This is a genomic window from Cellulosilyticum sp. WCF-2, from assembly GCF_003990395.1.
In the GTDB taxonomy this organism is placed as follows: domain Bacteria; phylum Bacillota; class Clostridia; order Lachnospirales; family Cellulosilyticaceae; genus Cellulosilyticum; species Cellulosilyticum lentocellum.
This window is the reverse complement of record NZ_CP034675.1, coordinates 519,044-576,714: the sequence shown is the minus strand read 5'-3', so window position 1 is coordinate 576,714 and position 57,671 is coordinate 519,044. Positions and strand designations below refer to the sequence as shown.

General features: G+C 34.5%; 54 protein-coding genes, 1 pseudogene and 1 riboswitch (2 of these 56 running past the window's edge). Of the genes and pseudogenes, 40 read left to right on the top strand and 15 right to left on the bottom strand.

All coding sequences use genetic code 11. The features are described from left to right. Both EKH84_RS02525 and EKH84_RS02520 read left to right on the top strand, forming a co-directional pair. Window positions 1–487, top strand: the 3' portion of a protein-coding gene (locus tag EKH84_RS02525) for a methyl-accepting chemotaxis protein (RefSeq protein ID WP_127065030.1). The gene continues 1,223 nt to the left of window position 1, outside the view; 487 of the gene's 1,710 nt are visible here — the last part of the coding sequence; its start codon lies beyond the left edge, outside the window; the stop codon is at window positions 485–487. A 15-nt stretch (window positions 488–502) separates the two neighbouring features. Next, the gene (locus EKH84_RS02520) at window positions 503–1,108 is read left to right on the top strand and encodes a TetR/AcrR family transcriptional regulator (RefSeq protein ID WP_013659146.1); all 606 of its coding nucleotides are present in this window, start codon (window positions 503–505) and stop codon (window positions 1,106–1,108) included. Window positions 1,109–1,162: 54 nt separating this feature from the next. Here EKH84_RS02520 and EKH84_RS02515 read toward each other — a convergent pair whose 3' ends face one another. After that, complete coding sequence (locus tag EKH84_RS02515) at window positions 1,163–2,053, bottom strand: LysR family transcriptional regulator (protein ID WP_013659145.1); 891 nt, start codon at window positions 2,051–2,053, stop codon at window positions 1,163–1,165. A 172-nt stretch (window positions 2,054–2,225) separates the two neighbouring features. Between EKH84_RS02515 and EKH84_RS02510 the strand changes: the two genes are divergently transcribed. The 10 genes from EKH84_RS02510 to EKH84_RS02465 all read left to right on the top strand — a co-directional run bounded on the left by EKH84_RS02510 (window position 2,226) and on the right by EKH84_RS02465 (window position 13,047). After that, window positions 2,226–4,442 (top strand): HelD family protein, encoded by a 2,217-nt coding sequence (locus EKH84_RS02510; RefSeq protein WP_127065029.1) that lies wholly within the window; start codon window positions 2,226–2,228, stop codon window positions 4,440–4,442. Between the two features lie 155 nt (window positions 4,443–4,597). Continuing rightward, window positions 4,598–5,314 (top strand): AzlC family ABC transporter permease, encoded by a 717-nt coding sequence (locus tag EKH84_RS02505; RefSeq protein ID WP_127065028.1) that lies wholly within the window; start codon window positions 4,598–4,600, stop codon window positions 5,312–5,314. Continuing rightward, window positions 5,305–5,637, top strand: a complete 333-nt coding sequence (locus tag EKH84_RS02500) for a branched-chain amino acid transporter permease (RefSeq protein WP_127065027.1) — start codon at window positions 5,305–5,307, stop codon at window positions 5,635–5,637. Before EKH84_RS02505 ends, EKH84_RS02500 begins: the two co-directional genes overlap by 10 nt. Before the next feature lie 146 nt (window positions 5,638–5,783). Further along, window positions 5,784–6,215, top strand: a complete 432-nt coding sequence (locus tag EKH84_RS02495) for a helix-turn-helix domain-containing protein (RefSeq protein ID WP_127065026.1) — start codon at window positions 5,784–5,786, stop codon at window positions 6,213–6,215. 351 nt (window positions 6,216–6,566) lie between these two features. Next, window positions 6,567–6,938, top strand: a complete 372-nt coding sequence (locus EKH84_RS02490) for a BlaI/MecI/CopY family transcriptional regulator (RefSeq protein WP_013659140.1) — start codon at window positions 6,567–6,569, stop codon at window positions 6,936–6,938. 1 nt (window position 6,939) lies between these two features. Beyond that, complete coding sequence (locus EKH84_RS02485; RefSeq protein ID WP_127065025.1) at window positions 6,940–8,817, top strand: M56 family metallopeptidase; 1,878 nt, start codon at window positions 6,940–6,942, stop codon at window positions 8,815–8,817. 101 nt (window positions 8,818–8,918) lie between these two features. Continuing rightward, entirely contained in the window at window positions 8,919–9,407 is a 489-nt protein-coding gene (locus EKH84_RS02480; protein ID WP_013659138.1) for an RNA polymerase sigma factor, read from the top strand. Next, window positions 9,404–10,747: a YfjL-like protein gene (locus EKH84_RS02475; protein WP_127065024.1), complete on the top strand. Its 1,344-nt coding sequence runs from the start codon at window positions 9,404–9,406 to the stop codon at window positions 10,745–10,747. Before EKH84_RS02480 ends, EKH84_RS02475 begins: the two co-directional genes overlap by 4 nt. Before the next feature lie 235 nt (window positions 10,748–10,982). Further along, entirely contained in the window at window positions 10,983–11,534 is a 552-nt protein-coding gene (locus tag EKH84_RS02470) for an RNA polymerase sigma factor (RefSeq protein WP_013659136.1), read from the top strand. Continuing rightward, window positions 11,527–13,047, top strand: coding sequence for a DUF4179 domain-containing protein (locus EKH84_RS02465; RefSeq protein ID WP_127065023.1), 1,521 nt, complete (start codon window positions 11,527–11,529; stop codon window positions 13,045–13,047). The genes EKH84_RS02470 and EKH84_RS02465 overlap by 8 nt, the downstream gene beginning before the upstream one ends. A 774-nt stretch (window positions 13,048–13,821) precedes the next feature. On the opposite strand, the gene EKH84_RS02460 is transcribed toward EKH84_RS02465, so the two are convergent. Continuing rightward, window positions 13,822–14,982 carry an ABC transporter permease gene (locus EKH84_RS02460; protein WP_190283462.1) on the bottom strand — a complete coding sequence of 387 codons (1,161 nt, stop codon included), beginning with the start codon at window positions 14,980–14,982 and terminating at the stop codon, window positions 13,822–13,824. Further along, window positions 14,972–15,736 carry an ABC transporter ATP-binding protein gene (locus tag EKH84_RS02455; RefSeq protein WP_127065021.1) on the bottom strand — a complete coding sequence of 255 codons (765 nt, stop codon included), beginning with the start codon at window positions 15,734–15,736 and terminating at the stop codon, window positions 14,972–14,974. The genes EKH84_RS02460 and EKH84_RS02455 overlap by 11 nt, the downstream gene beginning before the upstream one ends. A gap of 127 nt (window positions 15,737–15,863) precedes the next feature. Here EKH84_RS02455 and EKH84_RS02450 point away from each other — a divergent pair, with 127 nt between their 5' ends. After that, window positions 15,864–16,439, top strand: coding sequence for a TetR/AcrR family transcriptional regulator (locus EKH84_RS02450; RefSeq protein ID WP_127065020.1), 576 nt, complete (start codon window positions 15,864–15,866; stop codon window positions 16,437–16,439). 133 nt (window positions 16,440–16,572) lie between these two features. Here EKH84_RS02450 and EKH84_RS02445 read toward each other — a convergent pair whose 3' ends face one another. Beyond that, window positions 16,573–18,051: a DUF2828 family protein gene (locus EKH84_RS02445; protein ID WP_127065019.1), complete on the bottom strand. Its 1,479-nt coding sequence runs from the start codon at window positions 18,049–18,051 to the stop codon at window positions 16,573–16,575. Between the two features lie 379 nt (window positions 18,052–18,430). On the opposite strand from EKH84_RS02445, the gene EKH84_RS02440 reads away from it, so the two are divergent. Together EKH84_RS02440 and EKH84_RS02435 are read left to right on the top strand one after the other, a co-directional pair. After that, window positions 18,431–19,162, top strand: coding sequence for an MBL fold metallo-hydrolase (locus tag EKH84_RS02440; protein WP_127065018.1), 732 nt, complete (start codon window positions 18,431–18,433; stop codon window positions 19,160–19,162). Beyond that, on the top strand, window positions 19,159–19,422 hold the full coding sequence (locus EKH84_RS02435) for a sodium ion-translocating decarboxylase subunit beta (protein ID WP_127065017.1): 264 nt from the start codon (window positions 19,159–19,161) through the stop codon (window positions 19,420–19,422). The genes EKH84_RS02440 and EKH84_RS02435 overlap by 4 nt, the downstream gene beginning before the upstream one ends. A gap of 644 nt (window positions 19,423–20,066) precedes the next feature. On the opposite strand, the gene EKH84_RS02430 is transcribed toward EKH84_RS02435, so the two are convergent. From EKH84_RS02430 to EKH84_RS02415, 4 genes are all read right to left on the bottom strand, one after another. After that, complete coding sequence (locus tag EKH84_RS02430; RefSeq protein WP_127065016.1) at window positions 20,067–20,804, bottom strand: WYL domain-containing protein; 738 nt, start codon at window positions 20,802–20,804, stop codon at window positions 20,067–20,069. 48 nt (window positions 20,805–20,852) lie between these two features. After that, entirely contained in the window at window positions 20,853–22,169 is a 1,317-nt protein-coding gene (locus EKH84_RS02425; RefSeq protein WP_127065015.1) for an IS4 family transposase, read from the bottom strand. Between the two features lie 169 nt (window positions 22,170–22,338). Further along, complete coding sequence (locus EKH84_RS02420) at window positions 22,339–22,710, bottom strand: hypothetical protein (protein ID WP_127065014.1); 372 nt, start codon at window positions 22,708–22,710, stop codon at window positions 22,339–22,341. Continuing rightward, window positions 22,697–23,962 (bottom strand): helix-turn-helix transcriptional regulator, encoded by a 1,266-nt coding sequence (locus tag EKH84_RS02415; protein ID WP_127065013.1) that lies wholly within the window; start codon window positions 23,960–23,962, stop codon window positions 22,697–22,699. Before EKH84_RS02415 ends, EKH84_RS02420 begins: the two co-directional genes overlap by 14 nt. 213 nt (window positions 23,963–24,175) lie before the next feature. Here EKH84_RS02415 and EKH84_RS02410 point away from each other — a divergent pair, with 213 nt between their 5' ends. Then, window positions 24,176–25,411, top strand: a complete 1,236-nt coding sequence (locus EKH84_RS02410) for an RtcB family protein (protein WP_127065012.1) — start codon at window positions 24,176–24,178, stop codon at window positions 25,409–25,411. Between the two features lie 253 nt (window positions 25,412–25,664). Continuing rightward, on the top strand, window positions 25,665–26,552 hold the full coding sequence (locus EKH84_RS02405; RefSeq protein WP_127065011.1) for a DMT family transporter: 888 nt from the start codon (window positions 25,665–25,667) through the stop codon (window positions 26,550–26,552). 51 nt (window positions 26,553–26,603) lie between these two features. On the opposite strand, the gene EKH84_RS02400 is transcribed toward EKH84_RS02405, so the two are convergent. Then, entirely contained in the window at window positions 26,604–27,356 is a 753-nt protein-coding gene (locus EKH84_RS02400; RefSeq protein WP_127065010.1) for an SDR family NAD(P)-dependent oxidoreductase, read from the bottom strand. A gap of 65 nt (window positions 27,357–27,421) precedes the next feature. Then, complete coding sequence (locus tag EKH84_RS02395; RefSeq protein WP_127065009.1) at window positions 27,422–28,009, bottom strand: Crp/Fnr family transcriptional regulator; 588 nt, start codon at window positions 28,007–28,009, stop codon at window positions 27,422–27,424. Window positions 28,010–28,378: 369 nt separating this feature from the next. On the opposite strand from EKH84_RS02395, the gene EKH84_RS02390 reads away from it, so the two are divergent. The 5 genes from EKH84_RS02390 (at window position 28,379) to EKH84_RS02370 (ending at window position 33,575) form a co-directional block, all read left to right on the top strand. After that, window positions 28,379–28,873 (top strand): MarR family winged helix-turn-helix transcriptional regulator, encoded by a 495-nt coding sequence (locus EKH84_RS02390; RefSeq protein ID WP_127065008.1) that lies wholly within the window; start codon window positions 28,379–28,381, stop codon window positions 28,871–28,873. Between the two features lie 80 nt (window positions 28,874–28,953). Next, complete coding sequence (locus EKH84_RS02385) at window positions 28,954–30,123, top strand: ArsA family ATPase (protein WP_127065007.1); 1,170 nt, start codon at window positions 28,954–28,956, stop codon at window positions 30,121–30,123. Window positions 30,124–30,137: 14 nt separating this feature from the next. Then, on the top strand, window positions 30,138–30,464 hold the full coding sequence (locus tag EKH84_RS02380; RefSeq protein WP_127065006.1) for a hypothetical protein: 327 nt from the start codon (window positions 30,138–30,140) through the stop codon (window positions 30,462–30,464). Between the two features lie 5 nt (window positions 30,465–30,469). Beyond that, complete coding sequence (locus EKH84_RS02375; RefSeq protein ID WP_127065005.1) at window positions 30,470–31,645, top strand: ArsA family ATPase; 1,176 nt, start codon at window positions 30,470–30,472, stop codon at window positions 31,643–31,645. Window positions 31,646–31,724: 79 nt separating this feature from the next. Then, window positions 31,725–33,575 (top strand): DUF2207 domain-containing protein, encoded by a 1,851-nt coding sequence (locus EKH84_RS02370; protein ID WP_190283461.1) that lies wholly within the window; start codon window positions 31,725–31,727, stop codon window positions 33,573–33,575. A 158-nt stretch (window positions 33,576–33,733) separates the two neighbouring features. On the opposite strand, the gene EKH84_RS02365 is transcribed toward EKH84_RS02370, so the two are convergent. From EKH84_RS02365 to EKH84_RS02345, 5 genes are all read right to left on the bottom strand, one after another. After that, on the bottom strand, window positions 33,734–34,567 hold the full coding sequence (locus EKH84_RS02365) for a TPM domain-containing protein (protein ID WP_127065003.1): 834 nt from the start codon (window positions 34,565–34,567) through the stop codon (window positions 33,734–33,736). Then, on the bottom strand, window positions 34,567–35,643 hold the full coding sequence (locus EKH84_RS02360; protein ID WP_127065002.1) for a hypothetical protein: 1,077 nt from the start codon (window positions 35,641–35,643) through the stop codon (window positions 34,567–34,569). The genes EKH84_RS02365 and EKH84_RS02360 overlap by 1 nt, the downstream gene beginning before the upstream one ends. Before the next feature lie 92 nt (window positions 35,644–35,735). Next, window positions 35,736–37,040 (bottom strand): hypothetical protein, encoded by a 1,305-nt coding sequence (locus EKH84_RS02355; RefSeq protein WP_127065001.1) that lies wholly within the window; start codon window positions 37,038–37,040, stop codon window positions 35,736–35,738. A 67-nt stretch (window positions 37,041–37,107) separates the two neighbouring features. Continuing rightward, the gene (locus EKH84_RS02350) at window positions 37,108–38,685 is read right to left on the bottom strand and encodes a pyridoxal-phosphate dependent enzyme (RefSeq protein ID WP_127065000.1); all 1,578 of its coding nucleotides are present in this window, start codon (window positions 38,683–38,685) and stop codon (window positions 37,108–37,110) included. Beyond that, window positions 38,672–39,796 (bottom strand): trans-sulfuration enzyme family protein, encoded by a 1,125-nt coding sequence (locus EKH84_RS02345; protein ID WP_013659113.1) that lies wholly within the window; start codon window positions 39,794–39,796, stop codon window positions 38,672–38,674. The genes EKH84_RS02350 and EKH84_RS02345 overlap by 14 nt, the downstream gene beginning before the upstream one ends. Window positions 39,797–40,153: 357 nt before the next feature. Further along, window positions 40,154–40,267: riboswitch (SAM riboswitch) on the top strand. A gap of 153 nt (window positions 40,268–40,420) precedes the next feature. Between EKH84_RS02345 and EKH84_RS02340 the strand changes: the two genes are divergently transcribed. The 18 genes and pseudogenes from EKH84_RS02340 to EKH84_RS02255 all read left to right on the top strand — a co-directional run. Next, on the top strand, window positions 40,421–41,578 hold the full coding sequence (locus tag EKH84_RS02340; RefSeq protein WP_127064999.1) for a pyridoxal phosphate-dependent aminotransferase: 1,158 nt from the start codon (window positions 40,421–40,423) through the stop codon (window positions 41,576–41,578). A gap of 11 nt (window positions 41,579–41,589) precedes the next feature. Continuing rightward, a complete protein-coding gene (locus EKH84_RS02335) occupies window positions 41,590–42,609 on the top strand; it encodes a methionine ABC transporter ATP-binding protein (protein ID WP_127064998.1) in 1,020 nt (339 codons plus the stop codon). Beyond that, window positions 42,606–43,262, top strand: coding sequence for a methionine ABC transporter permease (locus EKH84_RS02330; protein ID WP_127064997.1), 657 nt, complete (start codon window positions 42,606–42,608; stop codon window positions 43,260–43,262). The genes EKH84_RS02335 and EKH84_RS02330 overlap by 4 nt, the downstream gene beginning before the upstream one ends. A 54-nt stretch (window positions 43,263–43,316) precedes the next feature. Beyond that, the gene (locus EKH84_RS02325) at window positions 43,317–44,207 is read left to right on the top strand and encodes a MetQ/NlpA family ABC transporter substrate-binding protein (RefSeq protein WP_127064996.1); all 891 of its coding nucleotides are present in this window, start codon (window positions 43,317–43,319) and stop codon (window positions 44,205–44,207) included. 56 nt (window positions 44,208–44,263) lie between these two features. After that, complete coding sequence (locus EKH84_RS02320) at window positions 44,264–45,628, top strand: FAD-binding oxidoreductase (protein WP_127064995.1); 1,365 nt, start codon at window positions 44,264–44,266, stop codon at window positions 45,626–45,628. An 82-nt stretch (window positions 45,629–45,710) separates the two neighbouring features. Further along, the gene (locus tag EKH84_RS02315) at window positions 45,711–46,925 is read left to right on the top strand and encodes a trans-sulfuration enzyme family protein (protein WP_127064994.1); all 1,215 of its coding nucleotides are present in this window, start codon (window positions 45,711–45,713) and stop codon (window positions 46,923–46,925) included. Window positions 46,926–46,962: 37 nt separating this feature from the next. After that, window positions 46,963–48,279, top strand: a complete 1,317-nt coding sequence (locus tag EKH84_RS02310) for a phenylacetate--CoA ligase family protein (RefSeq protein WP_127064993.1) — start codon at window positions 46,963–46,965, stop codon at window positions 48,277–48,279. Between the two features lie 112 nt (window positions 48,280–48,391). Continuing rightward, the gene (locus EKH84_RS02305) at window positions 48,392–48,961 is read left to right on the top strand and encodes a 2-oxoacid:acceptor oxidoreductase family protein (protein WP_127064992.1); all 570 of its coding nucleotides are present in this window, start codon (window positions 48,392–48,394) and stop codon (window positions 48,959–48,961) included. Then, window positions 48,962–49,279 carry a 4Fe-4S binding protein gene (locus EKH84_RS02300; protein WP_127064991.1) on the top strand — a complete coding sequence of 106 codons (318 nt, stop codon included), beginning with the start codon at window positions 48,962–48,964 and terminating at the stop codon, window positions 49,277–49,279. Continuing rightward, window positions 49,266–50,594: a transketolase C-terminal domain-containing protein gene (locus EKH84_RS02295; protein ID WP_127064990.1), complete on the top strand. Its 1,329-nt coding sequence runs from the start codon at window positions 49,266–49,268 to the stop codon at window positions 50,592–50,594. Before EKH84_RS02300 ends, EKH84_RS02295 begins: the two co-directional genes overlap by 14 nt. Before the next feature lies 1 nt (window position 50,595). Then, window positions 50,596–51,474, top strand: coding sequence for a thiamine pyrophosphate-dependent enzyme (locus EKH84_RS02290; protein ID WP_127064989.1), 879 nt, complete (start codon window positions 50,596–50,598; stop codon window positions 51,472–51,474). Window positions 51,475–51,638: 164 nt separating this feature from the next. Continuing rightward, entirely contained in the window at window positions 51,639–51,851 is a 213-nt protein-coding gene (locus tag EKH84_RS02285; protein WP_127064988.1) for a hypothetical protein, read from the top strand. A 270-nt stretch (window positions 51,852–52,121) separates the two neighbouring features. Next, the gene (locus EKH84_RS02280; protein WP_127064987.1) at window positions 52,122–53,315 is read left to right on the top strand and encodes a class I SAM-dependent rRNA methyltransferase; all 1,194 of its coding nucleotides are present in this window, start codon (window positions 52,122–52,124) and stop codon (window positions 53,313–53,315) included. Window positions 53,316–53,680: 365 nt separating this feature from the next. After that, entirely contained in the window at window positions 53,681–54,874 is a 1,194-nt protein-coding gene (locus EKH84_RS02275; RefSeq protein WP_190283460.1) for a DUF2157 domain-containing protein, read from the top strand. Then, complete coding sequence (locus EKH84_RS02270) at window positions 54,871–55,416, top strand: GDYXXLXY domain-containing protein (protein WP_127064985.1); 546 nt, start codon at window positions 54,871–54,873, stop codon at window positions 55,414–55,416. Before EKH84_RS02275 ends, EKH84_RS02270 begins: the two co-directional genes overlap by 4 nt. Before the next feature lie 179 nt (window positions 55,417–55,595). Then, window positions 55,596–56,143: pseudogene (locus EKH84_RS02265) on the top strand (CatA-like O-acetyltransferase). 104 nt (window positions 56,144–56,247) lie between these two features. After that, window positions 56,248–56,766 carry a GNAT family N-acetyltransferase gene (locus EKH84_RS02260; RefSeq protein ID WP_127064984.1) on the top strand — a complete coding sequence of 173 codons (519 nt, stop codon included), beginning with the start codon at window positions 56,248–56,250 and terminating at the stop codon, window positions 56,764–56,766. A 436-nt stretch (window positions 56,767–57,202) separates the two neighbouring features. Further along, a protein-coding gene (locus tag EKH84_RS02255; protein WP_127064983.1) for an O-acetylhomoserine aminocarboxypropyltransferase/cysteine synthase family protein crosses the window boundary here: on the top strand, window positions 57,203–57,671 show its 5' end (the start). 809 nt of this gene lie beyond the right edge of the window; only the first 469 of its 1,278 coding nucleotides appear in the window; the start codon lies at window positions 57,203–57,205; its stop codon lies beyond the right edge, outside the window.

The window sequence follows — 57,671 nt, the reverse complement described above, 5'->3', positions numbered from 1 at the left end:
TGAAGCAGCAAGAGCAGGAGAACAAGGAAGAGGCTTTGCGGTAGTAGCAACTCAAATTCAGAAACTAGCTGAACAATCTAATGATTCAGCTAGAAAGATAGAGGAAATCATTTCTTCTCTCATTAAAGATTCTACAACAGCTGTTGGCACTATGAAAGAGGTTAAAGAAATAATAGAAAAGCAAAATGAAAATGTAGAAAAAACGAATACCATCTTTGTTGAAGTAAAGAAAGGAATAGATAATTCTATTGAGGGAGTTCAAGCCATTCTAGAACGAACTAAGAAGATGGACGAAGCAAGAGTAAAGGTAGTGGATATTGTACATAGTTTATCAGCTATAGCAGATGAAAATGCGGCTAGTACACAGGAAACATCAGCTTCTGCTACAGAAGTAAGTAGTATTATGGTTAATGTTTCGGAGAATGCTATTCAATTAAAAGAGATTGCTAATAGTTTAGATCAAGGTATGAATGTATTTAAGCTATAAGTTTTGGGAGAAGGTATGAAGACAAAAGAGAAGATAGTTTATGAAGCGTTAACCTTGTTTTCAATGCAAGGATACAATGCTGTTTCGGTAAGGGATATTTCACGGGCAGTAGGGATTAAGGAAAGTTCTTTATACAATCATTTTAAGAACAAGCAAGATATTTTTGATGGAGTAGTTGAAGTTTGTTATGAAAAAGCTACTACTTTTTATGAAGCGATGCAAATCCCTTATACGATAGGAGATAGTAAGGTAGATATGTATCAAGGGATTTCGAATGAACTGCTTATGCAGATTACATTTAAAATATTCGAGTACTATTTTTGTGATGAATATGCAGTTAAGTTTAGAAGGATGCTTATTATTGAGCAATTTAATAATAAAAAGATTCAAGAACTTTATAGAAAGCTTTATATGGAGGATGTAATTCATTTCCAGTCCAGCATATTTAAATATCTTATTTCAAAAGGAGAGTTCAGAAGCGTTGATCCGGAGTATATAGCAATAGCGTTTTATTCGCCAATCTTCTTGATGCTAAATCAATATGATGAGTTTGATGAGGAAGTTAAACAGAAACTAAAAAGGCATGTACTTGAATTTAAGGAAGCTTTTAAGCCAGAATAGAAATGAGCCTGTTAGACAGGGCACAGATGTGCCACTGCTTAACAGGCTTATTATTTATAATAGCTCTTGATTTAAAAAGTCAATAAAACAAGAAGTTGCTTTAGAAAAAGTAGTGTCAGTAGCATAAGCAATATCAATAGAACGTTTACTTGGAGATAGAGTAAAAGGAATTTCTACCAAGGATCCAGTTGCCAACTCTTCTGATACAAAGTCTTTAATAACAGAAGTAATACCAAGTCCGAGTTTTGCACAAGCAATAAGGAAATTCATATCTCCAGCAACAATATCAGGAACAATGGAAATTCCCTGATTAGCAAGGACTGTTTCCAAGTAAAGTCTAGTGACACTATCTTTAGATAAAAACATAAAAGAAGCCTGTTCGCAAAGCTCTGGTAAGGTTAGAGAAGAAATGGATTCATAGTAACTAGGACTACAAACGAAGATATCCTCAATTTTCTTTAAAGGGATGAAACTAAGACCATCATAATAGTTAGATGAACTTACAATAACAATATCAAGTACCCCTTTTTTTGCTAAGTCTAATGTCTTTGTTGTAGAATCATTAATAATTTGTAATTTAATATGAGGGTAACGTTCCATAAAGCTTTTTAGCAGAGGCATGAGAAAATGTGTTCCTAAAGTAGAACTAACTCCTAGATTAATTTGCCCTGCATTTAAGGAATGAAGCTTAAGGAGAAGTTTTTCGCCTTCTTCTAAGGCTTCTAAGGCCGTTTGAACATGTTTATAAAAAAGCTCGCCTTCTGGTGTAAGAGAAATGCCTTTAGAACGCCTAGAAAAAAGGGAGGTTCCTAGAGAAGATTCTAAGGCTTTAATAGATTTACTAACTGCTGGTTGAGAAATATAAAGGGCTTTGGCTGCTTGAGAAAAGCTTTGATACTGAGCCACTGTATAAAAAACATGATATAAATGAAGTTCACTAATCAAGATATAACCTCCAGTTATGAATGATATAAATATTTGATAATTTTATTATAATTTATTATCCGACAAAGTAAATAAAAATTCAGAATATATTTATCGTTACTTGCTAAATTATACAGCTAGTCAGTAAGCTCCATAAATGCTATCATAAACAGATAGAAGTGGAGGAAGAGTAGTGAGTGATTATGAAGTAGTATTAAAAGCAGAACAAGTTTACTTAGATAAAGTAACAGAATTTCTTAATGAACAGATTTCATTAGGGGGAGATGCGGTTGATGAACAAAAGAGAAACCTTATAGCTCTCAGAAGAGAGATGTGGGCAGGGGGAGTACCGGCTGTTGATGATTATGATAGAAATATTGAGCTTACTCAGTATCATACTATGGAGAGAATAGAAACCTCTCAATATGAACATAAACTAGGGAAGTTAGAAAAATATAAACGTGTGTTAGATAAACCATACTTTGGACGTTTTGATTTTACAGAAGAAGGAGAAAGTACAGAAGCTGTATATATTGGATATCAAAATGTTATGAACGATGATACCTATGAGGTAATGGTTTATGACTGGAGAGCACCTATTGCAAGTATGTTTTATCGTAATGAATTAGGACCTGCTAGCTATGAGGCTCCTTGTGGAGAGATTCGCGGGGAAGTGAGTTTAAAGAGACAATACGAAATTGAAAAGGGAAAGCTAGATTATTTCTTTGATTGCTCCTTAACTATTACAGACGATATGCTAAAGGAAGCCTTAGGTAACAATGCATCAACTTATATGAAAAACATTGTTGAGACCATTCAAAAAGAGCAAGATATAATTATTAGAAATAAAGGTAATGATGTACTTATTGTTCAAGGGGTAGCAGGAAGTGGAAAAACGTCTATTGCGATGCATCGAATTGCCTTTTTATTATATGAACGTATGGCAGAGGGACTTACTAGTGATAACATTATGATTATCTCTCCTAACCACTTATTTGGAGAATATGTAAGTACTGTTTTACCAGAACTAGGGGAAGACAATGTAAAATATAGTACAATGGAGGATTTCTTTGAAGCTTATTTTAAAAACAGTATTCGCATGCGTTCTAGAAGTAGTCAATTAGAATACATGATTACGAATAAAAATAGAAAGGCTATTAGAAATACCATTCGCTTTAAAGGGTCTAGCCAATTTGTACACATGTTGGATTGTTTGATTGATATTTATGAAAAAGAGCTTATTCAGTTTAAAGACGTTTATTATGCAGAAGAATTGATTGCAGATGCAAAAAGCCTCAAAAAGAACTTCCTAGATAATCCTATTAATATGGCTGTTGGTAGACGTTTAGATCGAATTCAAAATATGCTAGAGAAAAAGCTACGAGAGTTAGAAAAAGCAAAACGAAAAGAACTTTTTAAAATGCTTAAAGGTGAAGGCGGCTATGATGTAGACGAAAAGGTTAATGAAAAGTTAAATAGCTATAGAGATCAAACGTTAGGCACAATAAGAAGTTTTACTAAGGTTAATTGTTTTAGATTATATGAGAAATTATTTAAGGATGAAAGCTTATTTAATCGCGCTGCATCAGGGTTAAATTTGCCTAAGTCTAGTGATTCGATTCGCACTTTTACAGCAAAGAGTTTAAGAGCGGACCTAGTAACTTATGAAGATGGAATGGCTCTACTTTACTTGAAGTTAAAGTTAGAAGGTGAAAGACTTTATCCTCAGATTAAACAAGTACTTATAGATGAAGCTCAAGATTATTATCCATTACAATATAAAGTCTTAGGAGAAATCTTTAAAGGTACACAATATACTATCCTAGGTGATATCGGCCAAACCATTGAAAAATCAGAAACAGAAGATTTATATGATGAGGTTATTAGATGTTTAGAGCCTAAAAACGCATTAAAGCTAAGTCTTACTAAAAGTTATCGTTCATCTTATGAAATTAGCTTATTTACCTCTAAGTTGAGAGATGGAGAGGTAGGTGCTATTGCTTTTGAAAGACATGAAGAAGTCCCTGTTATTGCTGAGCATGAAAATGAAGCTCAAGAACTGGAGTGGATAGAAGATCGAGTTAAGACTTATCAAAAAGAAGGCTATGAAACCATAGCAATCATCTGTAAATCTCAAAAACAAGTGAATCATGTGTATAGTAAGCTTTCTAGAAAGCTAGATATTCACCAATTAAATCCAGAAGAAGAAGGTTATCAAAAAGGTATTCACATTATGCCAGTTTATATGGCAAAAGGATTAGAATATGATGCAGTTATTGTCTATGAAGTGAATGAAGTGAATTATGATGAGCCGGAGGATAAACAACTTCTTTATATTGCTTGTACTAGGGCACTTCACCGTTTAGCACTATGTCATACAGGAGAAGTGAGTCACTTTTTAAAGATATAGAGGGATAGTTAAAATAGTAGCCTATAGTTGATAAGACTGGCTACTATTTTTGCAATTTTTTATAATAAGTACTATGATAAAACTTAGTCACATGATAAAAAGCTAGTAATGGAACATAGATAGATGGATATGTAAAGAAATTAAGGGGGAGAAAAATGAATACAAAGAAAAAGGCTCTAAAAGCGGCTATTCCACATACTATTCCGGTTTTGGCAGGATTTATATTTTTAGGTATAGCTTATGGCGTACTAATGGCAAGTAAAGGGTATGGTGCTTTATGGTCATTTTTAATGAGTACCATAGCTTTTTGCGGAAGCATGCAGTTTGTGGCAATTACATTACTAACAAGCACGTTTGCTCCAGTACAAACGTTTATTCTAACTTTATTAGTAAATGCAAGACATTTGTTTTATGGCATATCAATGCTTAAGAAATATAGAGGAGTAGGAAGATTAAAGCCTTTTCTTATTTTCATGATGTGCGATGAAACCTTTTCGGTTAATTATAGTGTTCAAGTCCCAGAAGGTGTAGATAAGGGATGGTTCTATTTTTTTATTTCATTTCTAAACTATAGCTATTGGGCATTAGGGTCAGTATTAGGCGGATTATTGGGGAACTTTATTACGTTTAATACAGAAGGATTAGATTTTTCATTAACAGCATTATTTGTCGTTATTTTTTTGGACCAATGGAAGGAAAGGAAAAACCGGGTTCCTGCTTTATTAGGGGTAGGCGCTGCTAGTATAAGCTTAGTTATATTTGGACCAAGTGATTTTATTATTCCAGCTATGATTCTTATTTTAGCTAGCTTAACTTTACTTAGAAGAAAATTAGATCCGAAGGTAGAGGGGGATGAGCAGATATGTATTTAACACCCGTACAAACGTTAATTATTATTGGCTGTGTGGCTCTAGGAACTATGACCACTAGATTCTTGCCCTTTATTTTGTTTCCAGACTATAAAGAAGTTCCTGATTATATTGCTTATTTGGGGAAAGTACTTCCTTATGCAGTTATTGGATTATTAGTAATCTATTGTTTAAAGGGTATTTCATTTACTACAATGCCATTTGGATTACCCGAATTAATAGGGATTGCCGGCACTGCTTTACTACACCTATGGAAAAGGAATACTCTCCTGAGCATTGGTGGAGGGACGGTTCTTTATATGATATTAGTACAAGGTATTTTTTAGGACTATAGGCAATGGAAAGCTAAAGAGTTAATAATTTTAGAGCATATAATGAAGGATGTGCCTATTTTTTGTAATGTTAATATGCGTTGCTTGTAGCAACAGTTAAGTATAGATTACTATTAAAAATAGCAAAGGAGGGATCACTTGTGTTTAGTGAAAACCTAAAAGCATTAAGGAAAACAAAAGGATTTACACAAGAAGAAATTGCTATTAGATTAAATGTAGTTCGTCAGACGATTTCAAAGTGGGAAAAAGGACTTTCTGTACCTGATGCAGATATATTAATCAAAATTGCGGCACTCTTTGACGTATCAGTAAGTGAACTACTGGGTTCTAAGTTAGAGGATGAAAAAGATATTAATATTGTAGCAGAGCAATTATCTAGGATAAATGAGCAACTTGCTATAAAAAATCGTCGTGCTCATCTTATTTGGAAAAGTATTATAATTGTTATTACTACCATTGTAGTCATAAATATCATATTGGTTATAGTAGGCATGGTATCATTTAATAGTTTTCAAAATATCAAAACTACGACGGTGGTGACAGAAACAGAAGTCATTATTCCGAAAGAATAGAGGCTGAGGAGAAATATCAACTAAACAAATAGCGGGTTTATTAACTTACAGCACTTCATTATGAAGTGCTTTTTTATTTATCGCTCTTAAAATATATTATAGGTAATTATACATAAATGATAGAATAGTATTGACAATAATGAACTACAGTTGTAGTCTATAAACAACTACAACTGTAGTTGGTGTTGGTATCTATTAGATAAAGAGTGATAGAAGGAGAATAAGCTATAGTCTAAAAAATTAAAGAAATTATTTCTAAAGACTATGCTAATGAGTTTAGTTGTAATGATAAGAATTATTACAGTAGGATTAGCTTGAACATCTAGAGGAAGAAAGGTAATGGAGGTTAGTATGGAAAAGAATATTACAGAAGCAGAATGGAAAATCATGCATGTATTATGGGAGCTGTCCCCATTGAGTTTAAAAGAAATTATAGAGGAGTTAAAAAAAGAAAAAGCTTGGTCTAATACCACAGTACGCACACTTATTGTGAGATTAATGGAGAAAGGCTTTATTGATGCAGATAAAACAACTAGTACTTTTAAGTATTATCCCTTAGTTCAGAAAGAAGAGTGTCAAATAAAAGAAGCTAAGAATTTAATTAATACAGTATTTGAAGGGTCTATGGGGATGTTAGTTACTGCTTTTGCTAAAAGGGGAAAGTTAACAGAAAAAGAGCAGGAAGAATTACGTAAGCTCATTGATAAAATAGAGGAGGAATAGTATGAATGTCATAGGGGAGATTGTAAGTTGGAGTTTAATGGCTAGCGGCATTATTGGAATTATACTGCTATTAAGAGTGTTACTTAAAGGGAAAATACAAAGAAGCTTAATATACGGTTTGTGGATTGTAGTTTTAATTAGGCTAATTATACCAGTATTACCGAGTAGCAAAATAAGCATTTTTAACTTATTTGATACAGGAATATCAAGTGTTAGGCTGAATACATCAAATGCTTCCAATTTACAGGAAGAAGTGTTATTAGAGGCTGAATTTAGTCCTGAAAAAGATATTATAATTACAACAGCTAATGAGGAGTCTGGACAAGCTATGAAGGTAGAAGCGGATATGTTCAATAATAATAGCCCACTAAGGAACAGCTTACTTAGCGAGACAGTAAGCTTAATACTGCTACTTATATGGCTGTTAGGGAGTATAATGGTAATTGGTTATTTTGGATACGGATATTGTAAATTAAAGAAAGAATTAAAAGGTGCAGAAAAGGTAACAGATGAAAAAATTCTTATATATGCACAGCAGATCAAAGAAAAGGTACATATTCATGCTGATATTAGTATGGTTAAAGGAAAGTACCCAATGATCTTTGGCTTTTTAAGACCAATTATTTGTATACCCGAAGGGTTTAGTATAGAAGAAGTAGAAATGATGTTATATCATGAATTAATTCACTTGAAGTATAGAGATAACAAGGTAACTTATCTTCAAATTTTAGCAGTAGCATTTCATTGGTTTAATCCTCTAGCATGGCTGGCTATGAAATTAATGAAAGAAGATATGGAAATAGCTTGTGATGAGAGAGTAATGGCTTTAGGAGTTAACAGAAAGCAGTATGCTAATACATTATTAAATATAGTTTTTACACCTAAAAACCAGCAATATCTAGTACAGGGAATGGGAGAAAATCCTAATCACATTAAAGAGAGAATTATAAAAATTACAATGTTTAAAAAGCATAAGTTAGGAGTTTCTATTATAGGAGGGCTTCTTTTGGTGGGGGTTATTTTAGTTTGTTTAACTAATGCTATACCAAAGAAAGATGGAGGCGCCATACCTAGTGCTCAGCAAAGTAATAAGGATACTAACGAAACTACTAAGTTACCGGGAGCAAACAATATAGCAGTGTTTGGTCTTGATGCGGATGGTACACGAACAGATACTATTTTTGTAGTGAATTTTAATGATCATCAAGATGAAGTAAGAATTGTTTCTATTCCTAGAGATACAAAGATTGAGTGGGATGAAGAACAAAGTAATTTACTAAAGCCAGAATCTGTTTCTGTAAGTAAAATAGGAGAGATGTATGCCTATAGCCAGGGACAATACATAGAACAATTAGCTGTAAAAGAAATAGAAGAAATGTTAAATATTCAGATTGCAAGCTATGTTATTATAGACTTTACAGCTGTGGAAAAAACAATTGATAGTATAGGCGGATTAGAATTAGATATACCGCAAGATATGTATTATAGGGATAGTGCTCAGGGACTTAACATTAATATTAAAGCAGGGCTTCAACAATTGAATGGAAGCGATGTATTAGGGGTTTTAAGATATAGAAAAGGTTATATAAACGGTGATGTTGGACGTATTCAAATGCAACAATACGTCATGAGTACCTTCTTAAGCAAGATATTAAACGATGGAGATATAAGTACTATTACGGCTAGCGCGCTAGAAATCATAAAGGGTGTAAAGACTAATATCAATGTAGACGATATAACTTATTACATAAAGCTAGTAATGGGCATAGATACAAAGAACATACAATTTTACACCATAGCTGGAGAAGCCAATAGCCAGGAAGGTAGAAGTTACTTCTATCCAGATATGGATAAGAACCTAACTATTTTAAATAAGTAGTTCTATAAAAAATAAGAGCTTGGAAACAAGTTACTTATTTTTTATTTTTGTTGTAACAAAGTCTTTAAAAGTGTGACTTATAAAGAGAGAGGAGGGGTTAAGTGTTAGAGATAGAACAGCTGTATCAAATGTATAAGGAAGATGTCTTTAGATATTTAGTAAGTTTAACACATAATCCAGCCCTTTCGGAGGATTTACTTTCAGAGATATTCGTGATTGCCATTAGAAGGATAGGAACATATAGAGGTGATGCCTCTATAAAGACATGGCTATTTGGAATCGCGAGGAATGTATGGTTACAGCAGCTACGAAGGCAAAATAAAGATATAGATAGTAGTGCATTGTTTGAAATTTATGTAACAGATGGAATAGAGCAAGCTTTTATAGATAAGGAAATTATAAAAAGGATTAATGAACTTTTAGGGGAAAAGGATGAGCGAACAAAGCAAATTATTTATATGAGAGCAGAAGGCTATGCATTCGCTGAAATAGGTAAAAAGTTAGGTATATCGGAAAACTCAGCTAGGGTAATAGAATTTAGAACTAAACGATGGCTAAAGGAGAAGTTATTAGAGGAGGGATTTGGATGAAAAAAATAGAAGACGTAGAGATTAATTGTAATGTTTGCTTAGATTTGATGCCCCTAGTAAAAGACAAAGTAGCCAGTGATGATAGTGAGATGTTAGTTGCTAAGCATATAGAAAACTGTGAAAGCTGCAAAGCATTATTTAGTAGTGAAGAGATAGATAGGGAGTATAAAGTAGATGACCGAAAGGTTATTAGTAATATAAAAAGTAAGATCATTTCCATAGGGCTTATTATATTAATTATAGGTGGGTTATTAGGCATTTACTTATCTAACTCTCAAGGTATGTTTTATAACGTACTTATTATGCCATGTATAGGGATAGCAGGATGTGTCTTACTAAGAAAGAAATACTATTGGGTACCAGTAGGAATCTTTACATTGTCTTATCTAGGTATTATCATTCAAAGCCTTTTAGAGGACATAGAATGGTTAGGCCGTATGCCAGAATTATTTATCATGCCTCTGTTTCTAAGTATTATTTATACGATTTTAGTGGGAATAGGTACGGCTATTGGTGCTTTATTTGGATATGTTTTTGGAAAGGAGTCTAAGCAGACGATGCCATGGATAAAAAGATTTATTGCAGGAGTATTAGGGATTTTTCTTATGGGAATAGTTCTATGGGGTGCTAATGATTTACTTGGTAATCCTATCTCAGCAGCTTTTGCCACTCATAAGGTTGAAGCGTATGTAGCTGAGAAATACCCAAAGTTAGATTTGGAAGTCGGAAAGGCTCGTTATAATTTCAAATTTAATAACTATATGGTCAATGTGAGTTCGAAAACTAGCATAGATACTCATTTCACAATAGAGTATAGAAAAGGGACAATACAGTATGATGGGTATGAGAGTTATGTACAAGGCAAGTTTAATACAAGAGATAGACTAGGAGAAACCTGTGCAAAAGAAGTCATTTCACTTTTATCGAGAATACCTCAGTTAGAGGACAATACTGCTATGGTAGACTTTGTAGATCCTGAGAGATTGGAGAAGAGTGAGAGAGAATCATTAGAGAAAAGTATTGTATTAGATATGTCCTTTAATAAGGAGTTAACTTCTAATATGTTTATTTCTATTAGAACAGAACTAACTGATACATCGGCTAAAAATCTGGAAGGAATATTAAAAGAGTCTTATGTTATCTTAAAGGAAGAAGGTTATGAGTTTAAAAGCTATGGATTATTTTCTGAAACCAAAGAAATGTTGGTTATGATTGATAATGTAACTCCTGAGGATATAGTAAATGGTCAATTGCTTAAGGCACTAGAGGAGGCAGAGCAAAATGAGAATAGTGAAATGCCTTCAGGAATGAGCATAGTAATCAGAAAGAGAGAGCAGTAAGTGAAGTGGAAGATTTGTAGAACAAATAATATCTAATATAGAGATTATAGCAAGGCATCCTAAGAAAAGGATGCCTTTTTTAGTACAAAAAATAAGCGATAAGCTTTAAAATTGCAGTACAGGAATATATGGTAAAATATGCTTGAATTAATCGTATTATTTTTTTATAAATAGGGAATGAAGTAACTATCGTAGTTGTCTATATAAGTATAAGAGAAAATTAGAGGAGGACAACATGAAGGAAGAAGAAATCATAAAAGGCATACAAAGTGGCGATATGATTTGCTATGAGCAGTTAATAGATGAGTATGGGGCTTATTTAGTACGGGTTATTATGAAAGTTTCATCAGGTATGTTACAAACAACAGAGATAGAAGAACTCTGTGCAGACGTATTTATTAAAGTTTGGCAGAAGCAAAGAACATTAGAGATAGAAACAGGAAAGCTTAAAGCTTATCTAGGTGCGATGGCTAGAAATCATACTATTAATCTCATGAGAAGTAAAGGAAGAAGGGAGTTCATCCCATTAGAAGAAGACAGTATAGATTATGAAACCCCAGAAGATAGCTTAGTGCAGGAAGAGGACAATAAGCTAGTGTTGGCAGCACTTAATACATTGCCAGAGCCGGATAGAGAAATTTTTATAAGAAGATATTTCTATATGGAAAAAATAATCGACATAGCAGAAATCCTTCATTTAAACGTACAGACAGTAGGAACTAAGCTGTTTAGGGGAAAGAAGAAGCTAGAACGTGCACTGAAAGAAAGGGGTGTGGCATATGAATAAGAAGTTAACTGAGCTTATGGAAGATATACAAGAGGATTTAATGGAAGAGGTTATGGATGAGGCAGAAATAAGGGAAGTACCACAGGTTTCAATAGATCGCATAAAAGCTTTAGCAACTAGGAATATAGGGAAAATGTCAGAGGATAAGCGCGTACCTGATGAAACATATAAAGAGAACAACAGTATACATTTAGAAACAAATGAGAGAAGTAATGGGGCTAAGCGAAAAGGAGGTAGAGGACAGCTTACAAAGAGAATACTGATTCCGTTAGTAGCAGCAGCTTTAGTTGTAGGAACTGTAGCAGCAGTTAATTATAATCCTACTTTAAAAGATATATTTGGTGAGTTTTTTCCGTTTAAAGATCAAGTACAACCTATTGAAAAAAGTATGAGTGCTGAAGGCTTAACTTTTACTGCTGAAGGAGCTTTAATTGATAAAAAATCCGGATTGTTTATAGCAAGCTTTACTAAAGATGATGGAGGTACCTTCGAAGAGGGTAGTGAAGTAAAACAAATGCAAGTACAAACAGAAAGACTAAGTAGTATGGGCTGGGGAGTACAAAGTAGCTTATCTGAAGATAAAAAGCAGCTGAATTGTATCATAGATTTATCATCTAACCAGCAGTTATATGGTCAAAAGCTAACACTAGAAGCAAGTGGCATAAGAGTATGGAGAAATTTGTCCAAAGTATCTGATATAAAACTAGAGGAACTAACACCAATAGAAATAAAACAGCCTTGGAAAAGCTATACAAGTGCTTTAGGACTTAATCAAATTCTAGTCGAGGATTTTAAGGAAATAAAACTAGATGCTTTTTATGTTAGCGATACAGGAATAGAACTGATTACAAGTTATTATGATCAAGTGAATATAGAAAATCAAAGTACGTATATAGAAATGATAGATGAAAGAACCGGCCAAAGCTATGAACCTTCTCAGAGTGAGCACTATTGGAGTGAGAAAGAAGCATTAAATAAAGACTACTACGTATTTAATCAGTTTAAAAAAGAAGACTTACCTTATCTTAAATTTAAAGTAGGGAATAATTATTTTGAAAATGTCCTAGATGGTAAGTGGCAAGTAGAGTTTCAACTGGATAAAAATAGTCAGACTAAAACAAGACATATGAGTCAAACCATTAAAAACGAAAAACAAAAGTTAACTATTACAAAAGTAGAAGTATCAGCATTAGGCGCTACTCTAGAAGGCTATAAAGGTTCTAAAAAGATAGAAGCTTTACAAGAAGTTTATTTGAAAATGAAAGACGGTACAAAAATTGATTTAAATAATACGGGGATGAATACAGGCATTATAAAATTTAATATGTATTATAATGTGGTGAGAAATGGAGAAAATAAAGAGGGACAAAATTTAAGTAAAACAGAAGGATTAACCGAAGGGATTACAACACCGACTATAGATAGTGCCAGCGATTTGCTGGTATATGATTTTATCAATATAGAAGAAGTACAAAGTATAGTGCTTGAAGGAGTAGAAATTCCTTTACAATAGTATAAATAAGGACCTAGAACAGCGAGTAAAGGGGAGAGTGGCGTTCTAGGTCTTTATTATTAATCTAGGGAATTTATTATACCGTTATGAATGTAGTATAGCTTTAAAACGTGTTGAGGAAGTGAAGAGTCAGTGAAAATAGGATGAAGTTAGACTCAGTACCTACATTAATTGCTCCTAAAGTAATAGTGAAATAGGGAGGATAATCCTTATAATCATATACGGAGATTTATAGTGAGTTTAAAGGCGGTTTTTAGACATACAAAAAAGCAAGAGCACATACAGCATAACGGTGTATGTGCTCTTGCTTTTTTGCTCCAGACCCTTGATGAAAACTTTCATGACTGCCTAAATAGACCTTATACAAGGCATAGAATGGCTCCTCAGCACTACTATGACAAGCATGGTGCCTACTAAGGACAGTTGTGAAAGCTAAACCAATGAGTGAGGAGCTCCTTAAAGTCTTAGCCGGTGCACCCTTTATGATTAGGAAGCTAAGGCATTAGGACTCTGGTTGAAACTTTATTTTTGGTACTGCAATAGATGTAAAAACACACTTCATAACTTATAAGTGGCGCCTCCCTGTCAGCGCACAAGTGAACATTTTCCTTAAGTCCAGAGGTACCTATAACAATAGATTGAGACTTGGCTGACCCGGTCAGTTCCTCAGGTTGATGCTGCGGTGATTATGCCGTGGGAAGTTATTTAATTTGTTTTTACACTTCTATATATGTCTCGTACTTGAGAAGCCCCTAGTAAAAAATCAAAAATCTTTTACAAGCTTCTTTGTCGTTTAAGTAGCTGTATATTTAAGAACATGAATATTAAAGAACAACCTAAGAGGATGAGACAGTCTAGCCAAATCCTTTCAAAACCACTACCTTTAAGCATGACTTCTGTTAAAGCATTAGTTGTATAGTGAAGAGGCATCAAGAGTCCGACAATCTCCCAACCATTTGATAAATTAAATAAGCCACATAAAAAGACTTGAGGGAGAATCACAATAGGGATGAATTGAACCATTTGAAATTCATTATTAGCTAAACTAGAGAGTAAAATACCAAGTGTTAGGGCAGTAATAGCGGTTAAAAGGTTAATAAGAAGTACGTACCATATACTACCGACTACTTTTAGACCGAGAACATAAATAACAAAGAAAGTAATCAGGAGCGTTTGAAGCAAGGCTAATAAACTAAAGCCAAATACATAGCCGATGATTATTTCACTCCTTTTGATAGGTGTAGAGAGGAGCTTTTCCAAAGTGCCTGAAGTTCTTTCAGTAAGAAAATTAATGCCAGCAATTAGAAAGACAACGAAGAAGATAATAATCCCAATAAGCCCAGCTCCGAAGTTATCAAAGAAAGAGGTATCCTCTTCACCATAAATATAGTCAGTAGTAAAGTTTGGCTCAGTCATATTAAGCTCAGATAGATCTATTTCTGGAACCTGTAATTTCACTTGAGGCATTTTAGTCTTTAATTGAGTGAGGCTATCTAAGAGAGTGCTAAGCTTTTCTTTAGTATCTTCAGCATTTTGTTTCATATTATTTTGAAGTACTTTTAGAGCGGAACTTTTTACTAATGCTTGGACTTTTTCAGCATCTAAACTGTTTGTACCGTCTAAGTAAATTTTGGCCTCAGTCATACTTGGATTCATATCAATGGCTGCGAGGATTTCTTTATTTTTTATAGCATTTGGGATATCTTTACTTTTAAGATAGGTAAGCTTGATATCCAAATCATCATTATGAGTAAGTTCTTCAATATAAGCATCAGGAGCTGCAACAATACCAAGGTTATAACTGCTACTTTCAGAATTAAGGATGAAATAAACAAGGCTTAAGATAACAAGGGGAGCAATAAGAATAAGAGCAATGGTTCTCTTATCATGGGTGACTTGAGTTAGAATTCTTGTAGTTAAAGCTTTAATTCTCATAGGAAAGGACCTCCTTTGAAGAAATATGAGATTTGCCAAAATAGATAAAGGCATCTTCTATATTAGTAACTTGAGCTTTTTCTAGAATTTGTTCAGGAGTACCCGCAGCAAGGATCGTGCCATTATACATCATAGCTAGCTCATGACATTTAGCAGCTTCATCCATAACATGAGTTGTAATAAGAATAGTTATCTTTTGCTCAGCAAGCTTATATAATTCCTCCCAAATACTATATCTAAGAAGAGGGTCTATTCCTACCGTGGGCTCATCAAGAATGAGAACTTTGGGATTAGCTAAGAGTGAAATAGCTAAAGCTAGTCTTTGCTTCATGCCACCAGAATAAGTGGAAACATATTTAGGTAGATAGTCGGTTAAGTTAACAAGGGTGGATACATATTCAATTCTTTCTTGAAGGAGCTGTTTATTAAAACCATATAAGCTTCCGAAGAACTTTAGATTTTCATAGCCAGAAAGTGTAGGATAAAGGGCGCTAGACTGAGACATATATCCTATTTGGGACATGAGCATTAGATTCGGCATTTCCTGGCCTAATATATAGACTTTTCCGGAGTCTTGTTTAGAAATACCAGCCATGATTTTAACAGAAGTACTTTTCCCACACCCAGAGGGGCCTAAAAGGCCATATATACAACCTTCAGGAATAGTTAGAGAAATATCAAATAGGATTTGATTTTTGCCAAAGGACTTATTAATATGCTCTAGGCATATAGTAGGGGTGGTTAACATAGACATTAGATCGCCTTCTTTACAATTAATGTTGATTCCAATCTTGAGTTGGTATATGGTTATAATAAATAAGATAGAATAAAAACAAAATAGACAATTGTTAAGAAAATGTTGGATAGGTAGGTAATCTAAGATGGTAAAGGATTCACAGATTACAAGAATAAAAATATTAAACGCATTTTTAAAGCTTTATGAAAAAAAAGGGATAGAAAAAATTACAATAGGCGAAATTACAAGGGAAGCTAAAATCTATAGAGGGACTTTTTATTACTATTATCAAGATATTTATGACCTATTAGCCAAAGTACAAGAACAGATTTTTGAAGAGGTAATAGGCATTATATCAAGGATGATAGAAGGTTTTATGAATGGAAACTTAGAAGAAATATCTATAATAATGAATCAATTGTTTGAAAATCATGAGGAGATGATGACACTATTTATTGCAAAAAAGCCAGATGTTACATTACAAAGGAAAATTAAAGAATGTGGTAAACGAGTAGCATTAGATAAGTTAGGAATAGAGGAAAATCAGTTATCTATAGAACAAAGATATTTACTGGAATACATTGCAAGTGCACAACTAGGATTGATAAGATATTGGATAGAAAATAAAAAAGATATACCACCTACTCAATTGGCAAAGATAGTAGAAATGGCTAATCTAAAGGGACCATTCACCTCTATCAAACAACTAGCAAGAATTTAAAAACTAATAGTGTATGAAATGAAAGAAAGCTATTGAGATAGATTTATCATAAAAATACATAAAGGGCGATACTAACAAATTAATGCTAGTATCGCCCTTTTGTGTTACTAGTACAATGCATGAATAAGATAATTTAGACAGTGATTAAGTCATACATAGGATCATTTAACACAGATAGCATTGCATCATAAGGGGTCTTACCAATGTTGGCTAAGATTGACTTGAAGACGGGTGGAGACTGACCACTAGCCATTTGGACGCCTTTATAGTTTGAAGTAACCTGAAACACATCATTTCTAGAGTTGACATTCCAGAAGATAACATTAGGCATAGCATAGCCATGAGCAGCATAGTTTTTCACCATGCTATCGTAGAAGGTCCAGTTGCCTCTAGCATTTGTTGCAAAGTCAAATTCCATATCAGTAATAATAACCAAAGAAGCTGGAAGTTCATCTGTACTAAGCTTATTTTTTACAGCAACAGTTAAAATAAGATTAAAAGCAGCTTCTAGGTCTGTATTCTCCACAATAGCAGGTATGCATTTAATTTTATCATAGAGAGTATTGCCCTTTACTTTAATTAAAGAAGGCCTACTTGAGAACGTCATAAAAGTATCTTTAAAAGCACCCTTGTTACGTTCAGCAAAGTAAAGTGCTAGACCAATAGAGGAGTGGATAGGACGCCCTCTCATAGAGCCAGAAGTATCAGCCATAACTAGTACATTCTGCTCACCTGTCACATAGTTAGGAAGGCTCTTCCATTGCTCCTCTAACAAAGCATCATAGTGATGAAAAGAGAAGTTTGAGCTACGTTCAGATAGTCCAAGTTGCTCTAAGATATCATAAGGATATAAGGTGCTTGCATTAACTTTAGCTTCACCTTTGATAACAGCGTTTAAGTAATTCGTAAAGCCTTCTTCATCATGAGCTTTAAAGGCCTTGTGATAGATAAACATGGCCCTTGAAGGTACATGTCCATAAGCAATCTCGCTCCAGTTTTGACCAGACATTTTTACTTCTGTTACATCAATATACTTACGAAGTTTAGAGAGTGTTTGCCTATAAGCTTTTTCAGAAAGACCAAGTCTTTTGGCAGTTAACTTACCAAGGCGTGTTGTATCATCAGAGCTAGCATTGACAGACTTTAACCACTTAGCTAATAAGCTAATAGGCTCGTTGGCATGGTAGTTCCCTAGATCTAGAGTGAATTGTTCCTTGAGATAAGTCCACATAGCTTCTTCAACTGGTGTATCTACTAAGGTATAGAAGTCATCATAACGGCCTAATAAAGCAATAGCATCAAAATTCTTAATCACTATTTCAGGTGCTAATGTAGCTAAATATTTAAGAATAACCCTAAAGGTACGACGTTCACCGAGTCCACCACGGATATTACGTGCATAAAAGGCCATTTTAGTAGCAAGTAAAGTATCTTCTGCTAAGGCAGTGCTAAAGAGTCGTTCAATTTCACTTTCATCACGTGCTCTAAGACTACCGATAGTACCAAAGAGGTCAAGAAGGTTGCTATTAGTTGTTTTAAGAGCAGTTGCTCCATTTTCTGTATATGTAATATTCGTTTCCTTTTGTAAGAATGATAAAAACTTGTTTTTCATAAAAATCATCTCCTTGATTAAAAAATAAATTCAAGACGCCCTCCACAATTGCATCGGGATTCGAACCCTTAATATTCTCTAAGGAATACTCCTGACATGGACTTAAAGTTTGGAGCAATAAGGTTGGTTGCTGATAAGGCGTCTTTAGATACAAGGCACTAGTTTGCAGTGCTCTACCAACTGAGCTACTAATAAAGATATTTCCTTATTAGACTAGAATCGAACTAGTGACAACTTAATATATGGCTGCATGTGCCTTTATAGAACAGGTTACTGTTTTTTCACTTAACAGGTGAGAAAGTTGCTGTAAGTAACCTTGTAGGCTTATAATAAAGCTAATTAATAGAAAATTCATGAAAAAAAGTTTGCGAGGTGTGAAATGTTAAAATTTATTGGAATCGGTAGTGCATTTAACACAGACCTAGGGAATACCAGTGCTTATATTAAGAAAGAGGATAGAATGCTTTTGATAGATTGTGGCGGTACAGTGTTTCATGAACTTCAAAAGCAGAAATTATTGGAAGGTGTTAATCAGATCTACATGATTATCACACATACACATCCAGATCATGTAGGAAGCGTAGGCGAGGTTATTTTTTATTTTTATTATTTGCTAGGTAAAAAAGCTACTATTATATATCCTCATAAAGAACATATAGCGAAGTTTTTAGAGTCAGTAGGTGTGAGTGGGGAAATGTATGAGCTCTTAGCTATCAATGATGAGAATCAGGAAATCTATATACAGGATCAGTATTTAGGTGAAATAGGTATTAGGCATATACCAGTGACGCATGTAGACACTATAGAGGCTTATGGATTCATATTGAAGATACAAGGGAAAACACTCTATTATAGCGGAGATGCTAATCAATTATCTACTGAGGTTATACAAGGACTGAAAAATGGACAGATAGATGTTATTTATCATGATACTTGTGGGCTAGATTATGAAAAGAATAGTCATATGTCATTGAAGAAGCTAAAAGAGATGATAGAGGAACCATATAGAAATAAGGTATATTGTATGCATTTGGATAAGCACATTACTAAGGCGGAGATATTAAAGGAAGGTTTTAGAATCGTTGAGAGATATAAGGAGATGGACCAATGAAAGATAATAAATGGACTAATAAAAAAGGAATCGTTCTTACCATAATAGGTTTAGTAGTAATAAGCATCATAAGTATGGTAGTTATACTAAATGAGAATGGCAAGGAGGCAGCATCTATCGGTATTATTGGAGGAGCTGATGGCCCTACAGCTATATTCATAAGTAGTTCAGCGTCTTTAGAACCAGTAGCTATAACAATTTGTGGATTGATACTTGTAGTAGGAATAGGAATATTTATTTACAAGAAAATAAAAAAATAGCCTTCAAGGCACTTTTAAAGTAAAGGGAATCGAACCCCTCAAATCCCCAAGAGGAGAAGTGAGCTTAACCAATCTTTTGTTGGCTGTTAGTGTCTTTCAGCTATTTTATTATAGTAGTAAACAAGACATTATTATTTATAGCCAGTACTCCTAATCTTTTGAGCTACCATAATAGTGGTCCTTCTAGAAAAGAGCTATTACAGGTGAGATTTCAACTCACAACCTCTAAACTCCTAAATAAGAACATGGCTGTTCATGTCTTTATACTACCTTTCAAGGTACATTTTTGTTTTCAACCTAGAAAATTTTAAGTGGCTGTAAGTACCTTTAAATATGTTCACAAGGCACGCTTTTAAACTTGTGCGATTACCAAATTCCGCCACTAATACCATAAGTATTAGGCTGGACTCGAACCAGCAAGATCATATGATCGCAAGATCCTAATGAGTAGCTGCATGTGCCTTTAAATAACAGGTTGCCTTTGCGGTTTCACTTAAAAGGTGAGTGCATGTTTGGCTGTAAGCAACCTTATATGTATAGTATATTCAGTAACATTAAAAATATCATGAAAAAATAGTTGCGAAGGTTAAGATTTAGGGAGAAGATATTACTTTTATATATAAAACAACTATTTAAAAATTCATTTAACCTTGCTTAAAAAGTAAACGCTGAGTCTTAATACGTTCTATAAACTTATTTCGAATACTTGTAGGACTAATAACTTTGATAATAGGACCAAAGGAGATAAGGATATTAATGAGTTCCTCTTCATCAAAAGGATAATAAAAGAGCTGAACAAAACAGGTATGTGTTTCATCATTAAACTCTGTTATTCTTTCATAATTTGAAAGATGCATAAACACACGGTCAAAGCCTTTTCTAGCATTACTCAGTTCAAAGTAGAGAGGTTCCTCACATTTATAAGCTTGAACAGAAGTTTCAATCTCCTTTGGATTAAAATACGTTTTAAGAACGATTATTTCTTGAATTGAGCTAAGGTTAATGCGTAAGATATGAGGCGTTTGCGTAGGCGCATCAATAAGACCAATAAGATGAAAAGAATCTTGAGTGATACGATATTCCAGTTTATAGCCAGCAATATCTACTGTAATAAGTGTATCATTTTCATCCAAATAGGTTATTTTCATATATTGATTGTGATGCAAGCTATTTGAAATGATTCTAAAAAGAGTGACATAAGTTTTACCAAAGAAATCGGTATTTAAAGAGGATTGATGAACATGATGGATAGTTTCAGGTAAAAAGAGGGGCTCTATATCTCCCAATGTCATTAAGTTAACATTGTGATAGAAACGCATCCCTAGGAAAAGAAGTTGAAGATTTATTTCTTCAGCTTCTTTTTCTATTTCCAGGTACCACAAATAGACAGATTTGCATCTGACTCAAAATTTATATTCTTTTACAAAGATTTATGCTACTCTATAAAGGAAGCCATGAAAAATCTTAACAATTAAGTTTCGTTCCCTATGCCTATCAGGTCTTATAGGAATGAGATTTTTTGCAATTATGGCTTCTACATCAGGTGATGTTGCTTTTCCATGATAGAATAACCTACACATATGCACTGCAACTGAGAAATTTGCTTTATATGTATGCTTTCTTTGCTTTTTTTCAATGACTACGTGGGAGGTAATCATTTCTGCAAAGTTATACATTATCATATGTGCATAGATTTCTTGTTGGATACACATCACCTTTTTTGAATGAAAATCTAACATTCCAATCGTATATTTCAAATCTCGAAAAGATGTTTCAATCCCCCAACGAGAAGCATACAGTTTTTTTACCTCATCAGGAGGATACTTTTCACTATTTAGATTTGTAACTATTGTTTCATAGGAAGTTTCTGAAATAGGAAATCTCACTATTCGGAAGTGTAATTCATAGAATTTAGCAGGTTCAGATTTCTTGTTTTTAAGTGGTAAATAATCAAACGGTTGGGCTGAAGAAACACTTCGATAATGATTTTTGTCTTTGAAAAGTTCTTTGACTGCATTCGTTTTCTTTCTTGTAAGTTTTAAAGAAATATCAATATCAAAACAGTCTGTTTTGGGTAAATCCAATCCATTCTTTATACCATTAATTCCATCTTTGACACGAATAAGAAAGAACCATCCTTTTTCTTGAATGTGAGCCATGCTGTTGAAAGATTCATAACCTCTATCAGCTATCACGAGTGCTTTAGGAATTTCAGAACGATCAACCATTTCTTGTAGAGCGTTATGTTCATTCTTTTCTTTAGATTTTTGTATTATCACATCATGATAAATAGAATAATTTATATTATACAACGCATTTATATGCAGAAGATTATATGATTTTCTTCCATCTTTTCCAGAATGAAATGAATTTAAATCATCAGGATTGGTAGGAATCTGTACATCAGACCCATCAACAGCAAGTATGGGCATATCTTCATTAAAGTTATCTATAAGTTTACTTGAAAAGCCGTCAAATATCTTCTTAAACGCTTCGGGCTTTATCTTTTTCCTCTGCTGAACAAACGCAGAAGAAGTGGGTGTATCTGCAGATGCACCAAATAGATCTAATAATTCGTTTGTAAGGCTCCCACTTCCCATTCCAATAATTCCAGCTAAAATTTTATTCATGGGCAATTTTCTTTTGCGTAAAAAATCACTACCTGGATTGGTACAATAATCTTGCGGATTGTCAGCTAACTTTTGGATTTCATCTACTAAAAGCTTTTTAATTTGTTTGGGTTTCATATGTGTCCTCCTTGTAACTAAGTTTCCTTTAATTACAAGGGCCGCTCTCACTACCTCTTTATTCAATCAGTAGTGAGAGCGGCCACACATTTTCTTTGTCTTGTCAACTACTTTTTCAAAAAAAGATCCCTATACCATTTGATTGGTATAGAGATCTTTTTTCGTCATCTTAACTTAATGACATTGCTATATCTCCTAAAGACTTTTTAAGCTCATAAAGTTCATCTTCATCTAGAAATAATTGAATTTTAGAATCTAGTGTAAGGGTTTTAAGCCAGGCTTTTTGAGTTTGAGTTAAAAAAGTCATTGGTTTATTTTTGAGTACACTATAATAGGTATTTTCCTTTTCACATAATAAGTGATAGCCCTCATCATCTTGATCAGTAAGTAAAGGGATAAGGCAGGTAGGTGTTTCTAAAAAACCTTTTTCAGTCACAACTTTTCTAAGCGTTCCTAGGCTAATGCCTTCCTCCGGAATGGAAGTAAGAATATGATTAACTAAGGTATAATATTTACTATGTAGTTCATTAAATAACGACATCCTTATCCTCCTCATAATAAGCATACATCAAATCAATATCTCTCTTGAAACGTTGTAGCACTTCTTTATTGGTACAGTTAATCCAGATTATACGTCCTATAAACTGTCTAAGCCAAGGAACCATTTCATTGGCTTCTAAAACACTAACCGTATAAGAAAAGGTGTTTTTACTAACACGTTGCAAGCGTCCCTCTTTATGGAAGTTTTCTATTTTGTGAATGAGAGGTTTTTCGAAATCTTCATCAATAGATAAAGAAAGCTCCCAAGTATCTAAAGCTATTGGGGCATCAATGGTCTTAAAGGAAACACCCCAGCTGCTATTAAGTAGAATATTTATAATAGAAAGCTTCTGATTAAAATGATCATCTACAGTATGTAAGGTAGAAGCAGCTACAATACGATCTAGCCTAAAGAACTTATATTCCCTAGATTTATAGGAATAAGCCATCACATAGCGTCTACCTTGGTCCACATTATCCACTATTTTAAGGGGTAGTACAGTACTTACCTTAGAGCCTGCATGAGTTATTTCTACATGTTTATGATGAGCCATTGCCAGTAAGAGTTCATATAAAATGAGGTCATCTAAAGTATGACTAAAGTGAATATCTCTAAAGGTAAAGTAAGACTTAAAGTTAGGGCTTTGTTCTAAGATCAAGTGTCCTAAAATACCTAAGGGTGCTATATTTTGATAAAAGGTAAGAGCATGATTAAGTGCAGTAATGGTATGCTCGGATAAGGTAGTAAGAGGGGAGGATATGAAGGAGTAGTAAATGACTTTTCCTTCTTTTTCTTCTCTAAGCAATCCCAGTGAAACATACTCAGCAAGTTTAAGCCTTAAGGTGCGGTTATCAATGATTTTTTCAAGATGGAAACGATCTAGATAGTCAGTGAGAAGTTTTTCATATAGTTCAGATAAGGTGAGTCTAGGATGAATTTGAAGCAAATCAAGTAATATAAAGTGAAGCATAATATCATTTTTGGTAAAACTTTTGGTTTTAAAGCCTTCGAAAAGAGGATTAGAAGCTAGGAGCATACTATCAAAGTGAATAGATAATTTTTTACCTTGAGCTGAGGTTTGTTCATCTATATAATGTCCAAGGTAGCTCTGGATGCGTCTTCGTTCGTTGTCATAGGTACGTGCACTCTTATGGGTGAAATCTTCTCTTGTTTTATAGCCGTAGATGGCAAAAGTGCGCATATACTCTCTAATCTTATCAAAGTTTTTAATAAGTTCATTAAAGGTAGCCATAGGTTTCTCTCCTTTAAGTAATAAACTGCTTTCATTATTGAATGAATCCTATTATAACTCTATGAAGCAGTGATTATATATATCATAATATAAAATTAAACATAGTTAAAATTAAATCGTAAAGTTTTTTTCATGATTATACAATGGTAAAGTGTTAGCATTAAAGCATCAAGGTTAAGCCTTTAAATATGAAACAAGAAAAGAGGAAAGAGGATGTTTGTTATTTGTGAAGAAGAAAAAACTGCAAAACCAATAAAGATATGGGTGAAAGATAGAGAAAGTGTAGAGGAAAGCTGCTTAGAACAGGCATATAATCTTTCTAACTTGCCTTTTATTCATAAGTGGGTAGCTTTAATGCCAGATACACACACAGGTATGGGGATGCCTATAGGTGGTGTTATTGCAGCAAAGGATGTAATTATTCCCCATGCAGTAGGTAGTGACATTGGATGTGGTATGATTTTTGTTGAAACCAATATAGATGCAGAGCTTTTAAGAACAGTAGAAACAGGTAATGGCATTTTAATGCAAGCTATTATTGGCAGTATACAGCGCTCAGTACCAGTTGGAAGAGCACATCATAATAAAATGCAGTCTTCCAAGGTGATTAATGAAGCAATGAAAAATATAGAAAAGTATATGAAAGCACCAACTTTAGTACCTCAGATTGAAGATGCTTACTATCAAATAGGAACACTAGGAGGAGGCAATCATTTTATCGAGTTTCAAGAAGATGAAGAAGGTAAAGTGGGAATTATGATCCATACAGGTAGTCGTCACCTTGGAAAAGAAATAGGGGATTACTTCAATCAGATTGCCAAGGAGCTTAATGAGAAATGGTATAGCTCTGTACCAGAAAGCTATAATTTAGCCTTTTTACCTGCAAAAAGTGATGAAGGACGTTTATATCTAGAGTATATGAACTTGGCTTTAGATTTTGCAGAAGAAAATAGAGAAAAAATACTTGAGGCAGTGATGAAGGAGGTTACCACTTTACTTAAAAAGCAATGTGATTTAGATGTAACTTATGCCAATAAGCTTAACGTTCACCATAATTATGCAGCCATGGAAATTCACTATGGTCGAAATGTTTGGATTCACCGTAAAGGGGCTATTAGGGCAGGAGCAGGGGAAAGAGGGATTATCCCTGGTTCCATGGGGTCTTATAGTTACATTGTAGAAGGAAAAGGCAATGCAGAAAGTTTTGAGTCCTGCTCTCATGGCGCTGGAAGGGTATATTCTAGAACAAAAGCAAAAGAGCTTTATTCAGTAGAGAAGGTTATGTGTGACTTAAAAGAGCAAGCAGTTATATTAGGTAAGAATAATAAGAAGGATGTAGCAGAAGAGTGCCGTTTTGCATATAAGAATATTGATGAAGTGATTGAAAATCAGTTAGATCTAATTACACCGATTAAAAAATTGAAAACCATAGGCGTTATTAAAGGATAAGAGAGGTTGCTTAGCAGTCTCTCTTTTTTGTACAAAACAAAGAACAACCTAGATAATGGATCAAATACAAATCCTATGAATTAGAATTTGAAAATTATAAATAATAAAGTATAATAAGAAATATTTATCACGTTTTAGATTTTTAGTGCGAGAGTAACGTAAAGATGCTTTTATGTAGTAGTCATAAAGGAGTTATAGCTCAAGATAATAGACTTATTACATAACAAAAGAAAAATTAAGGGAGAGAAGCTAAGTGAAAAGAACCAAAATAAGTTTGATTTTAGTTATGATATTATTTGGTAGTATTGGGTTATTTGTAAGAGCAATTAATTGTTCTTCTAGTCAGATTGCTTTAGCTAGAGGCGTAATAGGAAGTGTATGCTTGATTTTAGCTAGTTTTATCCTTAAACAACCACTATCTTGGAAGCGTATAAAGCCTAATTTAGGGATTTTAGTTGCTTCAGGCATAGCCATAGGACTCAATTGGATATTCTTGTTTGAGGCATATAAGTATACAACTATTGCAACAGCAACGATTTGTTATTATTTTGCTCCGGTTATAGTCATGTTTTTATCACCTTTGATTTTAAAAGAACGCTTATCAGGTATTAAGATAGTGTGTATTCTAGCGGCTATGTTGGGGATGATATGTATTACTAGTACAGGAGAAAGTGGAGTAGGACAAAATCATTTTCTTGGGATAGCTTATGGCATAGGTGCTGCGGTCTTATATGCCAGTATAATGATTATGAATAAATTCCTTAAAGATGTGACTAGCCTAGAAAGCACAGTTCCGCAGCTTGGTTTTGCAGCGCTAGCTATTTTACCTTATGTATTGTTTAATGGTGGATTTAATATAAGTCAACTGGATAGTAGGTCTATTATTTTACTGATTGTTGTAGGCGTTGTACATACAGGTATTGGTTACTTAATTTATTTTGGAGCTTTTCAAAAGCTAAGTGGACAAACGATAGCAGCTTTTAGTTACATAGATCCTATTTCAGCCATTATTTTATCTAGCCTCTTATTAAGAGAAGAAATGACCTCACTACAAATAGTAGGAGGAATATTAATTTTAGGAAGTACCTATATAAGTGAACTTTATAGAAGTAAAAAAGCAGAAATAAATATAAGTGAATAATTTTTGTCTATTTAAAATGAGGGAGCTGTTAGATTTTAATGTTGATAACGTTTAAAATTTTTCTTTTTTCATTTTTGCAACTGCCAACATTTTTATGTTTGTTGGAAATGCTTGCATTATCCAATTTATAAATCCAGGGATAAATACTGACTTGTTTTTCATTAATTGCCCATAGGCATATTCAGCAACTTCGTTAGCAGACATTGAAGTTTTAGGCAAGTCAGCTCCTTCGCGAGTAAAAAAATTAGTTCGCGTTGCACCCGGACACAGCGTACAAACTCGTACACCATATTTTTTAGCTTCAAAACGTACTGCTTTACTATAACTTAAAACAAATGCCTTGCTTGCAAAGTAGGTAGATGTAAATGGCCCTGGTTGAAATGCTCCTGTTGAGGAAATATTCAGAATGCCACCGTGTTGTTTCTCGTACATATGAGGCAAAAATAATTTGCATAACGCTACAGGACTTAACATATTCAAAATCATCATTTTTTCATCATCCTGCAAGTTGATTTGCTCTGTTGCCCCGACCAATCCGTATCCAGCATTATTAACTAATATGTCTACATTAATGTTTTCAGCTTGTATACGGGTATAAAGGTTTTCAGCAGCCTTTAGCTCAGATAAATCCTGTTCAAAAATATTTATTGTTACAGGAAATTCTGATTGAAGTTTTTGTGATGCTATCTTCAAGTTTTCATAATTTGAAGAAACAAGTATAAGGTTATATTTATTTGCTGCAAATATTCTTGCAAGTGCGTAACCAATCCCGCTGGTTCCACCCGTAATGAGAACATTCTCCATAAAAAATCACTCCTTCCGATATAGTCAAGTATGACTGGAAGAAGTGATCTTGTAATTCACCTATGTTAATTTTCGTATGATTTTTGCTGTTTCCTTATACGGCTTAGTGAAGCCGCACGCACACCAACGTAGGAAGCTATATATTTTAGAGCAATTCTGTTGTGTAGGTGTGGATAATCATTGCAAAAAGTGAGGTAACGCTCTTCTGCATTTAGCAACATAAGCTTTTTGATTCGATCTTCTTGTTTGCTTACTTCCACTTGAAATAAATGGCTTACCAAATCACCAATGCCTTTATTAGTATTCACAATGCTTTTGAGTAATGCATATGGGAATTGAAAGCATTTGCAGTCTTCCAAACATTCAATAGTGAACGTCGCAGGGGAAGATATTCTAAAGCCCTCTGTTGAAAAGAAATCGTCCTCAGCACAAAAACATTTTGTTATGTCATTGCCCTTACTATCAATGTAATATCCTCTTACAACGCCCTGAATGATATAATATAGATATGATGACGTATCACCCTCCCAGAGCACCGTGTGTCCAGCAGGAAATAATATAACTTTTGTATCTTGGTCAATCATTTTTTCCACGTGTTGGTTTAACGTTACTTGTAATCTTTTTTCCAAATATTCACTTGGTCTCACTATCATCATCTTTCCTCATTTATAATATATGACGAATTATATTTAGCATTTTATCATATTTTCTTCCTATTGTCATTGGAGGCCAAATTCCAAGCTATAAAGTTTTATACATGATGTAGCTGTTGACTGTCTATCTTATTATTGTTAGTGATTCAATAGTTGCTTCCTTATGCACCCTGTCCATTTTGGAAAGTGTTTTCTGCAGATTTTTATTGAGTAAAGGATCTTTGGGAGTAAGTCCGCTGTGTTATATTTAAATACCAACAAATTTATCTATCAGAGCCCAAATTAAAAATAAAAACATTGACAATTTAGAAATATAAGCATAATATAAAAATATACTTCGAGGCACGAAGTAAATGATGAGGTATAATTATGGCAAAAGATGGATTTAATATTGAAGAACTAATCTATGCATATATAGATGAATTTAAGTTTCTATTCTTCCCAGAAGAATGGAATAGTGCTTTTTTGGATTATTCCAAGAATGAAATACTAGCCTTGCTACTTTTATATAGGAAGAAGCAAGTCAATATGACAGAGGTAGCAGATTATATTCATGCACCACTGAACACAGCAACTGGTGTTATTACGAGACTAGAAAAGAAACAAATAGCTCAGCGCCAAAGGGATGTAGAAGATAAGCGAGTAGTATTTATTAGCCTTACGGCAATGGGAGAAGCTTTTGTAAAAAAGGAAATAGAAGAATTGACCTATTATTTTAAAGCCCTAAATGCAGAATTAGATGAAGAAGAAAAGCGTGCAATGTATAGCATTTTAAATAAAGCAATAAAAATCTTAAAAAAGGGAAAGCAAGAGATAGAAGAGGTCACTAAATCTAAGCCGGTAAAACGAATAACGATAGAATAACTTAGTTAGCTAAGTTATTTTTTTAAATAGATACTTCGAGTGAAGAACTAATCGCAAATCGAATTAAGGAGAGTGTTATTATGGGAAGAATTATTATTTTTACAGGAAAAGGCGGTGTAGGTAAAACAAGCACTGCAGCCGCTCATGGGGTTAAAGCAGCTAGAGAAGGCATTAAAACCTTAATTGTAAGTACAGATGCTGCACATAATCTCAGTGATTTGTTTGAAAAACCTATAAAAGAAGAGCCAACCGAAGTAATAGAGAATTTATATGCTTTAGAGATAGATCATAATTATGAGATGGAGAAACACTACGGTACCATTTCTAAAGCACTTAGAAATTTAATGAAGGTAGGAGAGAACAAGGAAGCCAGTGAAGCGTTAGAGGATATTATAGTATTCCCAGGTATTGAGGAATTGTTTTCACTCATTAAAATACAAGAGCTTTATACAGCAGGAGAATATGAGCTTATTATTGTAGATTGTGCGCCAACGGGAGAGACCTTATCACTTTTAAAATTTCCAGAGCTTTTTGCTTGGTATATGGAGAAACTGTTTCCAATAGAAAAGGTGGCCCTTAAGGTATTAAGGCCTATTTCTAAGGTGGCTTTTAAAGTAGACTTACCAGATCAAACGGCTATGAATGATATAGAGAGATTATATATGACATTAAGTGAATTACAAGCACTTCTAAAGAATAGAGAGATTTGTAGCATTAGAATTGTAACCATTCCAGAAAAGATGGTGGTAGAAGAAACTAAGCGTAGTTATATGTACTTAAATTTATATAACTTTAATGTAGATGCCATATACATTAATCGAATGATACCAAAGGATATAGATAACCTATTTTTTAAACAGTGGCAGGCCCTTCAAGAAAAGTATTTAGAAGAAATTCAATTAGCATTCTCACATATGCCTATCTATCGTATGAAATGGTATGAAGTAGATTTGAATGGTGTTGAAGCACTTACGCGTATTACAAGAGACTCACTTCAAGATAAAGAAATTTTCAAGGTACTGAAATGTACTCAAAATGAAACCTTTGAAAAAACAGATAAAGGCTACAAGCTTCAAGTCCTAGTACCATTTTCTACTAAAGCAGATTTTGATTTATTTGAATCAGGGACAGATGTCATTATTAAGATTGGTAATTTCAAAAGGAATATTCCACTACCAAATGTGATGAAGAAATACAGCATTTCTTCAGCTAAATGGGAAGATGGAGCACTAAATATTTATTTCGAATAGAAAGAGGTGTTCATATGAATAAACTAGCGTTAAAAAAATTATTACAAGCTAAACAGCTTGAATATGAAGCAATTAAAGAAATAATGCCAGAGGGAATGAGAGCACATGTAGAGTTAGCAGAAGAGGAAGCATTAAGCTTTATAAAAGAGGTTGCTTGGACAATGTTTTGGAAGGATGATTCTAGAGAGTCTGCAGATGCAGAGGGAGTTAGAAGTAAGGCGAATAATCAAAGTTATAATTCAGAAAAGGAAAAGCAAGACATAACTAATAAAGATATTAAACAAAGTACGAGAGCTAATGGCAGGTCTAAAAAGATAGAAATTGATTTTAGTGAGGGGTGATTTTAATGAGAGTCATACTATATACAGGAAAAGGTGGAGTTGGTAAGACTAGTATTGCTGCATGTACAGCAGCTCATATAGCAGCAAGGGGAAAACGTGTATTAATCGTGAGCACAGATGAAGCCCATAGTTTAAGTGATTCCTTTGATATAAAATTAGGCAATTCACCTAAAGAAATAGCAGAGAATCTCTATGGAATGGAGATTGATACGGTTATAGAAAATGAAATGGCTTGGGGAAATATCAAGGCTTATTTTAAACAGCTATTAACTTTAAAAGCTAAAGACGGTATAGAAACAGAAGAGCTATTAGTATTTCCGGGATTAGGGGAATTATTGTCTCTTATTAAGATTAAAGAAATATATGATGAAGGCCTATATGATGTACTAATTGTAGACTGTGCACCAACAGGGGAAACTATGTCTCTTCTTAAATTTCCAGATGTGTTTAGGTGGTGGATGGAGAAATTATTCCCTATGAAAAGAAAAGCTGCTAAGCTTGCAGGGCCTATAGTGGAAAGTACTACTAAAATTCCTATGCCTAAAGATGACGTATTTGTAGAGATGGAAAAGCTCTATACGAAAATTGATGAACTTCATGGCCTTATGATGGATAAAAAAGTAGTAAGCATTAGAATTGTAACAACACCTGAAAAAATAGTTATAAAAGAAGCCAAGAGAAGTTTTTCCTATCTGCATTTATATGACTATAATGTGGATGCCATTATTATTAATAAGATTTTCCCAAAAGATTCTATGGAGGGATATTTTAATGCATGGATAAAACTGCAGGAGCAAAGTCTTAATGATATAGAGGAAAGCTTTAAAGGTCTACCTGTCTTTAAAGTAGGACTCATGGATAAAGAACTTAGGTGCTATTCAATGCTAGAACAAGTAGGTAGTCAGATTTATAAAGAGCATTTGCCGGAGGATATTTTATTTCAAGACAAAATATTTGAAGTACAGAAATTACAAGAAGGGTATAGTTTAAACATTCATATTCCTTTTGTAGATAAAAAGGAGTTGAAGCTTTCTCAGCAAGGGGATGAACTAACTTTAACCATTAAGAATGAGAAGAGGTGCTTTACATTGCCTCAAAAACTTAGAAATCACGAAATAAGCACAGCTAAATATGAAGATAACCAGCTTAAAATTTATTATTTACCCCAAAATCAAGATTAGATGCAAAAATTGTTTAAAAAATCAAAATAATATATAATTAAGGAGGTGAAAGTATTTAAGGATACAAGAGGTGAGAGGTGTGAAACGTTTATTGTTCTTTTTAGTAAGTCTTATTTTATTGGTTATACCACTTTATGCAGATGATGGAGGATATAGTATTGAAGCTTACAAGGTGAAGATTGAAGTAAGCGAAGAAAATATATTTAATATCAGAGAAGATATAGACGTCAATTTTATTACCCAGAGGCATGGGATTTACCGAAAGATACCTATAAAAAATAGAGTCACACGCATAGATGGTACAGTTTCACAGGTTATTGCAAAGGTATCGGATGTGAAATCTAACACAGTGAGTACTTACCATACGGAAGGAAATGATAAGGTTATTAAAATAGGTGATCCCCAGGTAACTGTGACAGGGAAGCAGTACTATGTATTAACTTATACTTATGATTTGGGAAAAGATGTGGGGAAAGGCTATGATGAATTCTACTTTAATATTATAGGTAATGAGTGGGATACGAGTATAAGTAATGTGAGTTTTGAAATAGAATTGCCAAAGGCTTTTGATGCTAATCAAATAGACTTTTCAGTAGGGGCTAAAGGGAATACAAGTCATCAAGGTGTTTACTATGAGGTAGAAGAAAACCGTATTACAGGCTATTATGAAGGTTCACTTCAGTCAGGTGAAGCCTTGACGATTCGTATAGAGCTACCAGAAGGGTATTTTACAGCTACTAGGGATAATGTAAGTTGGAGCATTAATTTAAATATTTTAATGATATTTCCCATAGTAATACTGATAGTAGTTCTATTACTTTGGCTAATATTTGCTAGAAATCCAAGGGAGAAGATAGAAGAATGTACGTATCTACCAGAGGGGCTTAGTAGTGCAGAAGTAGGGATGATCTATAAAGGCAAAGCAAGCAATAAAGATGCCATATCTTTACTATTTAGTTTAGCTCAAAAAGGTTATTTAAGAATTATAGATATGAGAGATGAAGATAGTAAGCGCAACCTAGATAATTCTTTCGAAATTGAAAAATTAAAAGACTATGATGGAGAAGATAAAGCAGAAGAGATCTTATTTAAAGGATTATTTAAGCGTAGAAATAAGGTTAATGAAAAAAATTTGAGAAATACTTTTTATAAAACAGTGGATAAAGTAAAAAAGCTAGTGAATGAAAAGGACAAGCGAGCCTCTGTATTTAAAAAAAGTGCAAGTAGGGCCAAAGTAGTAGCTATTATTTTAGCGATTTTAGCTCATGTTAGGATTACTTATCTTAGTTTTGCTTATGGTGGTTATAGTGGACAATTAGATGCAGTGACTTGTGCTATTATTGGTTCAACCGTAGGTGTTATGTTACTAGCGATAAATATAAACAAAGAGAATATAACTCTAAGTATAGGGCTTATTACGTTGGGGGTTATATTGATAGGAGGGTTTGGAGGAATAACTTTTGTGCCACTTTTAAGTAATTACCAAGAATTAATACCAGTTACTATAATTAATCAAGTTTGCTATGTAGTGATGTTCAAAGTTATTCAAAAGATGATAAAAAGAACTCCTTATGGTCAAAAACTGTATCTAGAAATCCAAGGATATAAAAAATATCTAGAGAATATAGACCATAGGGAGCTTAACAGGCTTAAACAAGATCATTCTAATTATTTTGAGGATATGTTGGCTTATATGATGGCATTAAGCATAAGTCAAAAGATTATGGAGAAGTTCAGTAATCTTATAGAAAATCCCCCTATTTGGTATGAGGGACAAAACTTTAATAGTAATGGATTTATTAATCGTTTATATAGAATGATGTGCTCAGTAGAAGCATCCATGAGTTCTGAACCATCAAGCTCTTCAGGAGATTCAGGAGGAGGTTCAACAGGAGGGGGCTCTGGGGGAGGTGGAGGAGGGTCTTGGTAAAAATAGTCGTTAAATAAAGATGAGAATAAATAGATGCGATAAAACAGATAGAAATGAATGATAAATAAAAACTAGGTTATCAGAATAGGAGGATAACCTAGTTTTTATTTTAGAAAAATGATAGTGTTGATTATAATAAGCTAATTAGAAAGTACCTTTTAAAAACCTCGGCCACCGCCACCATGACTTCTACCACTGCTAGAAGTATGCATAGAGGAACCACCGCCGCTACCACTAGAACTTGAAGTTTCAATTTTAGTTCTCGTAGTATGAGTTGAAATAAATTGATCATGTTTCTCAGTATAGTTGACAGATAATCTATCTGGTAAAGTAGCAGGAACAGTATGACGTGGGTGCTTATAACGATAACTAATAATAGCTCTAACAATAGAAGCCATTACAAGAGCTACTAGTAAAGCAATACCTGCATAGAGCAAGTAATTTTTTGGAGTTAATGGATTGCCATAGCTATTGGTAAAGGGTTTTTTACCATCTTCAAAGGTTAAATGGCTGTTAGAAGGAATTCCAGATTTAAAATAATTTTCTATTCCATTAATGAACACATTACAGCCCTCATAGTAATTAGCTTTAGTAAGATAGGGTGCAATAGTATCATTTAACCGTTCAATGCGAGAGTCAGTGAGATACCTAGCAGCTAAGCCGCTAGTAGAAATCCATAATTGCCTATTATCCATGTCAATTAAAAAGAGAGCTCCATCATAATTATCGCCATAGCCGTAGCCATTAGTATCATAAAAATCATCCGCATAATCACGGGAGGTTTTTCCTTCAGCATCATTGGTGGTGACTATGACTGTTTCCATTTGGTAAGTCTCACTAAGTATATCAAGCTTTTTCTCTAAACTTTCAATTTCGTCAAGGCTAAGTAAATCAGCTAAGTCATTAACTCTAGGCACAGCAGCCATAAGAGAGCTACATAAAGTAAAAAAACATATTAAAGTAAGTATTAAAGAACTCATTCTACGTTTCATTAGGCAAGACCTCCTGTATAAGCTAATGCAAAAAAGACAACAGCAAAAGTAATGAGGAATACCCAAAGGAATAGAAGGTTAAGCTTTTTGCTACATATTGGTAAGCTACCAAAAGTCTTACCAGTTTGACCGTTCATAGCAAACATGTAAGTCTGCCCCTTATAAATATAAGTTAACATCCAAACAGGCATCAAAGTATAGTGAAAACGGGTGCGATGAATTTGAACATTTTTACCACCTACAGCAGTTGTGGTGTAGCCATGAATGGAGTTACGAAGCTCTGTTTCAACAGCACGTTCTACCCTAGATTTAATAGTTGGATAAATGGTATCTTTATCTACATCATATTTTTCAGCAATAAACCCTGTTAGATAAGAAAAAGAAAAGGTTTCAAGATCATCATAATTATAAGGACCGATACTCTCCATTACCAGGTCATCAGCTTTTTTGGAAGCATCATGAGGCAAGTAATCAAAAGACATAGAAGCAGCCCTAGATACAGCATAGATATCTGTCTGAGTGTAGCGATAGCTTCCACTAGTCCAAGATTTTATCTTTTTACCAGTTGCTCTCATATAGCCAGAGGTATCACAATCTACTAGCCAATAGGGAATATAGATCCCAGCGATTTTTTCAAGTTGACTAGGAGAGGAGAAATCATCAGGTAAAAAATGTTTTTTCTTTCGCCAAGCAAGAAATGTTTCTAGTGCTTGTTCTTTACTTTTTTTAAAGGGAATTACTTTTGATGGTTTAAATTCATCGGAAAGTTGTTTTGAGAAAACGACAGGATTATGACAATAGCAACAAAGTGTAGCAGAGGTTACTTCATCAGTAACGATTTGAGCACCACAACTAGGACAAGTATAGAGCATGGTGGTGCCTTCTTCAGCAGTAGCATCATTACCATCTTCTATAAATTCTTCACCGGGCTCACTATAACTTTTCTCTGTTGTCAAAACTTCTAACTCTTGCTCATTAAAGCTACTAAAGCAGTATTCACACTTGAGTTTTTGAGATTCTGGATCAAAGCCTAAATCTCCCCCACAGTTAGGACATTTGTATGAAACAACGGACAAGACAAACCCTCCCTTATTAAGCCTATAAATAGAGGCTATTATTGAAATCAGTATAGCATATCGAATAAATATTGTGAACAAGCACTCTATATTTACACAAAATATAGAGTGCTTATAAATTCTAATCCGCTAATAATAGTAGTACTAGAAAGACAATCTTTCGAAGAACAGGATTCAAAGAAGGGTTGATTAAAGCATTGTAACTCCTTCAAGATAGTGCAGAAGCTACTATTACAATGATCCCATACATTAACAACCGTAGGACCTATAGTAGAGGAGGGGGCATCAGCAACACCTAAGTAAGTATAAGCACCACGAACTGTTGTTGATAAACAAGGTGCTATAAGATAGGCGCCAAATTCAAAGGCAGGTAAGGTTAATAAGTTGGTATAGCGGGTGATAAGTAAATTAAGAGTAGCTAAGGCATCTACGACGCACTTATTCTGAATACTAAAAACGATGGCTTCGTTTTCTGTTAGATTAGTAGCAGTAAGGCGGCTATTAGAACAAGCAACAGCTTCACTATTAGTAATACCCTCAGCAGAAGCACGGCTAGTATTAGTTGCGTGTCCACAAGAGTCATTACAAAGCAGGCTAACTCCCAGAGATTTATTATTTGCTAAAGAAAGAGAAGTAGAAGATGTTATATTTTTATATTGAGAAGAATTATGACTACTGCCAGAAGTATTTGTGTCTGTACAACTCCTACCATTGGTTTCGGTATTAGAACGTGTAACAGTAGTAGAACCATTCTTATTTAAGCCTTTGGAAGCAGTATGATTACCTTGAGAGAAGCCAGACAAGATATTAAATAGACAAATAAGTTCGTTGAGTATAGATCGTATGTGACAAAGAGACACGGGTGTTGCTAATAAAAAAAGAACAAAGTCCTCATTTCTTCCCATTAAATTATTAAATGAAGTGAGTATGGGTGTTGTGGTACTTGTATTAGGGATAACAGAAATAGTTGCAAGTGAGTTATGTTTACAAGGACTAAAGAGCTGATCAATTAGTTCACAACTTTCCTCAGGTGTTAATTCATGAAGTTGAATACCAGGAAAGGTTTGAATTAGCCCATTTTTTAAAATTTCAAGAGCAACGCAGAAAAATTCATCCCCTTTAATACCAATATAAATAGAAAGTTGTTCATTGCGCACTTGTATAACATAGCCAATGGTTATTTGAAGGCTTTCTAGAGCATTTAAAACAAAGGAAAATGCTTTAAAGGTATCTGTGACAGGAAAGCCTTCAATTTGAATAAAGCCTAAGCAGGCAGGAGGAGTCTCAGAAGGAGATACTGGGAAATGAGTCAGCTCATGTAGACAAGGAGCGTTTACAAGTTCATCAAATCTTGCAAGTGCATCATCTAAAAGGCAAGTATCTCTTGGATCAAACATAAGTAACACTCCTTTATCATAAGGTGTCGTAATAGTTTATGCGGTTTAGGAGTATGAATATGATAAACTATGCGTTCAAAGTGGCAACTAAAATCCATACGAATTGATTCATTTGCTTAAAGCTTACCCGGAAATTAGCCGTTTCAAATGCATGAGCGAGGATTTCGTGAGTGGTATAGAATTCAGTTTTTAAATCCTGAGCAAGATGAGTAAAGCCATAGTTTTCAGCCCAATTTAATACAGCTGAAGCAGCCTCGGGAGATTCGTACATGGTATCTGCAATAATAATTTGACCGCCTTGGCGAAGCTTAGAAGCCATAAAGGCTATAGATTTAGCTTTTTCTTCATCTTGTAAGTGGTGGAAAGCGTAGCTAGAAATAATAGCATCCACGCTTGCATCAGGAATATCTAAAGAGAGAAAAGAACCATTTTGAACAGGAATATGAGGATATTTAGCTGACGCTAATTCTCTCATTTTAGCATTTGGCTCAATGGCAGTTACTTTATAACCTGAATTAGCTGCAACGGCTCCTAGATTACCTGTACCAGAACCAATATCTAAGACTGTAGCAGAAGTAGGTGAATTAATAAAAGAGACAGTTTCTCTTAAAATTTCTTCGTAGTTTTTAAAGACTTCATAATACTCACCCTTTTTTGTGTAAACAGTTTCGTCATAATGAGTAGCCCAACTATCAAATAGGTCATTAAAGCGATAGTCAGAGAGATTCATATCGAAGTTATAAAGATTCTGGCTAAAGTAGCGCTCGCTTCGGTCAGGGAAGATGGCTACAATATTAACCTTACCATTAGCTTTATAAGCTTGCTTAATGGCACCAGCCATAGCTGCACCAGAAGAAGAACCAACCAATACACCTTCTTTTTTGCCTAATAGCTGTACATAGTAATAAGCTTCTTCATCGGAAATTTTCTCTACCTCATCGACATAGGAAGCATCAAATAAAGAAGGAATGAAATGATTACCAATACCTTCAATATGGTAGGTACCTTCTTCCCCACCTCCTAGAATAGAGCCTTTAGGGTCGCTGAGTACAATTTTGATGTTGGGATTTTTCTCTTTTAAATAGGAGGCAATGCCAATAATAGTACCACCGGAGCCTGCTCCTGCTACGAGGATATCTATCTTCCCATCAAGGGCATCATAGATTTCCTTACCTGTTTGACGATGAGCTTCTCTATTAGAGAGATTATCGAACTGTTTAGCCATAAAGCTAGTTGGGATTTGCTTTGCTAATTCTTCTGCTTTTTGAACAGCACCTTCAATACCTTCTTCTGTTGGAGTAACAATTAATTCTGCACCTAAGGCGCGCATTAGTATTTGTTTTTCAATAGCAAACTTAGCAGGAATAACAATTTTAAGTTGATAGCCTTTTTCAAAGGCAGCCATGGCAAGGCCTATACCGGTATTACCAGCAGTAGCTTCGATGATGGTATAGCCAGGTTTAAGTAGCCCATTTTTTTCGGCATCTTCTAAGATCTTTAGGCCAATACGGTCTTTAACACTTCCCCCTGGGTTTAGATATTCTAGTTTACCAAAGATATTAATATCAGGATTAGGAGAAATATGATTGAGTTTTAAGAGTGGGGTATTACCAATAAGTTCACGAATATCATTAATATAGTGCATGAGATGTACCTCCTTCAGATATAGAAAGATTAAGTGCATGGGTTAAATCAGTTATCAAGTCGTCAGCATCTTCGATGCCTACAGAAAGACGAAGTAAACCATCTGTTATACCTAAGGCCTTTCTTTGTTCTACAGGAATAGAAGCATGTGTCATAGCTGCTGGAAGGCAAATAAGACTTTCTACACCTCCTAGACTTTCTGCCAGAGCAATGAGTTTAACATTTTCTACGAGCTTTAGAGCGACCTCGGGGTCACTAAGTTCAAAAGAAATCATAGCGCCTAAACCTGGATAATAGATTTTACTTACCTGAGGTAGAGTGTGTAAGAAATCAACAATCGCTTTAGCATTAGCTTGAGCCTTTTCTAATCTAATAGCCAATGTTTTAATACCTCTTATAAGTAAAAAGCTATCTTGGGGGCCAAGTATCCCACCTACAGCATTTTGTAAAAAGCCAAGTCGTTCTTTAAGGTCTTCATGAGCAACAACTACAAGCCCAGCAACCACATCACTATGTCCGCCTAAATATTTGGTGCCGCTATGAACAACAATGTCTATGCCGTGTTCTATAGGACGTTGAAGATAAGGGGTTAAAAACGTGTTGTCAACAACCGAAATGAGGTTATGACTTTTGGCGAGTGTACTAATCGCTGATAGGTCTGTGATTTTCATTAATGGATTAGTAGGTGTTTCAATAAAGATGGCTTTAGTAGTAGGCGTGATAGCTTTTTGAACAGCTTCAAGGTCGGAAGTATCTACTAGAGAATAAGAAATGCCAAGATGAACGAATACCTTATCGACTACTCGAAAAGTACCACCGTAGACATTATCAGATAGAAGAATATGATCTCCTGTTTTAAAAAGCATAAGAACTGTAGAAAGAGCGGCTAAACCAGAAGCAAAAGCAAAACCAGCGATGCCACCTTCTAGATCTTTAATAAGTTCTTCTAAAGCCTGTCTTGTAGGATTACCTGTGCGTGCATATTCAAAGCCTTTATGTTTACCAATCCCTTCTTGTCTAAAAGTAGATGTTTGATAAATAGGAATATTAACTGCGCCTGTAAAGGCATCTTCAGAGATACCACCATGGATAACCTTTGATTCAAATTTCATAAAATAACCTCCTTTAAATTGGCAATAAATTTTGTAATATATCAAATTTTTTAAATTAAAGAGAGTATACATCAAATTTAATTCCTAGTAAATATATTTATTTTAAAGGAATTAAAAATGTGACAGTCCAAAAAGAAAAAGTTATTGATAGTCAAAGACTAAAGCAAATAAGAAAATAATAATAAATAAAACTTATCCATTAATGGTTCTATAAAAAAAGAAATTTCTAGTAACTTCAAGGGAAATTAAAAAGAAAATAAAATAAAAAATATATTAAAAAATAGTTGACAATTTAAAAAAATAAAAATATACTACTAAACATATAAAACAACTAGGAAATAAAACCAAGTGAATAATTTCTTATCCAGAGAGGCAGAGGGACTGGCCCAGTGACGCCCGGCAACCTGAACATGTTATAAAATGCTCAAGGTGCTAATTCCAGCAAACCAGAAGTGGTTTGGAAGATAAGAGTATGTAGCATAGTGAATTTTAAAAGCTGCTTTCTTATCTTAAGAAAGCAGCTTTTATAGTTTGTAAAATATTACTTTTAAATGAAGTAGGCAGAAAAACACAGAAAAATGAAAGAAACTACAAGATCAAGGTTAATTAAAGGGAGGAAACAAGATGAGTAAGTTAAGTCATAGATTAGATGGGTTTGGAGAATCCGTGATTAGGAAGATGACGCGTATTGCTAACCAACATGGGGCTATTAACCTTTCACAAGGTTTTCCTGATTTTGATCCACCTAAGGCATTAATAGAAGAATTACAAAGGGTAGCCATAGAGGGGCCGCACCAATATGCAGTGACTTGGGGAGCACAAAATTTTAGAGAAGCTTTAGCCAAGAAGCAAGAACATTTTATGGGGATTAAATTAAACCCAGATGAAAATATCGTAGTCACTTGTGGTAGTACAGAGGCCATGATGACAGCTATGATGGCTATTTGCGATAGCGGTGACAAAGTTGCTATCTTCTCACCTTTTTATGAGAACTATGTAGCAGATACAGTGCTTTGTGGAGCTGAGCCCATTTACATTCCACTTAAACCACCTGCCTTTAACTTTGATAAAGAGGAACTTGAAGCAGCTTTTAAAGCAGGTGCTAAAGCTTTGATTCTCTGTAATCCATCTAATCCAACTGGAAAGGTATTTACTAAAGAAGAGCTACTAGACATTGCACAGCTTGTTAAAGCGTATGACGCTTATGTCATTACAGATGAAGTTTATGAGCATATCGTTTTTGAACCATATAAACATCATTACTTTGCATCGCTACCTGGCATGTTTGAGAGAACTATTTCTTGTAGTTCACTTTCAAAGACTTATTCCATTACAGGTTGGAGATTAGGTTATGTAATAGCACCGAAGGTTATTATTGATCAATGTAAAAAGGTACATGACTTTTTAACAGTAGGAGCAGCAGCCCCTCTTCAGGAAGCTGCAACAGTAGGACTTAAATTAGAAGATGACTACTATAAAGAACTTACAGCGTTATACGGAAAGAAAAGAGAGTTGTTCTTGTCAGGGCTTGATAGCATAGGACTTAAGTACTTTAAGCCAGAAGGTGCTTATTATGTCATGGTTGATATTGAAGAATTTGGTGTTTCATCAGACTACGAATTTGCAAAAAGACTTATTAAAGAAGTAGGCGTAGCAGCTGTACCAGGTTCTAGTTTTTTCAAAGAACCTGTTAATCAATATATACGTTTCCACTTTGCTAAAAAACCAGAAACACTAGAGCTAGCTTTAGAGAGATTAACGCAAATAAAAAAACATTTTTAGGAGGTGCTACAATGATTCGTTTTGAACAAGTAAATGTAAGCTTTAAACAAAAAAATCAAATCGTTAATGCCGTTAGTAATGTATCACTTCATATAGAACCAGGAGAAATCTTTGGAATAGTTGGGGGGAGTGGCGCAGGTAAAAGCACCTTAGTAAGAACCATTAATGGATTACAAAAGCCTACTTCAGGCAGTGTTTTTGTAGAGGGAGAGGATGTAACAAAACTTTCTTCTACAGAGATTAGGGGATTACGAAAGAAAATCGGCATGATTTTTCAACACTTTAATTTAATCTCAAGAAAAACAGTAGGGGAAAATATAGAGTTTGCTCTTAAAGTCCAGGATTATCCTAAAGCTCAAAGGCAAACTAGAACTAAAGAATTACTTGAGCTAGTGGGCCTAGAAGATAAAGAAAATGTTTATCCAGCTAGTTTAAGTGGTGGGCAAAAACAAAGGGTAGGTATAGCAAGAGCTTTAGCAGCGAATCCAAAGATTTTACTTTGCGATGAAGCAACTTCTGCATTAGATGTGCAAACAACTGAGGAAATTGTGGATATCTTAAAAGGAATTAATGCTAAGTTGGGGATTACTATTGTGTTTATCACGCATCAACTAGAGGTAGCTAAAAGGTTGTTCTCAAAAGTAGCAGTAATGAGTCAAGGTGAAATTATAGAAGTTAATAGCGCTTACGAGTTATTTGCTAGTCCCCAATCAGCATTAACAAAAAGATTAGTAAAGACTCAGATAAAGGTACCAGAGGAGATTATTAATGCAGCAAATGGGGAAATCATCAAGTTGACTTATAGGGGTGACAAGAGCCTAGAGCCTATTATTGCTTATACCAACAAGAAGTATGATGTTGTACTTAACATTCTACATGGTCACATTGATTACATTCAAGAAAAGCCAGTGGGTGTCTTGGTAGTTAGTATAGAGGGAGAAGTTAAAGCTATTAATGAAGCACTTAAGTATATAGGAGAAAATATTGAAGAAATAGAATTAATTATTCCAAAGGAGGGTGAAATCGCATGAAAACAGGTGAATTAATAGAAGCTCTATGGCAGGCAACAACAGAAACTGTTTACATGGTAGGGATATCCATGATTATTGCAATCGTTTTTGGGACGGTTCTTGGCTTATTACTTTATATCACAGCTTCTCCTTTGTTACACAAAAATAAAGTGGTTAATGCAATCTCTGGTTTTGTGATTAATATTATTCGTTCCATTCCATTTATTATTTTGCTGGTCCTACTTTATCCTTTTACAGATTTTTTATTACACACCACTATAGGAGCAAAGGCAGTAACCGTACCACTTACAGTAGCAGCAGTAGCTTTTTTAGCAAGACTTGTAGAAGGTGCTTTTTCTGAAATAGATAAGGGTGTCATAGAAGCTTCACTGGCTATGGGAGCTAGTGTTAAATATATTATTTTTGACGTGCTATTAGTAGAAGCCTTACCTGGCATTGTAAGAGCCATTACTGTGACATTAATTAGTATCATCGGTTATTCCTCTATGGCAGGAACTGTTGGTGGTGGCGGAATAGGTGACTTAGCTATTCGCTATGGCTATCAACGTTATCAAACAGACATACTCATTATTACCGTTATTTTATTAGTGGTAGTAGTACAGCTTATTCAAATGGTGGGAGAAAGAATAGCCGTTAATTTAACTAAAAAGTAAGTTGGTTTAAGAAGCTATAAAAATTTAAAAATAAAAATAAGGGGAGTGGAATATATGAAAAGAAGATTAGTTTATGGAATAGGTGCAATCATTTTAGGGCTTGGAACATTAGTAGGCTGTGGAAGTGGATCACAAGGAGCTGCAAGTACAGCTAGTGCAAGTAGTGATACCAATCAAAGCACACAAGTAGAAAAAACAACTATTAAGTTTGGAACCTGCCCAGGACCTTATGGAGACATGGTGAAATATGCGATTAAACCATCACTTGAAGAGAAGGGCTATAAAGTAGAAATTATTGAGTTTAGTGATTATGTACAGCCTAATTTAGCATTAGGAAAAGGTGAAGTAGATGTTAATGTATTTCAACATAATGTGTACTTTGAGAACTTCAAGAAAGAGCATCAATTAGAGCTTACAAAGCTCATTAATATTCCAACAGCAGGGCTTGGATTTTACTCTAACAAGTATAAAGATGTTAGTGAAGTAGTAGAGGGTGCTACCTTTACAGTTCCTAATGATGTAACAAATCTAAGACGTGCTTTATTAGAAGCACAAAAAGCAGGTTTATTAAAGATTGATGAAACAGTAGAAGTATCTCAGTTTAGTGAAAAAAATGTACTAGAAAATCCACTTAACCTAAAGATTACACCAGTAGAAGCAGCACAGCTTCCAAGAACACTTGATAGTGCAGATTTAGCAGCTATTCCAGGTAACTATGCTTTATCCGCAGGCATTGATTTAAATACTGCGATCTACAAAGAAGTCTTAGTAGAGGATATGAAGAACATCATCGCAGTAAGAACAAGTGAGGTAGACAGTAAGTTTGCTAAAGACATTTTAGAGATTGTTGAGTCTGAAGCCTTTAATAAAGTAATCGAAAGTAGTGAATATCAATTTAGTGGTTTCCAAAAACCAGAGTGGTATACCACCAAGTGGGCGAAATAAACCAACAAAGCTTCAACTAAAGTGTTTATAAATATGGTGAAAGAGGGGGGATAAAAATGTTCGAGCAACTGAAAGCATTAATTGAAGATGAAAATAGGGTCATTACAGCAGGCATAGATGAAAAATATTATTCAGACCATCTTGGCCATATTAAAGTAAAACCAGCAGCAGTAGTCATTGTAGCTTCTACAGATGAGGTTAGCAAAGTCTTAGACTTTGCTAACCTACATCATATTCCAGTAGTGCCAAGAGGGGCAGGGACAGGTCTTACAGGAGGGACAGTTCCCACAGAGGACAGTATTGTCATTGATCTGACCAAACTTAATCGTATACAGCATTTAGATAAGGAGACTATGACATTAACAGTTCAGGCAGGTGTCTTACTTGAAGAGGTTCAAGCCTTTGCAGAAAGTAATGGATTATTTTATCCACCAGATCCAGGAGAGAAAGCTTCTACCATAGGTGGTAATATCAGCACCAACGCAGGTGGCATGAGAGCTGTCAAATATGGTGTCACAAGAGACTATGTCAGAAGCATAGAGGTTGTCTTAGCCAATGGTAGCATTGTAGAGCTGGGAAGCAAAAATATAAAAGACAGTACAGGGCTAGACCTTAAAGATTTACTTATAGGTTCAGAAGGAACCCTGGGTATTATTACAGAGGCAAAGCTCAGGCTTATTCCTAAACCACAAATAGCAAGAAGTGTACTTGTGCCCTATCAAACTTTAGAAGAAGGAATAGATACAGTACTAGATATCAAAGCTTCAGGTATAGATGTAGCAGCTATTGAATTTGTCCAAAAAGAAGCCATTAGTTTATCAGAGCAGTATTTAAAGATTGAGTTTCCTACTCATAAAGGTAATGCATATTTGATTTTTACCTTTGATGGAGATACTGCAAGTTATGTAAGGGATAACTATGAAAAGGTAAGAGAGTTATGCTATCAGCATAATGCTCTAGATTTCTTGGTATTAGAGGATGAAGAGAGCTTTAAGAGAACTTGGCAAATCCGAGGTGCCATTGTAAAAGCTGTAGAAAGTGTCTCTGTACAAGAGCCCATTGATATCGTGGTACCCATTAATAAAAGTGCTGAGTTTGTAAAATATACACAAGAAATTTCAAACCGCCATCAAGTAGCTATTCAAAGCTTTGGTCATGCAGGAGATGGTAATGTACATCTATGTATTATTAAAGGGACACTTAAGGAAGAGGAGTGGCAAGAAAAACTACAGCTAGTGCTTGAGGACCTGTACCAAAAAGCAGCTGAATTAGGAGGACTTCCTTCGGGAGAGCATGGCATAGGGTTAACTAAGTTAAAGTACTACTTAGATTATGCTAATGAAGTACAAATCACCTTAATGAGAAATCTAAAAAGAGCATTTGATGTAAATCAAATATTAAATCCTAATAAAGCATACTAACAATCATAAAATACGTTTATAAATGACACATTTCTAGCAAAAGGGGATATCCCTTTTGTTTAACATAGAAGGGGGAAGAGATATGCCAGAAAGAAAATATGGAAATGAATTTGGAATTCAAACAAGAGCCGTTCATGCGGGAAATGATGTAGATCAAGATACAGGAGCTATTAAAAGACCCATTACTATGGCTAATAGCTATGAATTACCGTACGACCCAACTGACCTTAATTGGAGCTCAGCTGGGAAAGCACTTTATACCAGAAATGGAGGTGCCAATCAGCAGTACCTACAAGAGAAGTTGGCGGTACTTGAAGGTGGAGAAGATTGCGTTGTGTTAGCTTCAGGCGTTGCAGCATTATCAGGGACTTTCTTTGCACTCCTTAACTCAGGAGATCATGTGATTTTTGCTGATGTGATCTATATTGCAGTTTATAGATTGTTTAATGAATTGTTAAATACTAAATATGGTGTAGAAACAACCCTTGTAGATACTAGTGATTTAGAAGCAGTAAAAGCAGCCATTAAGCCTAATACAAAATTGATTCATATTGAAACACCAGGAAACCCAACACTAAAAGTAAGCGATATTAAGGAGCTTGCCAATATTGCACATGAGCATGGGGCCTACCTATCAGTAGATAATACTTTTGCATCCCCATACAATCAGAGACCTATAGAGTTAGGAGCAGACTTAGTGATTGAAAGCTTAACGAAGTATATTAATGGTCATGGCGATGCTATGGGCGGCGCCGTAATTGGGTCTACAAAGCTTATAGAGCAAATCAAAGCCCAATCCATGATTAATTTAGGAGGAACCATTAGTCCATTTAATGCATGGCTTATTATGAGAGGGGCAGTAACCTTACCACTTCGTATGAAACAACATAATGAAAATGCATTAAAGGTAGCTAGGTATTTAGAAAGCCTACCCTTTGTAAGTTTTGTGGCTTATCCAGGCTTAGAAAGCCACAAGGGTCATGAGATTGCTAAGAAGCAAATGATAAATGGCTTTGGAGGCGTATTATCCTTTGGACTTAAAGCAGATCATGATACTTACAATAAAGTAACCAGCTATTTAAAGGTGATTACCTCAGCAGTTTCATTAGGTCATGATGAGAGTTTAATCGTATTTCTAGGAGAAGAAGATGAAAGACAGTATTTGTACCCAGAAGCTTTTCATAATGGGTTCTATAGACTAAGCGTGGGTATTGAAGATATAGAAGACATCATTGGAGATTTAGAACAGGCTTTTGAAAAAGCAGGGTTAAATGGTTCTGAGATTATTAAGAAATAAGAGAAAGCACCAACTATAAAAATTGGAGGGGTTTATTATGAGCAGAGCATATTGGAATGAAGAGATAGAAACTATTTCAAGGGAAGCATTAGAAGTGTATCAGCTAAAGCAATTAAAGGAGCAGCTTACAGAATCCTATACAAAGTCACCCTACTATAAACAGAGCTTTGATAAAGCAAATGTAAAGCCGGAAGACCTTCAAAGCTTAGAGGATTTAATTAAATTTCCTATTTTAACTAAACATGATGTAAGAGAAAGGCAGGATGTGGCACCTATTATAGGAGATTTATGCGTAAAGGGAGAAGAAGCCGTGGTATTTATTTCTTCTTCTAGTGGTTCCACTGGGGTACCTACAGCTAGTCCTTTTAGCAAAAGAGACTTTGATGAATTTCAAGATGTAGAAAGTAGATTGTTTTGGCAAGCTGGTATGAGACCAACTGACAGGTACATTCATGCTCTTAATTTCTCACTTTTTGTAGGAGGCCCTGATGTAATTGGTGCTCAGAATCTAGGAGCCTTATGTATATGGGCGGGAACACTCCCAGCTGATCGATTATTATTTATTATTCAGCAGTATCAGCCAACTGTGATTTGGACTACACCATCTTATGCATGGTACTTAGGAGAAACAGCTAAGCAAAAGGGCATAAATCCAGCCACTGATCTAGCGATTAATAAAATCATTGTAGCAGGAGAACCAGGAGGTTCTATACCAGCTACAAGAGAAGCCATAGAGGAGCTTTGGGATGCAGAAGTCTTTGATTTCTATGGTATCTCAGATATATTTGGAGCATGTGCAGCAGCATGTGAAGCTCATGATGGATTGCATGTAGCAGAGGATCATATTTTAGTAGAGGTAGTGGATGAGAAAACAGGTTTACCAGTTAAAGAGGGTGAAAGAGGAGAAATGCTTTTAACAACCCTAAGAAAAGAAGTACGCCCAATGATTCGCTTTAGAACAGGCGACATTGTCACTTATACTAACGAAGAATGTAGCTGCGGTAGAACACTTAAGCGCATTAAGGTAGTAGGAAGAATTGATGATATGTTTATTGCAGGGGGAGTAAATGTTTTCCCTAGCGATATCGAACATGTTACTAGAAAGTTTGAGAGCCTCACAGGAGAATATAGAGTCAATGTGATTGAAGAACAGCATATTACTAAATTCACTGTAGAGGTGGAAAAACGATTAAATGATGAAACAGATACCAAAGAGCTAAAAGAAAAAGTAGCTTATGAAATTAAGATGCAATTAGGTGTAAAGCCTAAAGAAATCATTATCTTAGAAGCGGGTACTTTACCAAGGGCTACGCATAAAGCTAAGAGACTACAAGATTTAAGACAAAAAGCATAATGGACTATAAAATGATAAGAAGTAAGGTCAAGAATAGGGTCCTATAGATATCTAGATAACAAAGATTAGGTAGTCATCAAAGATGAAATAGAGATAAAGGAGCGGGAGTGCAGTGATAGATGTTATTTTTTTAGGAAGAGGAGGAGAGGGTGCCTTTACCTCCTCTAGAATACTAGGTATTGCAGCGAGCTTATATGAGAATGAGTATGCCTTGAGTTTTCCTAGCTTTGGACCAGAAAGAAGAGGAGCACCTGTTTTTGCTTATACAAAAATAAGTAGTGAACCCATTAGAGATAGAAGTCAAAGTAGTGAATGTGATTACTTTGTTATATTAAATGAAAGCCTGTATAGTGAGGGACTTTTAAGCAGATTAAAAGAAAATGGAAAGCTTATTTTAAATACCAGTCATCCTGAAAAGTATGTAGATCCTCGTATTATTCCTTTTGAAGCTACAAGGTTAGCAAACGAGTACCTAGGAAAACCAATAGTGAATACAGCCATGTTAGCAGCTTTAGCTATCCAAGGCAATCTAGTGAGCATGGAGAGTTTAGAGAGAGCTATACAATATGATTTACCACCAAAACTAGCTATAAAAAATAAAAAATTAATTGAAGTAATTAAAGAAATAAGCAAAACTACAGAAAATAAAAGCTTGGAAACGACTTGTAAGGAGGTGAGATAGATGGCTAGACCAATAGTAAACAAAGATTTTCAGATAAAAGGCATACAAGGTTTGCCTTGTGGTACTTATGGGACAGCTATGCTACTCACTGAGACTATGGAAGGGTGGAGAAGTCAGCATCCAGTCATTGAACATGATAAGTGCATCCATTGTAATTGGTGTTATATGGTTTGTCCTGAAGGTGTTATTTATGAAGAAGATAACAAAATACAAATCGATTATCGTTTTTGCAAAGGGTGTGGTATCTGCCAAAAAGAATGTAAGAAACAGTGCATTATCATGGAGGAGGAAGGGGGAGTAGAAGATGATAGAAACTAACATAAAAGAAAAAGGAACACAAGATCAATTTATATCAGGGGATGAAGCAGTGGCTATTGGCGTAAAACTAGCAAAGCCAGATGTTATAGCAGCTTATCCCATTACGCCTCAGACCATTGTAGTAGAACGTCTTGCAGAGATGGTAGAAACAGGTGAACTAGAAGCGGAATATATGTATGTTGAATCTGAACACTCTGCCCTTGCGGCTGTTATGGGAGCTAGTGTGATGGGTGTAAGGACGTTTACAGCAACCTCATCTCAAGGCTTACTATATATGTCTGAAGTTTTACATTATGCCAGTGGTGGAAGAGTACCTTTAGTAATGATGAATGCCAATAGAAGCGTGGCTTTGCCATGGAGTATATTTGGGGATCAAAGAGATTCTTTATCTTTACTTGATAGTGGTTGGATTCAAGTTTATGTGGAAAATGCTCAAGAGAGCCTAGATATGATACTGCAAGCTTATGCCTTAGCAGAGCATCCAGAGGTTCTTACACCTGTTATGGTTAACTTAGATGGATTTATCCTTACCCATACCTATGAAAAAGTAGAAGTACCAAGTGAGCAGCAAGTTAAGACCTTTTTACCAGATTTTAAGTTAGAAGGGCAAATGGACTTAAAGGCACCTAAAAATCTATTTTTTACTTCCTCTCCAGCGCATAATATGGCATTCAAATACCAACAACATGAAGCAATGCTGAAGGCAAAAAAAATTATAAAAAATATAGATGATCAGTATAGCAAAATCACAGGAAGGTCTTATGGCGGATTAGTAGAAGACTATAAGTGCCAAGATGCTGAGGTTATTGTTATCACATTAGGTAGTGTGACAGGGCTTGTTAGAGATGTGGTAGATGAACTACGTGAAAAAGGACAGAAGGTAGGAGTGCTCAAAATAAGATATATGAGACCTTTCCCAGAAGAAGAAATTGTTAAATATACAGCTTCTGCCAAAGCTATTGCTGTACTAGAAAAAGATATATCCTTTGGCTATCAAGGAACCGTATTTACTAATGTAGCAGCAGCGCTGCATGAAAGAAAGGCAAAGCTTTATAACTATATTGCCGGCCTTGGAGGAAAGGATATTAAAGAAGCTGAAATAAGAGATATTTATGCCCAGCTTTACGCTAAACTTTTGGAACATAAAAAAACAGCTCAGATTATTGCGGAGCATGCAGATACTACAGGAACTTATCGTAGTGCAAGTGTGAGTCTAGTAGAAGATAGTGAAGCTGATAGACTGGCTAATTTCGAGACGAAGAGGCTAAGTTCAGATGAAAACCAAGTGCTTTTTGTTGGATTGGAGGGAAAATAATATGGCAATTAAACTAGACCAAGAAGAATACTTCTATGGGCATAAAGGTTGTGGAGGTTGTGGAGGTTCTTTAGCAGTAAGATTAGCTCTTAAAGTTCTAGGACCTAATACCTTTGTAGTACTACCGGCAGGCTGTATGTCAGCAGTAGGCTTTGTGTATCCACAGCTTTGCTTTGGTGTAAATGCCCTCATTTCTCCTTTTGCCAGTACTGCGGCCATGTTATCAGGCATTTCAGTAGCAGCCAAGGCTAAGGGGTTTAAAGATGTCAATGTAGTAGGCTTTGCAGGTGATGGGGGAACAGCTGATATAGGTCTTCAAGCATTATCAGGAGCCATAGATAGGGATGATAAGATTATCTATATTTGTTATGACAATGAAGCCTATATGAATACAGGGGTTCAACAAAGTTCTCTTACACCTTATGGTGCTAAAACAACAACTACACCAGCAGGAGATCATATTCATGGAAGTAAAAATATAAAAAAAGATATGTTTGATATTGTAGCAGCTCACCGCATTAAATATGCTGCTACAGCTAGCATGGGTAACATCCCAGATTATATTAAAAAGGTGGAAAAAGCCAGCAAAGTACAAGGAACTTCTTATATTCATGTAGCAGCACCATGTCCTACAGGATGGGGAATAGAAAGTAGCGACACCATAGCTATTGCTAGAGAAGCTATTGAATGTGGCTTATGGTATTTGGCAGAATATGAAAATGGTGAGTATAAGTTTAATCAATCACCTAAAGCATTTTCTAGTGTAGAAGATTACCTTAAAAAGCAAAGTAGATTTAAGCATTTGAATGAAGAGGACATAGCAAGAATTATAGAAGAACGAGATGTGAAGTGGGAAGAGCTAAAGAAGAAACTTTTATAGAGGGCTAAGTGAAAAGCCCTCTTTTTTTTATAGCTATATATGAAGGATTGATGAATGGGTTATAGGTATAGCGGGTATATGAAAGGTTATTATAGTAAATGAAGTTTATCTAATAATAATACCTAAAATGGTAAACACTAAGAAAAACTAAAGGAGAATATATCATGGATGATTATAATGAGCCAGAAGACTTACCATTAGGACTTATGATGCAGTTAGGAACCAATATGAATGCAATGAATACCTTCGCTAATCTATCTATTTCGGAGAAGGAAGAAATCATTAATTACATTAAAGGTGATGGAATGGAGGATGATGTGAAGGAGCGCATTGAGAAAGTCATGAACGCCTTAGAAAATAACCAGAGCTTATTTTGATAAGATGTAGTTATTCCTGATTTTAACAAGGTACTGTATAAAAGGTAGTCTGCTATAATGTGACTTCCAATAAGTTGGATTTTTAGGTCTAACTTATTGGGCGAATTTCACTATTATAGCTAAGACTATCTTTTGTTTTATAGTGAATAAAGAGAACAATCGATGAATAGATTATATTCAATGAAAGATCATTATACATTTTATGAATGTGCTATAATAGAATAAAATATTAAACATACTTAGAGAAGAGTTCATGCAAAGGATAAAATCATGAGACAAGAAATCAAAATTAAAATAAAACCACCATTTGTAAAAGCTTTAAGACAAGGCTATCCGCTTATTGCTAAGGATGCTATAGCAAATCCAGAAGTACTAAAAAAGGAAAATGTCATTATTCATTTAGTAGATGATAAAAATAAGTTTATTGCTAAAGGCTACTATGGCAAACAAAACAAAGGGTATGGTTGGGTATTAACCTATAAAGAAGATGAAACAATAGATGAAGCCTTTTTTATAAGCAAGTTTAAAGCAGCTATTACTTATCGTAAGGATTTATATGAAAGTACTGAAACTAACGCCTTCCGTATGTTTAACGGAGAAGGAGATGGCATAGGAGGATTAACCATCGACTATTTTGCAGGGTACTATTTAGTGACTTGGTATAGTGAAGGTATTTATAGTTTTAAGGAGGAAGTCATCAGTGCCCTTTTGAAAAGCATTCAGGTAAAAGGCATTTATCAAAAGAAACGCTTTGACACGGACGGTAAATATATAGAAGATCAAGATTATGTCGTGGGAGAAGTACCTGATTGGCCTTTAATTGTTAAGGAGAGTGGACAGCAGTTTGCTATTTATTTAGATGATGGTGCTATGGTAGGTATTTTCTTAGATCAAAGAGAGGTTAGAAAACGTATTAGAGATCATTATGCTAAAGGTAAAACCGTACTTAATACTTTCTCTTATACAGGGGGATTTTCAGTATTTGCAGCAGCAGGAGGAGCAAGTCAGACCACAAGTGTAGACTTAGCTAATCGTAGCTTAAGTAAGACGAGAGAACAGTTTAGTGTGAATGATATAGACCCAGAAACTCAAATCATTATTGTAGAAGATGTATTTAAGTATTTTAAATATGCAGTAAAAAAAGAACTTAAGTTTGATATGGTTGTTCTAGACCCACCAAGCTTTGCTCGTTCTAAGAAGTTTACTTTTAGTGCTTCTAAGGATTACACCAATTTATTAAAAGAAGCCATTGCCATTACTGAAAAAGAGGGTGTGATTGTAGCCTCAACTAACTGTAGCTCTTTCAATATGCAACGCTTTAAAAGTTTCATAGACAGTGCCTTTAGTCAAATGGGAGATAGATATACCATTTTAGAAGAGTATTCCTTGCCAAAAGACTTTAAGACGATAGATGCATTTAAAGAGGGAAATTATTTAAAGGTAGTATTTATTAAGAAACATTAATTAAGAAAACAGCCTTAACAAACACATAACCTAAACGTGAACAAAGACTTTAATACTATAGACCTAATAAGATTAATGTACTATAAAAGATAGTCATGAAATAGAGGGAAAATAATATGAAGTACTATGAACGAAAGGGGAATTTGTGGTTAGGGCTGTTTTTTACTATAGTTGGAATAGGAGTAGGAACGGTATAACATCTCACATGTAGAGCTTAAAGAAAGGTGTCCCTATTTATATTAAGGGTGAAAATTATAAGTCATATCATATTGCGGTAGAGGAAATATAGGAATCAGAAAAAATGAATTAAAAAGTAAGAAGTAATAATATCTTATACATCACATTATTATATGAGGAGGGGTAACGTGAAAGACAGGGAATTAAGGGCAAAACTAAGAGAATTAGCACAAAAAGGATATATTGAAAATGAGCAGTTGGAGAGAATTGAGTCAGAGTATTTAACTGAGGGTAATAAAAACAATGCCCTAATGCTGACCTTTGCACTATTTGGAATACTATTTGTAGGACTTGGAATTATATCTATTTTTGCATTCAATTGGAGTCTTATACCAAAGGGAGGAAAAACAATTATTGCATTTATACCTCTTTTAATAGCCCAGGCCCTACTATACTGGAAATGGAAAACAAAAGGGTCTAAGATTTGGATACAAAGTTTATGCTTGGGGGTGGGGATTGCTTTTTTATTTGCGGTAGGACTTATTTATCAGGTTTATCAAATTTCTGTGGGGTTAGATGTTATTTTGCTTATTACTTTTGTGATGATGTTACCTGTAATATATCTCTTTAATGCATATTATTTAGCCCTTTTGTGCGTAGTTGGTGTATTGTATTATAGTACCTACATAGATCAACTTTATTACAGCTTATTAGTTGCTCTAATAGTGCCTTTTTATATAAAATGTCTCAAGGATAAAGAGCATGTGCCACATACTTTATCTTTGGCTATACTCATATGGATTATACAGTTTACATACCTTACTTTAAAGCTATTTGAGGCAAATCATCCGGTGATATATTTACTTTTATTTATTATATTTACTAGAATTAATTGGAATCCTATTTTTAGAAAGGTAGGTTTATTCTGCTTTTACTTTGCTAGTTTTACCTTGATTATAGTTCAGGATATACCAACATTTACAACATACATTGAGGGAGTTGCTATTCTATTGATACTTCTAGCATTAGGATACTTTGCGTATAGAAGTAAAGATATGGAGGCAAATAAGGAGAGTATCCTATTTTTAATTCAGCCTTTATTAATTGGGGGAGGAGCATTATCTGAATTTAATATAGGATTTGCCATATTATTTGATATGTATATTTTAAGTATGGTAGTAAGACTTATTGTAATGGGAAGTAAAGAAAAGGATTTAGGAGGCATGAGACGGGGAAGTATACTTCTTTGTATCTTTATAATTATTAAATTATCTACATCAAATTTTCCTTTGATTATTAAAGGAGTAAGCTTTTTACTTATAGGTATAGCATTTTTAGTGGCTAACATAAAGATTGTAAAAGGTTTGGAGGAAACAAGATGAATAAAAAGATAAAAGGGAGTATGATTGTTATCACCTTTGCTGTTCAATTACTTATACTTTTAGCAATGCTACTTTGGGTACAATGGTTTTTAAAAAGTGGTACACCATATATTTTAAAGGCAACAGGTTATGATCCTTATGATTTTTTAAGGGGGAGATATATTAGTTTAACGCTTGAAGATAATGTACTTCCCTTAAAAAAAGGAGAGATTATGCCACAAGATGAGCAAATAGAAGAAATAAAGAAAGTTTATGTTGTCTTAGAAAAAGGAACAGGGAATGCTGATAAAATGGCATATATTACCTTGCATACACCTATAGATAAGGACTATATAGTATTTGAAGATTGGATGATGCTATATGATGATAATACAAATAAAATTAAAGTTTATCCAAATAGAGAAGAATACTATGTGAATGAAAAAAAAGCACCAGAATTAGAAGAAAAAATAAGGAATACAGAGGATGTATATTTAAAGGTACGTGTTAAAAAGGGAAAGTACATAGTAGAGCAATTGATTGTTGATAATATCATCTATTAGTATAAGGCTAAAATCAAAAAGGTAATATTATGAACATAGTCTTTATTATATATAAGCTTAAAAGGCAATTGCATATCATAAGGATTTATATTAATGGAGAAGTTGATGGGAGTGAGAGTAAACTGAAAGACTATGAAGTAATCAATATTAAAACATAGGAAAGGAAGCAACATTACAGTATTTTTAAAGACTATTTACAGCTACGCTATGATATAAGTTTTGAGCTAGAGGTGACTAATTTTTATACTAAGATAAAAGAACACAAGCTCTCATTTACTTTAGCTACGATTTTTGCCATAGTTACCTGTGCCAATGAAATAGAAGCGTTTCGTTATCGTTTTAAGGATGGGGAAGTAGTCAAATATAATACACTCAATCTTTCATTTACATATCTTAATAAAGAAACGGAACTTATGAAAAATGTAGTGGTGGAGATGCGAGATAATATCCACGACTTTGTGACCTATACTTATGAGGTGGCAAATAATCAGAAAGAGTATTTTACTGGTCCAATGGGAAATGATATTTATCAATTTTCATCAATACCATGGATTAGTTATACTCATATCTCACATGCTGATTCAGGGAAAAAAGATCATGCAACACCTATATTTAATTGGGAAAAATGTTTTGGCGTGAAGGAAAGATGTTTATGCCATTTTCTATTCAGGTCCATCACTCTTTTATAGATGGTATTCATATGGGGAAATTAGCCCAAAGGTTATAACAATATCTAAATGAGTATTAAAATTAGAAGATAAGACGCATTCAATTCACTGGATGTTTTACAAGATAATCAACTAGAACTATTGAAATGGGGAGGAAGACTAAATGGAGATAACTATTAAATTACTAGAAGAGTCAGATGTACAAGCACTTTATGATTTTGAAAGGGGAAATAAAGCATTTTTTGAAAGTGTAGGCTTTGGAAGAAGTGAAAGTTACTATGACGTACATAACTTTAAGGAAATCATTAAAGAATTAGTTGAAGAGCAAAACAAGGATTTAGTTTATATGTATCTCATCAAAGATGCCTATGAAAATATTGTTGGAAGGGTTAATCTAACAGAAATTATAAGAGGCAATATGAATAAGGCAGAACTGGGTTATAGGATGGGAGTAGCTTATCAAGGTAAAGGTTATGCAACGAAGGCAGTATCTCTAATCTTAGAAAGAGCAGCAGCTGAGCATAAGCTTCACAGAATAGAAGCAGGTACTTCAGCAGATAACATAGGTTCACAGGTGGTTTTAGTAAAGAATGGCTTCCAATTTACAGGACGCTTAAGCCAGTATATCTGCATAAATGGTGAGTGGCAAGATAGTATTACTTTTGAGAAGATTATTAAATAAGATAGTTTATATTCGAATTAAAGTTGATGAAAATGAGTGGGTAGGGGCGTCTGGAGTTGTGACTTGGGAACATTTTTCAGAAGAACTTAGTGAATGTTTTAGATGGGTTTTAGGCAGCTGTTTGAACGCAGTGAGTTCTGCCGTTTATCTAAATAAGTGAACTTAGTGCTTCAAAAAATGCGGACCGGAACAACGGAAGATGCCCCTACCCGCTCATTTTCTCCCAGCATCCCATTTACACCATTCATGCAAGAATAACATCCTTATTTTCATGAACACAAGAGTAGCAATAGCTAGCTATAGGAAAAGAGCATATATAACATCCCTCAAATTCATTGACTTAGTAATCTTATATGTTTACAATGAATTCAATAAATCGAGAAAAATAATAAATATTGGGGCGATTTAAAACAATTCATTAAAGGGGGCCTTTCATATGGCAAATTACAAATTCAATACATTACAAGTACACGGTGGTCAAGAAGTAGATCCAGTAACAAAATCAAGAGCAGTACCTATTTATCAAACAACTTCTTATGTATTCGACAACGCAGAGCATGGTGCAGACTTATTTGCATTAAGACAATCAGGAAATATTTATACAAGATTAATGAATCCAACAACAGATGTATTTGAAAAGCGCATAGCACTACTTGAAGGTGGAAAGGCAGCTTTAGCAGTGGCATCAGGTTCAGCAGCTATTACTTATGCTATTTTAAATATCGCAGGTAGTGGTGATGAGATTGTTTCAGCTAGTACTTTATATGGTGGAACTCATAACCTATTTGCTCATACACTTACTAAATATGGTATCAAAACTCATTTTGTAGACCCAGATAGTCTTGCAGCTTTTGAAGAAAAAATAAATGAAAATACAAAAGCTATTTATATTGAAAGTATTGGTA

What these genes read in the sequence shown, in the direction of transcription:
- EKH84_RS02520 (WP_013659146.1), top strand. Translation starts at nt 503, where the DNA reads ATGAAGACAAAAGAGAAGATAGTTTATGAAGCGTTAACCTTGTTTTCA.
- EKH84_RS02505 (WP_127065028.1), top strand. Translation starts at nt 4,598, where the DNA reads ATGAATACAAAGAAAAAGGCTCTAAAAGCGGCTATTCCACATACTATT.
- EKH84_RS02500 (WP_127065027.1), top strand. Translation starts at nt 5,305, where the DNA reads ATGTATTTAACACCCGTACAAACGTTAATTATTATTGGCTGTGTGGCT.
- EKH84_RS02490 (WP_013659140.1), top strand. Translation starts at nt 6,567, where the DNA reads ATGGAAAAGAATATTACAGAAGCAGAATGGAAAATCATGCATGTATTA.
- EKH84_RS02485 (WP_127065025.1), top strand. Translation starts at nt 6,940, where the DNA reads ATGAATGTCATAGGGGAGATTGTAAGTTGGAGTTTAATGGCTAGCGGC.
- EKH84_RS02475 (WP_127065024.1), top strand. Translation starts at nt 9,404, where the DNA reads ATGAAAAAAATAGAAGACGTAGAGATTAATTGTAATGTTTGCTTAGAT.
- EKH84_RS02470 (WP_013659136.1), top strand. Translation starts at nt 10,983, where the DNA reads ATGAAGGAAGAAGAAATCATAAAAGGCATACAAAGTGGCGATATGATT.
- EKH84_RS02465 (WP_127065023.1), top strand. Translation starts at nt 11,527, where the DNA reads ATGAATAAGAAGTTAACTGAGCTTATGGAAGATATACAAGAGGATTTA.
- EKH84_RS02460 (WP_190283462.1), bottom strand. Translation starts at nt 14,982, where the DNA reads ATGAGAATTAAAGCTTTAACTACAAGAATTCTAACTCAAGTCACCCAT.
- EKH84_RS02455 (WP_127065021.1), bottom strand. Translation starts at nt 15,736, where the DNA reads ATGTCTATGTTAACCACCCCTACTATATGCCTAGAGCATATTAATAAG.
- EKH84_RS02450 (WP_127065020.1), top strand. Translation starts at nt 15,864, where the DNA reads ATGGTAAAGGATTCACAGATTACAAGAATAAAAATATTAAACGCATTT.
- EKH84_RS02445 (WP_127065019.1), bottom strand. Translation starts at nt 18,051, where the DNA reads ATGAAAAACAAGTTTTTATCATTCTTACAAAAGGAAACGAATATTACA.
- EKH84_RS02440 (WP_127065018.1), top strand. Translation starts at nt 18,431, where the DNA reads ATGTTAAAATTTATTGGAATCGGTAGTGCATTTAACACAGACCTAGGG.
- EKH84_RS02435 (WP_127065017.1), top strand. Translation starts at nt 19,159, where the DNA reads ATGAAAGATAATAAATGGACTAATAAAAAAGGAATCGTTCTTACCATA.
- EKH84_RS02425 (WP_127065015.1), bottom strand. Translation starts at nt 22,169, where the DNA reads ATGAAACCCAAACAAATTAAAAAGCTTTTAGTAGATGAAATCCAAAAG.
- EKH84_RS02420 (WP_127065014.1), bottom strand. Translation starts at nt 22,710, where the DNA reads ATGTCGTTATTTAATGAACTACATAGTAAATATTATACCTTAGTTAAT.
- EKH84_RS02415 (WP_127065013.1), bottom strand. Translation starts at nt 23,962, where the DNA reads ATGGCTACCTTTAATGAACTTATTAAAAACTTTGATAAGATTAGAGAG.
- EKH84_RS02410 (WP_127065012.1), top strand. Translation starts at nt 24,176, where the DNA reads ATGTTTGTTATTTGTGAAGAAGAAAAAACTGCAAAACCAATAAAGATA.
- EKH84_RS02400 (WP_127065010.1), bottom strand. Translation starts at nt 27,356, where the DNA reads ATGGAGAATGTTCTCATTACGGGTGGAACCAGCGGGATTGGTTACGCA.
- EKH84_RS02395 (WP_127065009.1), bottom strand. Translation starts at nt 28,009, where the DNA reads ATGATAGTGAGACCAAGTGAATATTTGGAAAAAAGATTACAAGTAACG.
- EKH84_RS02390 (WP_127065008.1), top strand. Translation starts at nt 28,379, where the DNA reads ATGGCAAAAGATGGATTTAATATTGAAGAACTAATCTATGCATATATA.
- EKH84_RS02385 (WP_127065007.1), top strand. Translation starts at nt 28,954, where the DNA reads ATGGGAAGAATTATTATTTTTACAGGAAAAGGCGGTGTAGGTAAAACA.
- EKH84_RS02380 (WP_127065006.1), top strand. Translation starts at nt 30,138, where the DNA reads ATGAATAAACTAGCGTTAAAAAAATTATTACAAGCTAAACAGCTTGAA.
- EKH84_RS02375 (WP_127065005.1), top strand. Translation starts at nt 30,470, where the DNA reads ATGAGAGTCATACTATATACAGGAAAAGGTGGAGTTGGTAAGACTAGT.
- EKH84_RS02365 (WP_127065003.1), bottom strand. Translation starts at nt 34,567, where the DNA reads ATGAAACGTAGAATGAGTTCTTTAATACTTACTTTAATATGTTTTTTT.
- EKH84_RS02355 (WP_127065001.1), bottom strand. Translation starts at nt 37,040, where the DNA reads ATGTTTGATCCAAGAGATACTTGCCTTTTAGATGATGCACTTGCAAGA.
- EKH84_RS02350 (WP_127065000.1), bottom strand. Translation starts at nt 38,685, where the DNA reads ATGCACTATATTAATGATATTCGTGAACTTATTGGTAATACCCCACTC.
- EKH84_RS02345 (WP_013659113.1), bottom strand. Translation starts at nt 39,796, where the DNA reads ATGAAATTTGAATCAAAGGTTATCCATGGTGGTATCTCTGAAGATGCC.
- EKH84_RS02340 (WP_127064999.1), top strand. Translation starts at nt 40,421, where the DNA reads ATGAGTAAGTTAAGTCATAGATTAGATGGGTTTGGAGAATCCGTGATT.
- EKH84_RS02335 (WP_127064998.1), top strand. Translation starts at nt 41,590, where the DNA reads ATGATTCGTTTTGAACAAGTAAATGTAAGCTTTAAACAAAAAAATCAA.
- EKH84_RS02330 (WP_127064997.1), top strand. Translation starts at nt 42,606, where the DNA reads ATGAAAACAGGTGAATTAATAGAAGCTCTATGGCAGGCAACAACAGAA.
- EKH84_RS02325 (WP_127064996.1), top strand. Translation starts at nt 43,317, where the DNA reads ATGAAAAGAAGATTAGTTTATGGAATAGGTGCAATCATTTTAGGGCTT.
- EKH84_RS02320 (WP_127064995.1), top strand. Translation starts at nt 44,264, where the DNA reads ATGTTCGAGCAACTGAAAGCATTAATTGAAGATGAAAATAGGGTCATT.
- EKH84_RS02315 (WP_127064994.1), top strand. Translation starts at nt 45,711, where the DNA reads ATGCCAGAAAGAAAATATGGAAATGAATTTGGAATTCAAACAAGAGCC.
- EKH84_RS02310 (WP_127064993.1), top strand. Translation starts at nt 46,963, where the DNA reads ATGAGCAGAGCATATTGGAATGAAGAGATAGAAACTATTTCAAGGGAA.
- EKH84_RS02300 (WP_127064991.1), top strand. Translation starts at nt 48,962, where the DNA reads ATGGCTAGACCAATAGTAAACAAAGATTTTCAGATAAAAGGCATACAA.
- EKH84_RS02295 (WP_127064990.1), top strand. Translation starts at nt 49,266, where the DNA reads ATGATAGAAACTAACATAAAAGAAAAAGGAACACAAGATCAATTTATA.
- EKH84_RS02290 (WP_127064989.1), top strand. Translation starts at nt 50,596, where the DNA reads ATGGCAATTAAACTAGACCAAGAAGAATACTTCTATGGGCATAAAGGT.
- EKH84_RS02285 (WP_127064988.1), top strand. Translation starts at nt 51,639, where the DNA reads ATGGATGATTATAATGAGCCAGAAGACTTACCATTAGGACTTATGATG.
- EKH84_RS02280 (WP_127064987.1), top strand. Translation starts at nt 52,122, where the DNA reads ATGAGACAAGAAATCAAAATTAAAATAAAACCACCATTTGTAAAAGCT.
- EKH84_RS02270 (WP_127064985.1), top strand. Translation starts at nt 54,871, where the DNA reads ATGAATAAAAAGATAAAAGGGAGTATGATTGTTATCACCTTTGCTGTT.
- EKH84_RS02260 (WP_127064984.1), top strand. Translation starts at nt 56,248, where the DNA reads ATGGAGATAACTATTAAATTACTAGAAGAGTCAGATGTACAAGCACTT.